Below are 57,671 nucleotides of genomic sequence, written 5' to 3'. Positions count from 1 at the left end.
CGTCCATGATCCCGTGCGAACGCGCTAAAGTCCTGTGCTGAGTCGGTGAATCGAGGCCTGGCTTTTATCATCTGCGAACAAAGATCGACCTGAGATAGAACCGACAGCGAGCAAGGCCGAACAGGAACGAGGTGCGGTTGTGGCGGAAGGGACCCCGGAGCAGGGCCGTAGCGGCCCACTGCTGCTGGATCCGGTGGTCGCGGCGGCGATCCGTGGTGAGCTGCCCCGGGTGGCCGAGGACGTGGTGGACCGGATCATCGCCGAGGTCCCGCCGTACGCGGACGCCTTCAGCGGGCCGATGGGGGAGACCATCCGGGCTGCGGTCCAGGTCGCTCTCGGCGGCTTCCTCTCCCTGGCCGCCGACCGCCGCGGGCGTGAGGGGCCCACGCCGCAGCGCGAGGCACTCGACGGCGCCTACCAGCTGGGGCGGGGCGAGGCACGCAGCGGGCGCAGCTCGGACGCGATCCTCTCCGCCTACCGGATCGGCGCCCGCGTCGCGTGGCACCACCTCTCCACCCTGGCCGTGGCGCAGGGGTTGCACGCCACCACGGTGGCCTCCTTCGCCGGCGTCGTCTTCGCCTACATCGACGAGTTGTCCGCGGCCACCGTCGCCGGCCACACCGACGAGGCGGCCACCACCGGCCGGGTGCGCCAGCGGCTGCTCGAGAGGGTCGCCCGGCACCTGCTCACCGGGTCCCCCCAGGCCACCGTGGTCGCCGCCGCCGAGCGCGCCGACTGGGTGCCGCCGGCCACGTTGACGGCCGTGATCGTGCCGGAGTCCCAGGCGGGTCCGCTGCTGCAGGCGCTGCCGCCGGGCACGCTGCAGGCCACCGAGCTCTCCGAGCTCGACACCGCGGTGCTGCTGCTGGTGCCGGACGCGCACGGTCGGCGTCGCGGACCGCTGCTGCGGAGCCTGCAGGGCCGCGGCTGCCTGGCCGGGCCGGCGCGGGACTGGCTGGACGTCCCGGCCTCCTACGCGCGGGCGCTGCGGGCCCGGGACCTCGGCCTCGGGGAGGACACCGAGACGCACCTGGCGCACCTGGTCCTGACCGCCGACCCCGATGCGCTCGCCGACCTGCGCGCGCAGGTCCTGGCCCCGCTCGCCGACCTGCGCCCCGCCGCCGCCGGCAAGCTGACCGAGACGCTCCGGGCCTGGGTGCTCCACCAGGGACGCCGCGACGAGATCGCCGAGGCGCTCTTCGTCCACCCGCAGACGGTGCGCTACCGGCTCAGCCAGCTGCGCGAGCTGTACGGCGACGGGCTGGAGGACCCCGCCACCGTGCTCGGCCTCACCCTGGCCCTCGGGGTCGAGGACCTGCCCGGGACCGACGAATCCGTACCGTAGAGCGCATGCCCGCCCACCGCACGCCTGCCCTGCGCCGGCTCGCCGGCACGACCCTGACGGCGCTCGTCGCGGTGCTGGCCGGGTGCGGCGACGGGGGTGGCGGGGTGCCCTCGGCGCCGCTGCCGCGCGGCGACGCGGCGGCCTACGTGGCGATCGGCGACTCCTACACCGCGGCGCCGTCGGTCGGCGACGACGTCGGTGACCCCGGCTGCCGCCAGACCACGGCGAACTACCCGCGCCGGGTCGCCGCCGCCCTGGAGGTGTCCCTGGTCGACGCCAGCTGCGGTGGCGCGACCACCCGGCACCTGACTGAGCCGCAGGGCGGCCACGCTCCGCAGTTGGACGCCCTGGGTCCCGGCACCGAGCTGGTGACCTACTCGCTCGGGATCAACGACCACCGGCTGTTCGGCAGGATGCTGGCCTGCATCGACCTCGGCCCCGAGGACGTCGATCCCGACCCCTGCGAGCGGAGCTTCGGGACCACGCGGGCCGCGCAGGACAAGCACTTGGACCGGGACCGGGAGCGCCTGATCGACGCCGCCTTCGACGGCCTGGCCGCGGTCGCCGAGCGGGCCCCGAACGCACGGATCCTGGTGGTGGGGTATCCGCAGATCGCCCCGGCCGACGTGGCTTGCGCGCAGTTCCCGGTGGCCGCGAACGAGGTGCCGTTGACCCACCGGATCAACCGCACCGTCAACGACGCCCTCGCCACCGCGGCCACCCGGCAGGGGCTGGACTACGTCGACCTGTTCGCCGCCACCCAGGGCCACGACATCTGTGCCGAGGATCCGTGGATCGCCGGTGGGGAGCCCACCGCCCCCGCGTTCCCCTACCACCCCTATGCCACCGAGCAGCAGGTCGCTGCCGAGCAGGTCCTCGCCGCCCTGCGTTGAGTCGAGGGTTCGGGCCCGTCGAGTCGGGGGTTCGGGCCCGTCGAGTCGGTGGTTGCGCCCCGTCGAGTCGGAGGTCCGGGCCGTCAGGCCCGGTGCACGACCCCACCGTCGACCACGGTCAGCAGCACGGGCGGGGCGGCGTGCTCCCGGGGGTCCTCGTCCAGCACCACCAGGTCGCCCGGCGCGTCGACCTCGACCATCCGTCGGCCGTCGACCGACGCCGCGAAGGCCTCCGGGCGGGTCAGCGCGTGTTCGGGGTGCCAGGCCGGCCGGTCGTCGCCGGTCCGGGTCACCGCGGCGTCGATCGCCAGCCACGGGTCGAGCGGGGAGACCGGGGCGTCCGAGCCCAGGTGCAGGTGGGCGCCGGCGTCGCGCAGCCAGCCGAACGGGAACGCCCGTTCGGCCCGGTCCGACCAGGTCAGGTCGATCAGGTCCCGGTCGTCGACCAGGTGGTGCGGCTGGACGCTGGCCCGCAGCCCCAGGTGCGCCAGCCGGGCGATCTCCTCGCGCCGGGCCAGCTGCACGTGCTCGATGGAGCCGCGGGCGCCGGTCAGCGTGTAGGAGTCCAGCGCCTGGGCGAGCGCGGCGTCGCCGATGGCGTGGGTGGCCACCTCCAGGCCGTGGGCGTGGGCCCGCGCGAGCAGACCGGTCAGCTCGTGACCGCTCAGGTTCGGCGCTCCCGCGGGGTGCTCGGGCAGCGCGCCGTGGGTGTAGTGGTCGTGGCACCAGGCGGTCCGGGTGTTCAGCGACCCGTCACTGATGATCTTGAGCGGACCCATCACCAGGCGGTCGTCGCCGGGGAGCAGCGGGTCGCCGCTGCGCAGGCCCTCCCCGATCACCGCCTCCAGGCCGTCGGCGTACGTCGCCGTGCGGACCCGGAGCAGGTCGCATCCCTCGGCCCAGCGCTCCCGCCACGAGTCGAGGTCGCCGACGAACTCGAAGTCGACCAGGCCGACCACGCCCATCGCCGCAGCCCGTTGCAACGCGGCGCGGTAGTCCTCGGTGCCGGAGTCGGCGGTGATCCGGGCGAGCAGCGCGTAGGCGTCGAACCACTCGGTCTCGGTGACCACGCCCTCGCGGGGCGCGAGCTCGAGTGCGGCCAGCGCGGCGGAGTTCAGCCAGGCGTGGTGGCAGTCGCCGGAGACTAGGACCACCGGGGTGATGCCGGAGACCGCGTCCAGGTCGGAGACGGTGCCCTCCCTCGCCCAGGTCGCCGGTCGGTGCCCCCACCCGATGACCGGGGTGCCCGGGTCGCCCGCGACCAGCTCGGCCACCAGCGCGACCATCTGCTCGGGACTGCGGGTGTGGCTGGTGTCGGTGCGCTGGGTGGCCAGGCTCCACTGCCCCAGGTGCACGTGGTGGTCCCACAGGCCGGGGGAGAGCCAACGGCCGGCGGCGTCGTACTCCTCGACCCCGGCGGGGCGGGTCAGGTCGGCGCCGACCGCGCGGACCACGCCGTCGCGGACCAGGACGTCGACCGGGCCGGCCGGGGCGACGTCTCCACGGCGCACCGGGACCAGCCGGGCGCGGCGCAGCAGGAGGTCGGGCACGCGCCCAAGGTAGTCAGCGTCCCCGGCAGCGCGAAGCCGGCGGGGGTGTGACCTGCGCCGGACGCCGGATCGGGGACGATGGCTCCATGACTGCCTACTGGATCAGCACCTACTCCGAGATCCGCGACGAGGAGAAGGTCGCCGCCTACGCCAAGCTCGCCTTCCCGGCCCTCACCGGCGCGGGCGGCACCTTCATCGTGCGCGGCCTGCCCGAGCAGGTCTACGAGGCCGGACAGGTCACCCGGACCGTGGTGATCGAGTTCGCGTCGGTCGACGCGGCCCGCGCCGCCCACGACAGCCCGGAGTACGCCGAGGCGCTGGCCGCGCTCGGCGACGGAGCGGTGCGCGACATCCGGGTGGTGCCGGCGGCGGGTTGACGGTCAGCCCTGCAGGGCCTTGATCGCCTCGTCGATCTGCAGGGTCCGCTGGGCGGACTCGACGTGCAGGTTCTCCACCATCTTGCCGTTGTAGGTCACCACGCCCGAGCCCTTCCCGTCCTCCCACGCCCGGATCAGGCCGCGGGCGTCCTCGACGGCCTTCGCGGACGGCGCGAAGGCGGTGTTGGCGCCCTCGACCTGACCGGGGTGGATCAGGGTCTTGCCGTCGAAGCCCATCTGCCGGCCCTGCTCGCACTCGGCGAGGAAGCCGTCGACGTCCTTCACGTCGTTGTAGACGCCGTCGATGATCACGATGCCGGCGGCGCGGGCGGCCAGCAGGGCCAGCCCGAGGCCGGTGATCACCGGGGCACGACCGGGCACGTGCTCGGCGTACAGCTCCTTGACCAGGTCGTTGGTGCCCATCACGAAGCCGGTCAGCCGGTCCGAGGCCTGGGCGATCGAGAGCGCATTGAGCATCCCGATCGGGGTCTCGACCATCGCCCACAGCGTGGTTCGCTCCGGGGCGCCGGCGGCCTCGAGCGAGGCGACCAGCCGGTGCACCTCCTCGGCGGAGTTCACCTTGGGCACCAGCACCACGTCGGGACCGGCCGCGGCAGCCGCCGCGATGTCGGCGTCGTGCCACTCGGTGCCGATGCCGTTGACCCGGATGACCAGCTGGCGGCGGCCGTAGGCTCCGGAGCCGACCGCCGCAGCGGCGGCCTCCCGGGCGGCGGGCTTGGCGTCGGGGGCGACCGCGTCCTCGAGGTCGAAGATGATCGCGTCGGCGGGCAGGGTCTTGGCCTTCTCCAGCGCCCGCTCGTTGGAGCTGGGCATGTAGAGGACCGAGCGCAGCGGCTTGAAGTCGTCGCTCATCGGTGCGCCACCTCGATCTCGTCGTACATCTTCTTCAGGTCGGGGTCGATGGCCGCCAGCTCCTCGGCGAGCTCGACGAGCACCAGGCACTGCTTGAGCGAGGCGTCGTCCTCCATCTTCCCGTCGATCATCACCGCGCCGGTGCCGTCGCCCATCGCGGCGACCACGCGACGCGCGTGGGCGATGTCCTCGACGCTGGGGGAGAAGACCTTGTTCGCGATCGCGATCTGCTTCGGGTGCAGCGACCAGGTGCCGACGCAGCCGAGCAGGAAGGCGTTGCGGAACTGGTCCTCGCAGGCCACGACGTCAGCGATGTCCCGAACGGGCCGTAGTAGGGGTAGATGCCGTGGGTGGCGCACGCGTCGACCATCTTCGCGATCGTGTAGTGCCACAGGTCCTGCTGGAAGATCGAGCGCTCCGCGTCGATCCGGCTGGAGCCGTCGGCGTCGCGCGGCGGGTCCTGGCGGACCAGGTAGCCGGGGTGGCCGCCGCCGACCCGGGTGGTCTTCATCTTCCGGTCCGCGGCGAGGTCCGCCGGTCCCAGGGAGAGGCCCTGCATCCGCGGCGAGGCGCCGCAGATCTCCTCCACGTTCGCCACACCCCGTGCGGTCTCCAGGATCGCGTGGATCAGGATCGGGCGGGTCAGGCCGGCCTTCGCCTCGAGCTGGGCGAGCAGCCGGTCGACGTAGTGGATGTCCTCGGCGCCCTGCACCTTCGGCACCATGATCACGTCGAGCTTGTCGCCGATCGCCGGCACCAGCGTGGTCAGGTCGTCGAGCACCCACGGGCTGTCCAGGGAGTTGATCCGGGTCCACAGCTGGGTGGGGCCGAAATCGGTCTCCCGGGCGATCTCGACCAGGCCGTTGCGGGCGGCCTCCTTGTTGTCCGCCTTGACGGCGTCCTCGAGGTTGCCGAGCAGTACGTCGACGGTGCCGACCATGGCCGGGATCTTCGCGGCCATCTTCTCGTTGCTCGGGTCGAAGAAGTGGATCGCGCGGCTGGGGCGGGCGGGGATCTCGCGCAGCGGGGCCGGGGCGCCCACGGCCAGCGGACGGAAGAAGTCCTTCGGGCTCTTGTGACTCACGCCGGGACACGTTACCGGTGGGTCACGGGCCCCGGTATGACCGATCTCTCGCTGAGCCTGGTCTGGGTCCCTCAACCGCGGCGCCGCCACCACCGGCGCCGCACCGGCTCGGCTGTGTCGACTGCTGTGTCGGCGGGGGTACGCCGCTGCGCGCGGCGCACCCGCCAGGCCCGGACCGTCTCCTCGACGTCGCGCGGCATGGTGATCAGCGGTGGTCCCTCGGGGAGGGAGTAGCGGGCGCGGATCACCCGCGCGTTGAATTCCTCGACCTGCTCGCGGACCTCCGCCTCGACGCCGATCCGGTCGAGCCGGGCGTCGAGCTCGGCGTCGTCCTTGCGCAGCTGCAGCGAGGCGGGCAGCACGGCGATCTGCTCGCGGGAGACCATCTGCTTCAGCCACCAGTCCGGATCGTGCTGGGCGCCGAGGTCCTCGATCGGCTTGCCGGCGCCGGGGAGGTCGTCGAAGTCACCCCGCTCCATCGCACGGCGGACCTGCAGGTCGACCCAGGTGTGCTGCTGGGCGATCCGGGCGGCAGCCGCGGCGCTGCCGCTGCGCCGGTCGGGCCGGTGCTCGTCGTGGGCACCGTGGCCGGGCCGTCCGTCCGGCCGTTCCTCGCGCTCCGGCACCGTGTCCGCCTCCTCGTGCATCGGCTGCTCCGGCCCCTCCAGGCTACGCCGGGGCGGGGTGGTCGAGGTGGTCCAGGACCTCGTCCAGCAGGCCGCGCAGGGCCTGGGCCTGCTCCAGGTCGATGCCGAGCAGACCGACGACGTCGCCGGGCACGTCGGCGAGGTCGTCCTGGAGGGCGTCGCCGGCCTCGGTCAGCGCGACCACCACGCGGCGCTCGTCACCGGTGTCGCGGCGCCGGTGGACCAGACCGGCGGCCTCGAGGCGCTTGAGCAGAGGGGTCAGGGTCCCGGAGTCGAGGCGCAGTCGCGCACCGAGCTCGCCGACGCTCAGCGGCTCCTCGGCGGACCACAGGGCGAGGAGGGTGAGGTACTGCGGATAGGTCAGGCCGGCGCGTGCGAGGAGCGGGCCGTAGGCACGGGTGAGGGCGCGGGAGGCGGCGTAGAGCGGGAAGCAGAGCTGGAGGTCGAGCTCGTGCTGGGGGTGACGCGGCATGCCGCCAGTCTAGACGCTGGCGCTATTTGATTGCGCACAATATAGTTGTGGTCATGACTACTCCGATCAAGGTCCAGTACAGCACCGTCGCCCACGCCGCCGGGGACGGCCGCAACGGCCGGGTGTTCACCGACGACGGCTTCGTCGAGGCGGAGGTGCGCACGCCCACCGAGCTCGGTGGGGCGGGCGGCGCCACCAACCCGAGCAGCTCTTCGCGGCCGGCTACGCGGCCTGCTTCCACTCCGCCCTGCGGATGGTCGCCGGGAAGGAGAAGATCGACACCACCGACTCCGCCGTCTCGGCCACCGTGCACCTCGGCTCCACCGAGTCCGGCGGGTTCGGTCTCGCCGTCGACCTCGACATCAGCCTGCCGAACGCCGACGCGGCGGAGGCGGAGCGGGCCGTCGAGGCCGCGCACCAGGTCTGCCCCTACTCCAACGCCACCCGCGGCAACATCGAGGTGAACCTGACCGTCGTCTGACGGGCGCCTCACGCGCTGGCCGGTTGGCCCTGGTGCCAGCCGGCCAGACGTCCGTGGTGGCTGATCGCCTCCAGCCGCTCCTCGATCCGCACGGTGTCGGCCTCCGGAGCGGCGATCACCAGGTGGTCGCCGGCGCGCAGCGTGGTGGAGCCCTGCGCCGGGACGATCCGGTCCCCGCGGACCAGCAGGGCCACCGTCGCACCCACCGGGAGGCGGAGCTCGTCGATCTCCACCCCGGCCAGCCGCGAGCGCCGCGGCACCGCGAACTGCAGCAGCGTCGCCCGGATCTCCTCCAGCGGCGCCGACTCCACGGTGAGCGCGCGTGGTGAGGCCGCCGCGGTCGCGCCGAAGCGCCGCGCCACCCACGGCAGGGTCGGGCCCTGGACCAGGGTGAACACGACCACCAGCAGGAAGACCACGTCGAAGATCCGGGTCGCGCCGGGGATCCCGGTGCTCATCGGGATGGTGGCCAGCACGATCGGGACCGCGCCACGCAGCCCCGCCCAGCTGATGAAGACCTGATCCCGCCAGGGCACCCGGAACGGCAGAGCGCTGACCGCCACCGACAGCGGCCGCGCCACCAGGGTGAGCGCCCCGCCGACCACCAGTGCCGCGGGCAGCGCCTCCCACAGCCGACCGGGGCTGGCGAGCAGCCCGAGCATGACGAACAGCCCGATCTGCGCCAGCCAGGCCAGCCCCTCGGCGAAGCCGGCCGTGGTCTGCCGGTGCGGGAGGTGGGCGTTGCCGAGGACCAGGCCGGCGACGTAGATCGCCATGATGGCGCTGGTCCCCGCCACCCCGGCGACGGCGAACGCCCCGAACGCGATGGCCAGGGTGGCGATCGGGTAGAGGCCCGACACCGGCAGCGCGCTGCGGGCGAGCACCCAGGTGCCGCCGCGGGCCACCCCGATGCCGATCACGATGCCGCCGACCAGTTGGAGGACGACCTGACCGAGCAGCCCGAGCACGCCGAGCAGCGTGAGGGCCGAGGAGCCGTCGGCGACGGTGGTCGTCGCCACCACCGTCACCAGGATGATCACCGGAGGGTCGTTGAAGCCGGACTCGGCCTCCACGATCGCGCGGAGCCGGCCACGCACCGGCATCCGGCGGAGCACCGAGAAGACCGCGGCGGCGTCGGTCGAGGAGACCACCGCGCCGAGCAGCACGGCGGTGTGCGGGTCGACGTCGAGCACCAGCAGGACCAGGCCGGTGGTGACCAGCACCGAGATCCCCACGCCGACCGTCGCCAGCACGACGGCCAGTCCGGCGACCGGCCTGACCGCCGCCCAGTCGGTGGTGAACCCTCCCTCCGCGAGGATCACCGCCAGCGCCAGGGTGCCGAGGACCTGCGCCATCTCGGCGTCCTCGAACTCCAGGCCGAGTCCGGACTCGCCGATCACCAGCCCGATCGCCAGGTAGAGCAGCAGGGTGGGCAGACCCGCCCGGGTGGAGAGCCGGACCGCCGCGACCGCGACGATCACCACCGCCGTGCCGGCGAGGAGGGCCAGGTTGAGATCAGCGGGGTCCATGCGCGGCTGTCGGTCGATGCTGCACAGGGGTGGGTGCCGCGGCCGAACCGGGGACGTCGGCCGCGACACCGCCGTGCCTGCCCCTGCCACGACGTGGGGGGACCCGCACGGACGGCACGCGGTGGACGGAGTGGGGAGGCACCCTGCCAGCCAAGTCGAGACCGGCGGTCGGGCCAATGGGGTCCACCACCCAAATCCCGTCCCCGGTGCCGGTGGCCGCGGCGGGGGCGCTGGCCGGTGGACCCGGCGTGCGGGAAGGTGGGCGGGTGCGGTCGACGAGCTCGCTCTACTGGAAGGTCTGCGGGATCAACGGTGCCGTGTTGTGCGCCGGCACGCTGCTGCTCGCCTTCTCCCCGGCGCGGGTCTCGGAGCGGGTGGCCGCCTCGGAGGCACTGGTCCTCGGCATCGGCCTGCTGGCCATGCTGGTCCTCAACGCGGTGCTGCTGCGCTCCGCACTGGCACCGGTGGACCGGGTGATCCGGGCGATGGCGACCGGCCAGCCCGGGGACGCCGTACCGGAGGGGTCGGGGAACGGGCCGGGAGCGGCGTTGGAGCGCAGCTATCAGGCGATGCTCGACCGGCTGGAGAACGAGCGGCGCACCGGCAGCGCGCGCGCCCTGGCCGCCGAGGAGGCCGAGCGACGCCGGATCGCCCGGGAGCTGCACGACGAGATCGGCCAGAGCCTCACCGTGGTGCTGCTGGAGCTGCAGCACCTGGCCGGCCGGGTGCCGGCCGACCTCGTCGACGAGGTCGACGCCGTCCGGGAGAGCGCCCGCGCCGGCCTGGACGACGTACGACGGGTGGCCCGGGAGCTGCGACCCGGGGTGTTGGAGGACCTCGGTCTGCAGGCCGCGCTCGCCGCGCTGGCCAGCGAGGTCGGGGCCGCCGGACGGCCGCGGGTGCGCCGGCGGTTCGGGGTCGGGCTGCCGGCGCTCGGGCCCGAGACCGAGACCGTGGTCTACCGGGTGGCGCAGGAGGCGCTGACCAACGTGGTGCGGCACGCCCGCGCCGGCGAGGTCGAGCTGGCGCTGGTGCAGGTCGGTGGCGAGGTGGTGCTCGAGGTCGCCGACGACGGCATCGGCCTCGGCCCGACCGGACAGCAGGGCGGGGACTCCGCGAGCGGTGACCGGGGGCTGGGCCTGCGCGGGATGTCGGACCGCGCCGGCTCGGTCGGCGGGACCCTGGAGGTCGCGGACCGGCCGGAGGGTCGCGGCACCGTGGTGCGACTGCGGATCCCGCTCGTCGAGGGGCCGCGATGATCCGGATCCTGCTGGCCGACGACCATGCGCTGGTGCGCCGCGGCGTCCGGTTGATCCTGGAGCAGCAGCCCGACCTCACGGTGGTGGCCGAGGCGTCGGACGGTGCCGAGGCGCTCGCCGTGCTGCGCGAGGTCGAGGTGGACCTGGTGGTCCTGGACATCGCGATGCCGCGGATGACCGGGCTGCAGGCGGCCCGTGAGATCGGCCGGCGCCGGGAGCCGCCCAAGATCCTGATGCTCTCGATGCACGACAACGAGCAGTACTTCTTCTCCGCCCTCAAGCTGGGCGCCAGCGGCTACGTGCTGAAGTCGGTGGTCGACGAGGACCTGGTGGAGGCCTGCCGGGCGGCGATGCGCGGGGACGCGTTCGTCTACCCCGGCGCGATGGGCGCTCTGGTGCGCGACTACCTGGAGCGCCTCGAGCGCGGCGAGCGGGTGCCGGAGACGGTGCTCACCCCGCGCGAGGACGACGTGCTGAAGCTGGTCGCGGAGGGCCGGTCGTCGAAGGAGATCGCGCAGGTGCTGACGATCAGCGTGAAGACGGTGGAGCGGCACCGGGCCAACATCCTGGCCCGGCTCGGCATGAACGACCGCACCCAGCTCACCCGGTATGCGATCCGGGCGGGGCTGATCGAGCCGTAGCCGGGCCCGCGGCGTCAGTCGGCGCCCAGGAACGCCGCGATCCGGGGGGCCAGGTCGTCGGCGCTGGTGACCAGGCCGAGGTGGCCGTCGTCGTACACGTGCAGCTCGGCGTGGGGGAGCAGCCGCTCCAGGATCCGGGCGTTGACCAGCGGGATGATCGGGTCGTCGGCACCGGCCAGCACCAGGGTGCGCTGACGGATCAGCGGGAGCGCGGGGAGGCTGGTCCAACCGGCACCGGCCAGCAGCTGCAGCAGGTAGCCGCGCCGCGACCCGACCCGGGAGTGCTCGTGCATCACCCGGACCACCTCCTCGGGGCGTCGACGCATGCGTCCGCCGTACAGCTCCGAGGCGACCTCGCGCATGTAGTTCGGGTCGCGGTAGCGCTGCGGGGTGACCATCTTGCGCAGCACCCGTGGGGAGCCCGGCACCATCAACGATCCGGTCGCGGTCGCCACCAGCACCTGGCGACGGACCCGGTGCGGCAGCTGGAAGGAGAGCTGCTGGGCGAGACCGCCACCCCAGGAGATGCCGAGTACGTCGAACTCGGTGTGGCCCAACCGGTCCATCAGCACCCCGACGCCGTGGGCCAGCAGCCAGAAGTTGTAGGGGAACCGCGGGTCGGGGGAGCCGCCGACCCCGGGCACGTCGAACCGGATCACCTCGATCGACGGATCGAGTCGGTCCACGAACGGTTGCAGCAGGTCGAGGCTGGCGCCGATGCCGTTGCACAGCAGCAGCGGGGGGCCGTCGCCGGTGCCGGGCCGCACCGCCACGCGGATCTGCTGGCCCAGCACGGTCAGGTGGCGCAGGTGCGGCGCCGGACCGCCGCCGGCGAGGCGCTCTTCGGGCTCGGGAGGCTGGGGAGGCACGGTCCGCCCGGGTCGAGGACGGCTCACTTGTCGAAGACGTAGGTCCCGGGAGCCTCCGCGAGCGGCTGGAGCCGCGGCGAGCCCAGGTCCTTCGGTGCTGCCACCATGTCGCCGGAGCGGTCTGCGAGCCATGAGGCCGCATCGTTCCACCACGAGCCCTCGTGCGTCTCAGCGGTCTTCAGCCATGCCCGGGGTCGGGGCCCTGGTCCCGGCCGGTGTGGAACGAGGACTTGGCGTTGCCCGGCGGGTTCACCAGCGCCGCGATGTGACCGCTGTTGGACAGCACGAACCGCGTCTCGCCGCCGAGGAGCCCGACGGTGCGGTAGCAGCTCTCCCAGGGCGTGATGTGGTCGGCGATGCCGGCGACCACGTAGGTGTCGACGGTGAGCGCGGTGAGGTCGATCGGCACCCCGAAGACCGTCATCCCACCCGGCCGGAGCACGCGGTTGTCCAGCGCGAGGTCGATGAAGTCGGCGTGCAGGCCGGCTGTCATCCGGGTCGGGTCGGCGTTCCAGTACAGGATGTCGAACGCCGGCGGCTTCTTGCCGAGCAGGTAGTTGTTCACCCAGTAGTTCCAGATCAGGTCACTGGGGCGCAGCCAGGCGAAGATCTCGGCCAGCGCCCGGCCGTCGAGGTAGCCCTGCTGGGCCGACCGAGCCTTGGCGAGGCGTGCCATCCCGGGGTCGACGAGCGCCTCGGCGGTCCCCGCCCCGGCGTTGTCGAGCACGGTGACGGCCAGGAGGAAGGCGGCCAGCCGGTGCTGGCGCCCGGTGGCAGCGAGGTACGCCGCGGCGATCGTGGCCAGGATGCCGCCCGAGCACATCGCGGCCAGGGCGGTCTGCTCGCTGCCGGTGATCTCCTCCACCGAGTCGAGGGCGTCGAGGATCGCCTGCACGTAGGACTCCAGGTCCCAGGCGGCGTGCCGCGCGTCCGGGTTGCGCCAGGAGATCACGAAGACCTGCCGGTTGTTCTGCAGGTGGAACTCGACCATGCTCCGCCCGGGGGCGAGGTCGACCGCGTAGTACTTGTTGATCGTGGGCGGCACGATCAGCACCGGCACCTGGAAGACCTCGTCGGTCTGAGGGGTGTACTGGAGCAGCTCGAACAGCTCGTTGCGGAACACCACCGCGCCGGGGGTGCCGGCGATGTTGTCGCCGAGGTGGAAGCCCGACCCGTCCACCATCTCCGGCAGCCGGGGCGCGGAGGAGATGTCCTTCAGCAGCGCCGCGCCGCCCCGGGCCAGACTGATCCCGCCGGTGTCGATCGCCGCCTTGGCGGACTCCGGGTGCAGCAGCGGGACGTTGCTGGGCGAGACCGCCTCGGTGATGTTCTCGACCAGGAACCGGACCCGCTTGCGGTCCCGGTCGTTCAGCTCGGCGTCCTCCACCAGCTGCTCGGCCGTGCGGCCACCGGCCAGGTAGAGCTGGACCAGCCGGTGCAGCAGCGGGTTCTGCGTCCAGCCGGCGTCCTTGAAACGACGGTCGCCCCGCCGCGGCTCCACATCGGAGGTGCCGACCGTGATCCGCGCCGCGTCGCCGGCCAGGTCGCGCAACCGCCGGCTGGTGGTGCGGGGCTTGCGGGCCAGGCTGACCGCCCACTTGGCGGTGGAGAGGTCCGGGACGAACCGGCGCAGGGGGCCGACGGCGGCGTCGACCAGCAGGGCGTCGTACGGGGTGGCGTTGTCGGTGAGGGGTGTCGCAGCCAGGTCGCTCATGGTCGGTGTCCTCCGGTGGTCGGGTGGTGTCTCCATGGTCACTCGCGACCGGGGTCCGGGGCATCGGCCCGGAGCACCGAGATTGCGCGGTCGGCGCTGTGCCCGCGCACAAACGCCGACCGGCCCAGGCAGGCGGGTGCCGGGGGCCGGCGCGACTGCTCGCAGCGGCACGGGTGGGTCCCGATGGCCTAGGTTGACCGTTGTGCACGGAGTCGACGTCGCTCCCGAGGTCCGCGAGCTCAGCCGCCGGTTGCTCCCGGAGGTGGAGGCCCTCGGGCGTCGGATGGCGCTGCGGATCCGCGAGGAGGTGCCGTTCTACGGCGAGGCCGCCGTGGTCCCGTACGACGCCCTCGACGAGGCCTGCATCGCGAACACCCGCTACGTGCTGTCCGACCTCGCCGGTGAGCCGGTCCCGCAGACGGGTCTGCTGCTCGGCGGTGCCGGCCTGGCGGCCGAGGCGGTGCCCTACGCGGTCATGCTGCAGGGGTTCCGGGTGGGTGGCCGGTTCGTCTGGGAGCTGATGGTCGAGCGTGCCGAGCCGGAGATCCGTGACGTGCTGCTGCTCGCCGCGGCCGACATCTGGGCGGTGAGCGACCGGGTCGCGACCGAGGTGACCGTCGCCTACCGCGACGCCCTGACCGCGCGGATCCGGCGTAGCGAGGAGACCCGGTCGGTGCTGGTCGCCGCCCTGCTCGAGGGCGAGGCGGGCGCGGTCGCGGAGGCGCACTCCTCCGCCACGTTGATCGACCTGGTCGACGGCCAGGGGTTCGTGGTGGTCTCCGCGGAGGCCCCGGACGCGGACAACGATCCGCTGCCCGCGGTGGAGCGGACCCTGCAGCGCGCCAACCTCTCCTCCGCCTGGCGTCGCGAGCACCACCGGCAGGAGGGCATCGTCGCGCTCCGCCGCGGCCTGGACCTGCGCCAGCTGGTGGAACGGCTGGAGCCGCTGGCGGCCGGCCGGGTCGGGGTGAGCCGCCGACTGGATCGTCTCGACGACGCCCCGGACGGCCGCCGCCAGGCACGGGTCGCGTCGGCGTCGGCGACGCCGGGCTCCGCCACCGTGCACGTCTTCGGCGACGACCCGCTCGCCGTGCTGGTGGCGAGCAACCCCGACCAGGCGACGGAGCTGGTGCAGGCGGTGCTCGGCGAGGTGCTGGAGCTCGCGGACGACGACCGTGCGGTGGTGCTGGAGACCGCCCGCGCCTGGCTGGCCGCGAACGGCTCGACCTCGGCCGCCGCCCGCGCGCTGATCGTCCACCGCAACACCGTCCGCTACCGGATCCGGCGCCTGGAGGAGCTCACCGGTCGGGACCTCAGCCGCCCGGTCGACGGCGCCAGCCTGTATGTGGCGCTGGAGTGTGCCCGGATCCTCGGCGTGGGCTGACCGCTCGCCTCACAGCGGGATGTCGGCTCGCCGCGGGTCCCCCCGGCGAGCCGGCTCGCGGCTGAACTGCTCCACCCACAGCCGGGCGTAGAGGCCCTCCGGGTCGGCGAGCAGGTCCTCGTGCGTGCCGCGCTCGACGATCCGACCGTCCGCGAGGGAGAAGATCACGTCGGCCGAGCGGATGGTGGAGAGCCGATGCGCGATCGCGATCGTGGTGCGGGAGCGGGTGGCCCGCTCCAGGGCCTCCTGCACCAGGCGCTCGGTCTCGGTGTCCAGCGCCGAGGTCGCCTCGTCCAGGATCAGCACCGGCGGGTCCTTGAGCAGAACCCGGGCGATCGCCAGCCGCTGCTTCTCCCCGCCGGAGAGGCGGTAGCCCCGCTCGCCGGTGATCGTCTCGTAGCCGTCGGGGAACCCGACGATCCGGTCGTGGATGTTGGCGTCGCGGGCGGCCTGCTCGATCTGCTCGCGGGTGGCGCCCGGCCGCGCGTAGGCGATGTTGTCGCGGATCGTGCCGTGGAAGAGGTACGGCTCCTGGGTGACCATCCCGACCGCGTCGGCGAGCGAGGAGAGGGTGAGGTCGCGGACGTCGTGGCCGTCGAGCAGCACCGCTCCCGCGTCGACGTCGTAGAACCGGGGCACCAGATAGGTGGCGGTCGTCTTGCCCGAACCGGACGGGCCGACCAGGGCCACCAGCTGGCCCGGCTCGACGGTCAGCGAGACCTCGCGCAGCGCCCATCCGGCCGCCGGGCGGGCGGTCGGGGCGTCGGGGGGCTGGCTTCCAAGGCTCGGGGCGGTGCCGTCGGCGTCGTCCGGCACCGTGTCGGTGAACCGGACGCCGGAGTCGCCGAACCGGTCGCGGTGGCGGGTGCCGCTGAGATCGCGCGGCTTGGGATAGGCGAAGCTCACGTCGCGGAACTCCACCCGCCCCTGCACCCGGTCCACGGGCAGGGCGATCGCGTCGCGGCGCTCGGCGACCGCCGGGACCAGGTCCAGGTACTCGAAGATCCGGCGGAAGAGGGCCAGCGAGGTCTGCACGTCGAGGGTGACCCGCATCAGCTGCATCAGCGGCATCTGGAGGCGGCCCTGCAGCGTGGTGAAGGCGACGATCGTGCCCGCGGTCAGGGCATCGGCACCGACCGGGAGGTCACCGGTGATGATCAGCCCCGCCGCCAGGTAGATCAGCGCCGGGGTGATCGCGAAGAAGGTCTGCACGGTCGCGAAGAACGCCCGACCGGTCATCGCCTGCCGCACCTGGAGCCGGGTCTGCTCCCGGTTGGCCTCCCGGTAGCGCTCGACCTCCGCGGCGGAGCGGTTGAAGACCTTGGCCAGCAGGATGCCGGAGACGCTCAGCGCTTCCTCGGTGATGGCGGTCATCTCCGAGAGCGACTCCTGGGTCTTGCGCGCCAGCCGTTGCCGCCGCCGCCCGACCCGCAGCTGCAGCACCACGAAGAGCGGCATCAGCACCAGGGTCAGCACGGTCAGCTGCCAGGACAGCACCACCATCGCCACGAACGCGGCGGTCACCGTCACCGTGTTCTGCACGATCGTGGTCGCGGTGTCGGTCAGCACCGTGCGGACGCCGGCCACGTCGTTGGCCAGCCGGGACTGGATCGCGCCGGTCTTGGTGGCGGTGAAGAACGCCAGCTCCATCTTCTGAAGGTGCTCGAACAGGTCGCCGCGCAGGTCGGCCATCGCCGAGTTCCCCACGGTGGAGGTGAGGTAGTTCTGACCGATCCCGATCAGCGCCGCCACGATCGGCAGCACACACATGCCTGCGACCAGCCACCCGAGCAGCCCGATGTCGGGCGCCGAGCCGTCGACCGGGAACAGCGCGTCGTCGAAGACCGCCCGGGTCAGGAACGGGACCAGTGACTGCAGGCCGGCCGCGACCAGCACGGCGACCAGCACCAGGCCGATCTGACGCCGGTAGGGGCGCAGCAGCCGGGCGACCCGCGGCACGACGGGAGCCTGGCTGCGCGGTCGCCGCGTCGTACCGGGGGCGAGGTCGGGGGTGACCGAGAACGGGGAGGGCATCAGGACCAGCCCGCTCCCCAGCGGCCGCGGTGCGCCACCTCCTGCCAGGGGGTACGACGCCGCGCCCGTGCCGAGCCCCGGGCACCGGACGCCGGGTCGGCCGGGTGGCCGACGGTGATCGCGCCGATCGGGTGCGGAGCCGGCCGGTCGCCGCTCGGAGCCTCGGTCGGTCCGTCGACCAGGCCCAGGTACTCCTTCACCGCGTCCACCCGATCGGGAACGAGGCCGAAGAAGCAGGAGCCGAGCCCGGCGTCGGTGACCGACTGCAGCACCAGCAGGGAGGCCATCGCGGTGTCCAGATGCCAGTAGGGCATCGCCCAGCGGGAAGCCGCGGCCTCCTCGCCTTCGGCAGCGGTCAGCCCGGCCCGCGCCTTGTCCGGCTCGGCGTAGCGGGCCAGATAGGCCTCGCGCCGGCTGCACGGCACGATCACGACCGGCGCCCGCATCATGCCGCGCAGCCAGCGGTCCGGCGCACCGCCGGGGAGCGCGGCGTCGCTCTGCGCCTCCCAGAAGCCGCGGACCGTGTCCGGGGTGTCGAGCACGATGAAGGCCCATCCCTGGCTGAAGCCGGCGCTCGGTGCCCTGGTCGCCGCGGCGAGGGCGGACTCCACCACGGCGGGATCGACCGCATCGTCGGTGTAGGCACGCGTCATCCGGCGGCGACGAACCAGATCGGCGAACTCCACGCCCCGACTATGGCACCCGCCCCCGACGGGTCCGGTGCCGCCCGTCCCGGCGACCGGGGTGCCTCAGACCAGCGCCGGAGCCGGTGCGGTGCCGAGATCTAAGGCAGTTGTCCGATGTGGGCGCCTACCTCAGGAGCAGAGGCTGGAGCACATGAACAACGATCTCTACATCCTCAGGTCCGAGGTCGAGTACCGCAGTCAGCGGAGCAGCCGACCTGTCGTGCAACGGCGTGGCGGTCGCCGGTCGGCGTGGTTGCGCCGGATCGTCACCTCCGACCCCGCGGTCACCGGCAAGGACTTCTGACCGCGTGCCCCTCCGGATCGTGGGCGGCGCCGACCGCTCCGACGTCACGGCGACCCCTCCGCCGGTCCCCGGCGCCGATAGTCGGGTGCTCGTGTCGGCGCCGCCCACCATCATGGGGTCCGTGGTCACCCCAACGAGTCGTGCCCTGGTCGGGCGCGACGACGAGCTCAGCCGCCTCGTCGGGCTGCTCGACCGCCCCGACCCCGCGTCGGCGGCCGTGCTGCTCGCCGGGGACGCCGGCGTCGGCAAGACCCGGCTGCTGATGGAGCTGCGGGACCGCGCGCTCGAGCGTGGCTGGACGGTCCTCGCGGGACACTGCCTGGACTTCGGCGAGAGTGCGCTGCCCTACCTCCCGTTCAGTGAGGTGATCGGACGGGTGGCCACCGATGACCCCGAGCTCCTGGAGCGGGTGGCCGCCGACCACCCGGAGATCACCCGGCTGCAGCCGGGCCGCCGCGCGCGGAGCGTCTCGGCCGGCTCGCCGTCCAGCGACATCGGCTCCACCACGGACCGGAGCGCGCTCTTCGAGGCGGTGCAGGGCCTGTTGCTCCAGGCGTCCACCGACTCCCCGGTGCTGCTCGTCATCGAGGACGCGCACTGGGCCGACAACTCGACCCGCGACATGCTGGGCTATCTGTTCAGCCGCGACTTCGGCGGCCGGGTCCAGCTCGTCGTCTCCTACCGCTCCGACGACCTGCACCGCCGTCATCCGCTGCGCCGTCAGGTGGTCGACTGGACCCGGCTGCCCGGGCTGGACCGGATGGCGCTCACCCCGCTGACCGACGGAGCCGTCCGCGACCTCGTCGGAGAGCTGGTCTCCCGGGAGCTCGCCGAGGCGGAGGTGCGCAGCATCGTCGAACGTGCGGAGGGCAATGCCTTCTTCGTCGAGGAGCTCGTCGCCTCCCACTGCTGGGAGGAGGTGCCGGACGACCTGGCCGACCTGCTGCTGGTCCGGTTGGACCCGTTGTCCGACCACGCCCGCCAGGTGGTGCGCACGATCAGCGTCTCCGGGCGGCGGATCAGCCACGACCTGCTCGCCGCGGTCGTCGACCTGCCCACCGCGACGTTCGACGACGCGGTCCGCCAGGCCGTCGAGCTCAACCTGCTGGAGGCCGGTCCGCGGCACTACACCTTCCGGCACGCGCTGCTCGCCGAGGCGGTCTACGACGACCTGCTGCCCGGCGAGCGGGTGCGCCTGCACGCCCGGTACGCCGACGTGATCGCCGAGGGCCGCGCGCCGGGTACGGCCGCGGAGCTGGCCCGGCACGCGCGCCGGGCCAACGACATCGACCGTGCGGTCGTCGCCGACATCGAGGCCGGGGACGAGGCGATGGCCGTCGGCGGACCGGACGAGGCGGCCGGTCACTACCAGCGCGCGCTGGGGTTGCTCACCGACGCCGAGCGTGCCGGGCGACTGGGTGTCGACGTGGCCAAGGTGGCCACCAAGGCCGCCGACGCGCTGGGGCTCAGCGGTGACACGCAACGTGCCGTCGAGCTGCTCGCCGAGCACCTCGACCAGCTGCCGGTCGACGGAACCCGGCAGGTCCGTGAGGCGCGGTCCCGGCTGCTCAGCGGCTACGCCAGCTGGTTGACCATCATCGAGTCCGAGGACGACGCCGTGGCCCGCTCCCGCGAGGCGGTGGCGCTCGCGCCGACCGAGGAGGTGCCGCTGCGCGCCAAGGTGCTGGCGATCCACGCCCGGGTCCTCTCCAAGGAGGACGACGCGGTCGAGGAGGCGGAGACCGCCGCGACGGAGGCCCTCGCCCTCGCCGAGCGGCTGACCATGCCGGTGCTCGCCTCGGAGGTCGCCACCACCCTGGGGCTGCTCGGCGCCGCCGGAGGCGGCGGTGGCGACGTGCGGACCGCGTTGGAGAAGGCGGTGGGCCGGGCGGAGGAGGTCGGCGCCACCCAGGCCGCGCTGCGCGGACGGTTCATGATCGCCCGCTCCTACCAGGACGAGGCCCGCTGGGACGACTCGATGCGGTGGTACCGCTCGGCGATCGAGTCCGGCGCCCGATCGGGGCTGCGCTGGGCGCCGTACGCGATGGAGGCGCGGTGGCAGCTGTCGCGCATCGTCTGGATGCGCGGCGACTGGGACGCCGCCCTGGAGCTCGCCCGCGCCGAGGCCGACGCGCCGACGATCCCCGCCGGGATCCTCGCCCCGGTGCGGCTCGGCATCGAGGCGGCCCGCGGCCAGGACGTCGACGCCGCGCTGCGCCGGCTGCGCAAGCTGTGGCCGGACGAGGGCGTGATCGCCGTGTTCAGCGCCGAGGTCGAGATCGCCGTTGCGGCGGCCCGGGAGGACGCCGCCGCCGCGGTCGGTTCGTACGACGCCGTGGTGCGGCTGCTGGGCCGGCTCTGGACCGAGCACTTCGGTGGCCGGGTCCGGCTCGCCGCGCTGGCCGTCGACGGGATCGCCCGCGCGGCGGCCACGGCGACCAGCCAGGAACGGGTCGAGTGGGCGGCGCAGGCCGACCGGCTGCTGGGTGAGGGTGAGGCGGTCGCCCAGTCCTTCCGCGCCGGAGGACGGGAGTGGGGGATCGAGGGCCAGGCCTGGTCGGCGCGCCTGCGCGCGGAGCACCGCCGGGTCGCATGGCTGACCGACATCCGGCCGCCGACCCGCGACGAGCTCCAGCAGAGCTGGGCGGAGGCGGCCGCCGTGTTCGAGGAGCTGGGCCACGTGCCGGAGACGGCACGGGTTCGCGCCTCGTACGCGCGGGTGCTGCGCTCCACCGGTGACCCGGCGGCGGCCGCGGAGCAGGTGGCGCTGGCCCGCACGGTCGCCGACCGTCTCGGCGACCGGGTGCTGGCAGCGGACCTGGACGCCCAGCAGCCCGCCCCGACACCCGACCCGGCGACGGCACCGGCGGCACCCCGGCTGACCGCGCGCGAGCGCGAGATCCTGGCGCTGGTGGCGGAGGGGCGCAGCAACGGCGAGATCGGCCGGATGCTCTTCATCAGCACCAAGACCGTCAGCGTCCACGTGTCCAACATCCTCGGCAAGCTGGGCGCGGCCGGCCGGACCGAGGCCGCGGCGATCGCGCACCGCGACGGACTGTTGGCCTGACCCTCGCCGTGGGCGGCGCCGGCCCGCTACCGTCGATCGGGTGAGCGCCGACCTGCGAGCCCCGGACCACGACACCAGCGCCCTGACCAGGAAGCGTCTCCGGTTCCTGGCGGACTCCACCGCCGGGTCGGGGTCGCGGATCCCGGCGGGCGACCTGCCGCCCGGCCCCCGGTGGCCGGTGCTGGTCCAGACCGGAGCGCTGATGTGGTTCCGGCACCGCTTCCACGGGTGGCTGCACCGCACCTACGGCGAGGCGTTCACCATCCGCACGCTGCCTGGCGGCCGGCCGCTGGTCATGTTCACCTCGCCGGAGGTGACGAAGGAGATCTTCTCCGGGGATCCCGAGGTGTTCCACGCCGGCAAGGGCAACGCGATCCTCGGCCCGATCATGGGCGAGCACTCCCTGCTGCTCCAGGACTCCACGGCGCACCACCGGGCGCGCAAGCTGGTGATGCCCGCCTTCCTCGGGCACGCGCTGCGCGGCTACCGCTCGCTGGTGGCCGACGTCGCGGCCCACGAGGTCGACGGGTGGGAGGAGCGGACCACCTTCCGCTCGCTGGAGCGGATGAACGCGCTCACCCTCGAGGTGATCCTCACGGTGGTCTTCGGCGTCAGCGACGAGGAGCGCCTCGCCCGGCTGCGGCCGGCCGTGAACCACACCGTCGAGATCAACCCTGCCGTGCTGCTCGGGTGGGCGTATCCCGGACTGCAGCGGTTCGGGCCGTGGCGGCGGACCGTGGAGAACCAGCTGGAGCTGGACCGGCTGCTCTATGCGGAGATCCGTGAGCGCCGAGCGGCCGGCGACCTCGAGCACCGCGACGACGTGCTCTCGCGTCTGCTGAGGGTGGAGGGCGAGCACGGTGACGGCCTGGACGACACCGAGCTGCGCGACCAGCTGGTGACGCTGCTCCTCGCCGGCCACGAGACCACCGCCAGCGCGCTGTCGTGGGCGCTGGTCGAGATCGGCAAGGACGCGGACCTGCTGGCTCGGACCCAACGGGCCGCCGACGGCGACAGCGCGGAGGACGACGCCTGGCTGGAGGCGGTCCTCAAGGAGTCGATGCGGCTCCACCCGATCATTCCGATGGTGGTGCGCACCCTGATGGCCGCCACCACCGTCGGCGGCTACGACCTGCCCGCCGGCACCACGGTCGGCCCGTCCATCATCGTCAGCCACCAGCGGCCGGAGAACTTCCCGGACCCCGATGTGTTCCGCCCGGACAGGTTCCTCGCCGACCACGACGGCGGCGACGTCCCGGCGCTGAACGTGTGGATCCCGTTCGGTGGTGGGGTCCGCCGCTGCATCGGCGCCGGATTCTCGCTGATGGAGGGGGTCGTGGTGCTGCGGGAGGTCTTCCGTCGCTACGACGTGCACACCGTCGGCACGGACGTGCCGAAGGTCCGCAACATCACCAGCGTCCCGCGGCGCGGGGCGCGGATCCGGGTCTCCCGCCGCTGAGCACCCTCCGTCCGGCGGCGGAGCGGCAGGGAGGGCCGAGCGGTCAGGCGGCCGCGGCACCGATCCGCACACTGTCGGCGACCTCCTCGAACAGCTCGCAGTAGAGCGGGTAGAGCTCCGTGCCCACCGTGCAGCTGACCGTGATCCCGACCCCGTCGACCCACCAGCACCACTGCTCGCTGAGCAGCTCGGTGAAGCCGTCGCGGTGGGCGAACCGGTGGTAGCGGACCGGCTGGTCCGCGAGATCGTAGGAGTCGTCGTCCTCCAGCGTGAACGCGTCCGTGGACCGGGCGAGGTCGTCGAGCGCCCGGCTCCGCCACGCCCCCAGACCCGGCTCCGGTACGTCGACCGCCCGCACCACGACCGTTGCCGCGCCGACCCCACCCGGTGCTCCACCCGGCGCCCGAGCCGCCAGCACGATCCCCCGCGCGGCGTCCCGCCGCGTCGGCCAGCCGCGCGGGACCCGCACGCTCACGTTGGCGCTCACCGCTCCACCTCCGGGGTGCGGAGGTGGTGTCCCGAACCCGACGGGGCGGCTCCTCCGCGAGCGCCCGCCCCGCCGGCGCCGGCACCGAGGACCGGCGGCGGCACGTGCGCGGGTGCGCCGGACGCCGACCCGGCGGGTGCGTCGGTGAGCGTGCCGGGCGGATCCAACGTCACGGCGGGGACGAGGGCCGCGGTCGCGGTCAGGGTGCCGGCTGGATCGAGGGTGCCGGGTTGGCTCAGCGTGCCGGGTTGGGTGAGCGTCCCCGGTGGTTCGAGGCCGTTGGCCGGGTCGAGGGTGCCGGGTTGGCTGAGGGTGCCGACCGGGTCGAGGCCGTCGGCCGGATCGAGCGTCCGGGGTTGGCTGAGGGTGCCGACCGGGTCGAGGCCGTCGGCCGGATCGAGCGTCCGGGGTTGGCTGAGACTCCCGGGTTGGCTGAGCGTGCCCGGTGGCTCCAGGGTGCCGGCGAACGGTTCGAGCGTGGCTCGCCCCGGGCGGAACGTGCCCGGAGCGTCGTCCCGACGCGACCCGGCGCCCTCCGAACCGGGGGCGGCCGGGGCAGGTGCGTCGCCGCCCCGCTGGTCGGTCGGCACCGGAGCCGGCGTCGGCGGGGCGTCCGCGGATGGCCGTGGCGCCGACGGATCCGGGCGGCGCGGCGTCGGCCAGTCGTCCTCGGCCGGTGGCCAGTCCGGTAGCGGACGCTGGTGACGCCTCGCCGGGCCGGGCTCGTCGTCCGCAGCGACGGGTGGGAGCCCGGGGAAGCTCTCCTCCGCCGCGCGGCGGAACAGGTCGTCGGTGTCCGGGCGACCCGGGGGAGCGATGGGCGCCCGGGACGACCCGAGGCCCTCCAGGGCTGCGTCGAGGCCGGCCTCGGCGCGGGTCTGCGCCCGCCGCGCTGCGCCGACGATCCGGGCGAGGGCGCGGTAGTCGTCGAGCAGGTCGGTCCCGTCCGGCCGCACGATCTGGTCCCCATCGACCCGCAGGCCGGCCGCGCGGGCGGTCCGGCGGGAGCGGCGGAGCACGGCGTGGACCTGACGCAGCTGGTCGGCGTACTCCGTGAGCTGGGTGGCGAGCCGGCGCGAGTCGCCGCGCAGCCGTCCGGAGTACTGGGACGACCGGCGGCAGGCGAGCCGGAACCGGTCGGCACTCAGCCCGTCGAAGTCGACCTCGGAGATCCGCTCGCCGGAGCCGAGCCGGTCCTCCAGGGTCCCCAGCGAGCGGCGCAGGCCCCGCAGGGTGCGCGCGGACCGCTCGCAGGACTCCGGGTCGCCGGTGATCGTGGTGTCGATCCCGTTCACGCCCACAGGAAGCCGCCTGCCGCGCTGAGGTCGACGAGCAGCGCGGTCGAGGTGAGCGTGCTGAGGGTCTCGCCGTCCTCGGTGACCGTGGTGGCCAGCGCGCGAGCGCCGTCGGTCACCGCGGCGATCGCCGCCGCCACGCTCTCGGCCCGGTGCCCGGTCTGCGGCGCGCCGTCCACCCGCGCACTCGCCACGGCGACGTCCGCCGCGTCGGCGACCAGGAGCAGCCCCGCCCGTCGGGTCGCCTCGTAGTCGATCTGGAAGGTCATGCCAGCAGCCTCGGCCCGCAGGCCCGCTGGCGAAACCGGCGCCGCCACCGGCTGTGGATGACCGCGGGGATCGGGTGCGGGTGGGCTCGTGCCGGTCCACGGAGACGACGGCCGGAGCCGGCCGGCTCACCCGGGGCCGAGCGCCGGTGCCGCCGCGATCAGCGGTCGAATGCCCGGTGCACCTGCTCCTCGCTGAGTCCGTAGTCGGCCAGGTCGTAGGAGTGCGAGGGCCGGCGCGGTCCCTTGCGGGACTCCTCGTCGAGCCGCCGGACGGCGGCCTGCGCGTCCTCGCTCCAGGTCAGGTCGAAGGCGTCGTAGATGGCGCCCACCGTGCCGACCGGGTCCTGCACGAAGGCGCGGTAGTCGACGTCGAAGAACTGGCGCTCGTCGTACCGTGGGCGGGCCTGCCAGAAGGACTGCCACTGCCGGGTCAGGTGGCCCAGCTGGTCCTGCCCCAGCGTCTCGCCGACGAACGTGGTCGAGTGACCGGCGGTGGCCTCCGCGGACAGCGAGCAGGCCGAGGCGACCGAGGTCACGGGATCACGCTGGGTCATCACCACGAGCGCGTCGGGGTAGACCTCCATCAGCGCGTCGAGTGCGATCAGGTGGGAGGGGTTCTTCAGCACCCAGCGCTGGTCCTGGTCGTTGAGGCCGATCAACTGCAGGTTCTGCCGGTGCCGCTGGTAGGCGTCGGTCCATTCCTGCTCGGCGAGCCAGGCGGAGTAGGCCGGGATGTGGGCGAGGGACTCGAAGCCGAGCGACTTGCCGGTCTGGCGCAGCACCCGCCAGCACTCCTCGGGCTCTCCGGCGTCGGAGTAGTGGATGCCCATGAACTCGGGGTTGCTCACGTGGTGCTCGGCGAAGGCGCCCTGGATGGCGCTGAACACCGGGTCCTGCTCCCAGGACTCCCGCGGCGGCCGTGGCTGGGGGAACTCGGTCAGCCACATCTCCAGGCCCTGGTGGTGCGGGTCCGCGCAGAGCAGCCGGCTGAGCGCGGTGGTGCCGGTGCGGGGCAGGCCCAGCACGAAGATCGGACGCTCGATCGCCACCTCGGCGTGCTGCGGGAACTCGGCGAAGCGTGCCTGCGTCATCAGCCGCGCCACCAGGGCACTCTTCACCTGGGAGCGCATGAAGTAGTTCCCGGTCCCGGTCAGTCCGGCCTCGGCGGAGCCGAGGTCCTCGACGAGGAGCCGGAACGCCTGCTCGTGCCCCGGCTCGTCGTCGAAGCCGAAGTCGGTGAGGCCCGTGGTGCGGGTCGCGGCGGCGCAGATTTCCTCGAAGGTGCCGACATCGGCGCGCTGGCGCGGCTCACTCATGCGCGGAACTCGCCACAATCGACGTTCAGCATCACGCCGGTCACCGCCGAGGCGAGGTCGGAGGCGAGGAAGAGGGTGGCGCGGGCGACCTCGTCGGGGGTGGCGAGCCGCTTGAGGTCGGTGGGCTCGGCCTTCTCGGCGTACACCTCCTCGTGGGTGCGGCCGGTCTCGGAGGCGATCCAGTCGAAGTAGGCCTTGTTGACGTCCTCGTAGATGTAGGACGGCGCCACGCTGTTGACCCGGATGCCCCGCGGCCCGAGCTCGGTGGCCAAGGAGGAGGCGAGGTGCTCCAGGGCTCCCTTGGAGAGCTTGTAGCCGGAGTATTCGGGCTGGCTGGAGTAAATGACGCACGAGTTGACCATGATGATCGAGCCGCCGACCTTGTCGTCGGTCTGGGCGAGCGCGTCGGCGAAGAGCGCGGAGAGGCGCAGCGGCGCGAAGACGTTGGTCTCGTTGGCCGAGCGCAGGCCCTCGACGTCGAGGGTGGAGAGCGGGTCCATCGGCGGGATGCCGAACGCGTTGTTGATCAGGCAGTCGACCTTGCCGAACTCCGCGACGGCCGCGTCGACCAGCGCCTGGCGCTGGTCCTCGTCGGTGATGTCGGTCGGTACGACGAGCGCCCGACGCCCGTGTGACCGCACCACCTCGGCCATCTTCTCCAGTCGCTTCGGAGTCCGGCTCGCGAGCACCAGGTCGGCGCCCATCCTGGCCGCCTCCTCGCCCAGCGAGCGGCCGAGGCCGGGGCCGACACCGGACAGAACGACGACCTTGTCGGTCAGCAGGTCCACCATGGCGACACAGTAGAACGTGTTTCAGTTTCCGTCGAGTGGCCGTCCCACCGAGGCCGGCAGGGCCGCGTCCCGCCCGCTGAGGACTGGTGCCCGCGCCCGTCGTCAGCGCGGCAGGTGCGGCAGCAGCTCGTCGAGCATCGCCTCGAAGGAGGCGACCACGATCGAGAGGTGCCCTTCGCCCTGCTCCAGGTGGGGGACCACGCCGGGGATCCGCTCGGCCAGCCACTCGCCGTGGTGGAACGGGACCATCAGGTCCTCGCTGCCCTGCCAGAGGTACGTCGGCACCGCGATGTCGTCCAACTCGAAACCCCAGTGCCGGGTGAACGCCAGGTCGTCGTCCAGCCACCCGTAGAGCTCTTCGACACCACCCTTGAGGTTGGCGATCAGGTCCTCGCCCACCTCGCTGGTCAGCACCTTGCGGTCCACCTCGGGCAGCAGCGAGTCCAGGGTCCGCACCACGGTCGCGGCGTCGCCGGTGATGATCCCCTCGCGATCCTTCTCCAGGAACGGCAGCAGCGCCTCCTCGCCCCGCAGCGCCAGGCTGAACTCCTCGACGTTGTCGCTGCCCATCCCGTCGAGGAAGTCCGGCTGGCCGACGAACGGCTTCACGCAGCACACCGCGAGCACCGCGAGCACCCGGTCGGGCAGTCCGGCGCCGGTGGCCAGGGCGTGGGGGCCGCCGCCCGACCCACCGCCGGTCAGGAACCGTTCCGCGCCCAGGTGGTCGGCGATCGCCGCCACGTCCGCCGCCACGTCGGCGACCGTGCGGCCCGCGTTCCGGGTCGAGCCGGCGGCTCCCGCGCGCGAGTAGGAGACGTAGCGCAGGCCGCGGTCGGCGAGCGCCTTCGTCTTGTTCGCCGGCTGATAGCTGCACCCGGGGGTGCCGTGGTGCCAGATGAACGGCACCCCGTCAGCGGGCCCGGACACCTGGACGTCCAGCACGCGTCCGCCGGGCAGGTCGAGGGAGATCGTCTCGCGGGGCATGGGACGAGCGTGGCACACGGGACGGAGGCCGGGGCCTACCCTGGCGCCATGGCCGCCCGCCGGACCCGTGCGGCCGCCCCCATGAGGTTCCCGGGGCGGCGTCCCTGGGGGCGGCGCTGCTCGGGGCGGCGGTGCTGGCCGGCTGCTCCGACGCACCCGACGCCCCCGCCGGTACGACGCCGGCGACCGGCACGACCTCCGCCACCGGCCCCGCCCGCAGCGACCCCGCCCACAGCGACCCCGCGCAGACCGCCCCCTCAGAACCCGCCCCCTCAGGACCCGCCCTGACGCCACGCGCGGAGCTGCTCGTCGTCGGCCACGCCGCTCGCCCGCCGCTGCGGCTGACCGCTGCCCAGGCGGATCGGCTGCGCTCCGGCGCGGTGACCCGGTGGCACCGAGGGCAGGTGCGCGTGGCGAGGACCGCGACGGCGGCCGCGCGCGCCGTCCGTGCGGTGGAGCGCGAGCCGAGCACGGTCGCGGTGGTGCCACCGGGCGCGGTCGGGCCGACGGTGACCGCAGCCGTCGTGGACGACGAGGACCCGGTGGCCGCTCACCCGGACGCGGTGACGATCACGATCGCCGGGGACCTGATGCTGGTCCGCGGTGTGCCCGACCCGACCGCGGCGCTGGCGCCGATGCGGGACCGGCTGCGCCGTGCCGACCTGACCGTCGGCAACCTGGAGAGCACGCTCTCGACCGCGGGCGCGCCGACCCAGGGCGACGACTCCTTCGGCGCGGACGCGGGCCTGGTCCCGGTGCTGCGCCGCGCCGGGTTCGACGCGGTCTCGCTGGCCAACAACCACGCCGGCGACTACGGGCCCGCCGCGCTGCTGGAGACCGTCGACCTGCTCGCCGCCTCACCGGTCACGCCGTTCGGCGCGGGCGCCGACCTCGACGCCGCGGCGCGACCGGCGGTGCTGGAGGCCGGCGGGGCGTCGTACGCGTTCATCGGGTTCAACGCGATCGGGGAGACTCCGCGGGCGACCGCGACGGACCCCGGCGCGCTCTCGGTGCGGATGCCGCCGCGGACCGGGCCGCTGGTCGCCGCCGACCTGGACCGGGTGACCCGGGAGATCCGGCGGGCGGACCGGATCGCGGACGCCGTGGTGGTGCTGCCGCACTGGGGCACCCAGTACACGCACACCCCCGAGCCGGTGCAACGGTTGGTGGCGCGCCGGCTGGTGGCGGCGGGGGCGGACCTGGTCGTCGGCGGGCACCCGCACTGGGTCCAGGGGATCGACGCGGTCGAGGGGGTCCCGGTGCTGCACTCGTTGGGCAACTTCGTCTTCGACATGGAGTTCCTGCTCCCGCAGACGCAGCAGGGCGTGCTGCTGGAGAGCACCTGGTGGGGGAGCCGGCTCAAGGCGATCCGGCTGGTGCCCTATGCGATGGACCCGGGCTCGTTCGCTCCGCGCGCGGTCACCGGCGCGGGGGCCACCGCGATCCTCGACGCCGTGCGCAGCACCTCGACCGGGCCGTACGCGGGCTGACCCCCGGTCCCGCACCGAGCGTCACCGCAGCCAGGCCAGCACCAGCCGCGCCGTGCGCCCCAGCTGGGCGGGGTCGACCACGGACGGGACGTCCCCGGGCGAGTGGTAGCCGGCGTACGGCGTGCTGCCGAGCCGCACACCCGCCAGCCCGGCACGGACGAAGGACCAGTGGTCGCTGGAGCGCTGCCCGTCCTCGACCCGGTGCGGCACGTGGGCACGTCGCGCCGCGGCGACCACCTCGGCGCGGAGCGGGTCCGGGGACGTCGGGGAGCCGATCACCACCGCCGCACCCACGCCGACCCGGTCCAGGGAGATCATGCCGCGCAGGCTCTTCCGCCGCGCCGCGTCGAGGGAGGCCACGAAGGCGCGGGAGCCGTAGTGGTGGTCGTCGTCGGTCGGCCCGCGCGGCTCCTCCGCGCCGTAGGCGACCAGGACCACCGGCAGGCGGGTGCGGTGCCCGGCCAGCGCCTCGGCGACGGCCAGCAGCACGCCGACGCCCGACGCGTTGTCCTCCGCGCCCGGCGCCTGCGGCACCGTGTCCAGGTGGGCGCCCACCGCCAGCCAGCCCCGATCAGGGCGGACCTCGCCCAGCCGCGCGACCAGGTTGACCGAGCGGCCCGCCGCCACCGGCTCACCCCACGACACCCCGCCGGGGGCCCGGAACGACTGGCGCTCCACCGTCCAGCCCAGCTCCGTGAGCCGACCCTCGACCCAGTCCGCGGCCCGGAAGTACGCCGGCGACGTGCCCGGTCTGGCGCCGATCCGGCCCGCCAGGTGGCGCACCGCCGCCACTGCGGTCGTCGTACGGGCCGCGTCCACCGGGACCCGCGGCGCCGCCGCGGATCTGCTCGGTCCCGCGGTCGAGGAGGGTCCGGCCGCTGACCCCGAGGGGCGGCCCGACGGGGAGGGGGCGCCCGAGGACGTGCGGTCGTCGTCGGGGCCGGTGGCGTCCGGCCCCGAGCACGCGGTGAGCACCGCCGCGGTCAGGACCGCGGCGAGGAGCACGCGGGCGCCGGGCACGCCTCCTTCCTGCCACACCTGACCGGTGGCGGCAAGGGCAGCGCCCGGCGATCAGGCCCCCGTCACCGTCGCTAGCTGATCATTCGCCGGGCGACCGCGCGCTGGCGTGCGGCGATGCGCTCGCCGTACTGCTCCTCGGAGAGCCCCTCGAGCGTGGGCAGCGCGGCCGCCACCTCGTCGACGCCGACCACCTCGACCCGCGGGCCGTCGGCCGCGGTCAGGTCCCGGGAGAGCTGCTGCCAGCGCAGCATGATCGGCCCGGTGCGGTGCCCGGTGGTCTCCAGCCAGTTCGCGACGGGGGCCCCGCCGGGACCCGGCGGCCGCTCGGAGATCACGAACCGCAGCATCCCGTCGTCGTCGCAGGAGGCCTGGGCCTTGGTCAGCGAGGTCTGGTGGGTCTCGTAGTCGGTGGAGGCATACCAGTCCGACCCGATCTGGATCGCCTGGTAGGTGCAGTCGTCACACCGCGGGACGGTGACGATCATCGCCTCGTCCTCGCCGAGCTCGTAGTGGCCGATCGAGGAGAACTGCGAGGAGAGGCCGCCCGGGGTGGACGCCGGCGCGGTCAGCGTGTTGACCGGCTCCTTGTACTGGAAGAAGTGCGGGAAGGCGAACCAGGTCTGGATCGAGGTGACCAGCGAGCGGGCCGCGACGTCGTAGCGCTTGGTCAGCCGCTCGCGGGTCAGCGCAGCGCGCGGCCGGCCGAGGGTGTCGAGCCGCTCGATCGTGATCGTTCCGCGCTCCTCGGTGTCCCAGTCGTTGAACACCTCGCGCACGATCAGCGTCTTCGCGCCGGGCTCCGCGGTGTACCGGAACTCGAAGGACCCGTCCGCGGCCACCTCCAGGCCGCGCTCGTCGAAGGCCATCATCGAGGTGGCCGCCGAGTCGGCGCTGTAGCTGCCCCCCATCACCTGGAAGGAGAGGTCCGCGGAGGTGCCGCGGCGGCCGCGGACGACGTACTCGACGCCCTCGCGCAGGTAGGCGTTGAAGTAGACCGCGTCCGGGTTGTCCAGGCCCTGCCGGGAGAACTGGTGGGTGGGGTTGACGAAGATCGGCTGCTCGAGGTCGTAGTCGAAGGCGGTCTGCAGCGCCATCCGGATCCGGCCGGCGAGGTAGTCGTACCCCTCGAGCCGGTCGGCCTCGGTGCGGATGAACGGCGCGTTCGCGATCAGCTCCTCGGCCTCCGCGATGGCCCGCTGCAGCGGCTCGGTGAGGCCGTACGACGCGCTCTGGTCGCCCACCGCGGATCAGCCGTTGACCTTGGCGATCAGCTTCTCGCCGAACTTCTCGAGATGCTCGATCTTGGTCTGCAGGGGCTCGGTGTCCTCGCCCTTGATGTAGGGCACCCGGAAGCCGACGATGCAGTCGGTGACGCCCTTGTCCTCGAGCCGCTTGACGCCGTCCACGGAGTAGGCGTCGTAGGAGATCGCGTGGACCTCGAAGTCGTCGCGGTCGTCCCCCTCCTCCTTGCGGATCTCGGCCAGCCGGGTGAGCAGCCGGTCGAGCTCCTCGCCGTCGCCGCCGGCGTGCATCCAGCCGTCGCCCTTGCGCACGGCCCGGCGCAGCGCGGCGTCGGAGTGACCGCCGACCAGCAGCGGGATCCGCTCGGTCGGGGCGGGGCACTGCTGCAGCGGCTCGAAGGAGTAGAAGTCGCCGTCGTAGCCGAAGAACTCGCCGCTGGTCAGGCCGCGCAGGATGTCCATGCACTCGTCCATCCGCTTGCCGCGCTTCTCCCACGGCACGCCCATCGCCAGGAAGTCCTCGGGCCACGGGGAGAGGCCGACGCCCAGACCCAGCCGGTTGCCGGAGAGGAACGCCAGGGAGGAGGCCTGCTTGGCGACCAGCACCGGCGGGCGGACCGGCAGCTTGAGCACGAAGGGGGTGAGCCGCAGCCGCTCGGTGACCGCGAACAGGTGGGCGCAGAGGATGAAGGTCTCGATGAACTCCTTGCCCTCCAGGAACTCCCGGTCACCGGTGTCGGTGTAGGGGTACTTGGAGTCGGACTCCTTCGGGTAGATCAGGCTGTCGCCGATCGACATGCTGGTGTAGCCGTTCGCCTCGCAGGCCTGGGCCAGCGGGGCGTAGTACTCGGCGTGGGTCATCGCCTCGGCGTAGGTGAATCGCATGCCGAGCACAGTAGAACGCGTTCTAAATTTCTGCCAGCATGAGTCCCATGGGTCTGCCCAAGGAGAAGCCCGAGGGGCTCGACAAGCCGATGGTCGGCACGATCATCAAGTACGGCGCGAAGGCGAACGTCGCCGTCTTCCGGCTCACCAACGGCCGGATCGGCTCGAAGTGGCGGATCGGCGCGGGCTGGAAGCAGCCGGTGCCGATGCTCCTGCTCGACCACGTCGGACGGAGGTCCGGCAAGGAGTTCACCACGCCGCTGCTCTACATGCGCGACGGCCGGGACGTGGTGGTCGTGGGGTCCCAGGGTGGCCTGCCGAAGCACCCGCAGTGGTACCACAACCTGCGGGCGCACCCTGACACCACGATCCACCTCAAGGGCGAGCGGGGGCGCAGGGTGCGGGCCCGCGTGGCCGACGCGGAGGAACGTGCGGCACTGTGGCCCCGTCTCGTCGACGTCTACGCCGACTTCGACAACTACCAGTCCTGGACCGACCGGGAGATCCCGGTCGTGATCCTCGAGCCGCGCGCCTGAGCCGGCGCCCAGGGAGGAACCCGAGATGCCCATCGAGGCCGCCGAGCTGAGCGACCGCGCCGAGATCACCGACGCGCTGCACCGCTACACGATCGCGATCGACACCGGGGAGTGGGACCGCCTCGACTCCGTGTTCACCCGCGACGCCCAGGTCGACTACACCGAGTCCGGTGGCATCGCCGGCGACATCGCCACGGTCAAGCCGTGGCTGGCCGAGAACCTCCCCGCCTTCTCCTCCGCGCGGATGCACACCCTGGGCCAGGTGGTGATCACCTTCGCCACCCCCCGCGACGAGGCCAAGGTGACCGCCTACTTCCACAACCCGATGGTGATCGCGGACGCCGCGGCCGGGGCCGGCGCCACCCGGGTCGTCGAGGTCGGCGGCCTCTACCACCACTCGTTCGTCCGCACCGTGCGCGGCTGGCGCTCCCGCCGCCTGCACGAGCAGGTGGTCTGGACCCGCGGATTCTGACCCGCCCGCCGGGCAGCCGGCGGGCGGGCCCGGCCCCGGCCGCTGGTTCGGGTTTGGTCGGCAACCACCGCTCACTCACAATGGCGAGGTGAGCGACGACCACGAGCAGCCCTCGGACAACCTGCGGCGACCCATCGTCAACGGGATCGTCGCGCTCGTCGCCGTGGCTGTCGCCGTGGGGGTGATCCTGGCCGGCGTCGCCCTGGTCGGCACCCGGATGCTCGGCATCGGCGAGGACAGCACCGCCGCCGACGGGTCGACCCGGGGCCAGACGATGGTGATCCCGAAGCCGCAGAAGACCACCGAGGCCAGCGGGCCGCTGGTCACCCTCAACACCGAGGAGCCGGCGACCGAGGAGCCCGAGGAGGGCGAGTCGGAGGAGGCCACCGACGAGGCGACCGAGGAGAAGACGAAGAAGGCCGCGGAGAAGGCGATCACCCTCTCCGCCGGACAGTCCTCCGTCGCCAACTTCGGACAGATCGACCTGACCGGCATCTACCCGGGCGGCGAGGGCGCCGTGCTCCAGGTACAGCGCTTCGAGTCCGGCAGGTGGGCCGACTTCGACGCCACCATCCCGGTCAGCGGGGAGTCGTTCTCCACCTACGTGCAGACCGGTGTCAGCGGCGTGAACCGCTTCCGGGTCACCGACAAGTCCACCGGCAAGTCCTCCAACGAGGTCCGGGTCACCGTCCAGGGCTGATCGCCCCGGTCACCGGCGGTGTCCGGGGGGCGTCCGGCGGCGGCCGGGAGGCGCGGGTGGGTGCGCCCCCCGACCGGCCGATGCTCCGCGGGTCAGGCGGGGACCCAGTCGAAGGTCTCCGGGTTCGGACCGATCCGGCCCGCCTCGCCCTGGTCCAGGGCCGAGATCGCGGCCACCTGGTCCGGGGTCAGCGAGAAGTCGAAGAGCGCGAAGTTCTCCGCCATCCGCTCGGGATGGGTGGTCTTCGGGAAGATCACGTCCCCGCGCTCGATGTGCCAGCGCAGCGTCACCTGCGAGGGCGTCCGGCCGACCTCCTCGGCGACCTTCGCCACCACCGGGTCGGTGAGCACCTTGCCCTGCGCGATCGGCGACCAGGCCTCCACCAGGGCACCGTGCCCGAGGGTGGCGGTCCGGGCCGCCTCGTTGCCGTGGAAGGGGTGCACCTCGATCTGGTTCACCGCCGGCACCACGCCGGTCTCGCCGATGATCCGCTCCAGGTGGGCGGGCTCGAAGTTGGAGACGCCCGCGGACCTCGTGGTGCCCTCACCGACCAGGGACGTCATCGCCTGCCAGGTCGACACGTAGTCGCCGTCGTACCGGGTGGGGAGGGCCAGTGGATCAGGAACAGGTCGACGTGGTCGAGCCCGAGGCGCTCCAGCGACGCGGCGAAGCTGCTGCGCACGTCGTCGGGGCGGTGGAAGGAGTTGTTCAGCTTGGTGGTGACGTAGAGCTCGTCGCGGGGGATGCCGGAGGCGGCGATGGCGGCGCCGACACCCTCCTCGTTGCCGTACATCTGCGCGGTGTCGATGTGCCGGTAGCCGGCCTCGAGGGCGCGGCTGACCACGTCCTGGGTCTGGCCCGGGTCGACCTGGTAGACGCCGAAGCCCAGCTGGGGGATCGACGTCCCGTCGTTGAGGGAGAGCTCGGGGACGGAGTTGGCGTTCGTGTCCTGGGTTGTGCTCATGGTTGTCCCAAGGCGCCAGAGGGCCCGCGGATTCCTGGTTGCGGAGATTCCCGCAGAAGTTCCGTGCGAGGCGGGAACAAACCCCCGGTACGACGCCGTTGACCCCTATGTCAGACTTGAGTCGAATCGACGCAAGTTTCTTGATTCGAACCCCAGAACTACCTGCGGCCACCGAGGCCGCGACGCAGGAGGAACAGACATGGCACGAGCAGTCGGCATCGACCTCGGTACGACGAACAGCGTCGTCGCGGTCCTCGAGGGTGGCGAGCCCACCGTCATCGCGAACGCCGAGGGCGCCCGCACCACCCCGTCCGTCGTCGCCTTCTCCAAGGGCGGCGAGGTCCTCGTCGGTGAGGTCGCCAAGCGGCAGGCCGTCACCAACGTCGACCGCACCATCCGGTCCGTCAAGCGCCACATGGGCACCGACTGGACCCAGCACATCGGCGAGCCGGTGGAGAAGGACTTCACGCCGCAGCAGATCTCGGCGTTCATCCTCCAGAAGCTCAAGCGCGACGCCGAGTCCTACCTCGGCGAGACCGTCACCAACGCGGTGATCACGGTCCCGGCGTACTTCTCCGACGCGCAGCGCCAGGCCACCAAGGAGGCCGGCGAGATCGCGGGCCTGAAGGTCGACCGGATCGTCAACGAGCCGACCGCGGCCGCGCTGGCCTACGGCCTCGACAAGGGCGACGACCAGACCATCCTGGTCTTCGACCTCGGCGGCGGCACCTTCGACGTGTCCCTGCTGGAGATCGGCGAGGGCGTCGTCGAGGTGAAGGCCACCAGCGGTGACAACCACCTCGGTGGTGACGACTGGGACAACGCGGTCGTGAACTGGATGGTCAAGAAGTTCAAGGACGCCAACGGTGTCGACCTCTCCGCCGACAAGATCGCCGCGCAGCGCCTCCAGGAGGCCGCGGAGAAGGCGAAGATCGAGCTCTCCTCCTCCAGCGACACCACGATCCACCTGCCCTACATCACCCACGGCGAGTCCGGCCCGCTGCACTTCGAGGAGCGGCTGACCCGCTCGGAGTTCCAGAAGTTGACCGCGGACCTGCTCGACCGCACCAAGAAGCCGTTCCAGGCGGTCCTCAAGGACGCCGGCGTGGCGCTCTCGGGCATCGACCACGTGGTCCTGGTCGGCGGCTCCACCCGGATGCCGGCCGTGACCGAGCTGGTCAAGGAGCTGCTCGGCGGCAAGGAGCCCAACAAGGGCGTCAACCCGGACGAGGTCGTCGCCGTCGGCGCCGCGCTGCAGGCCGGCGTGCTGGCCGGCGAGGTCAAGGACGTGCTGCTCCTCGACGTCACCCCGCTCAGCCTCGGCATCGAGACCAAGGGCGGTGTGATGACCACCCTGATCGAGCGCAACACCACGATCCCGACCAAGCGCTCGGAGATCTTCACCACCGCCGACGACAACCAGCCGTCGGTGGAGATCAAGGTCGCCCAGGGCGAGCGGTCGATCTGGTCGGAGAACCAGGGTCTCGGCAACTTCGAGCTCACCGGCCTCCCGCCGGCGCCGCGTGGCGTGCCGAAGATCGAGGTCACCTTCGACATCGACGCCAACGGCATCGTGCACGTCTCCGCCAAGGACCAGGCCTCGGGTCGTGAGCAGTCGATGACCATCTCGGGCGGCAGCGCGCTGTCCAAGGACGACATCGACCGGATGGTCAAGGACGCCGAGCAGTTCGCCGAGGAGGACGCCAAGCGTCGCGAGGCCGTCGAGGTCCGCAACCAGGGCGACCAGCTGGTCTACACCACCGAGAAGTTCATCGCCGACAACGGCGACAAGCTCCCGGACGAGGTGAAGACCGAGGTCACCGCCGACGTCGAGGCGCTGAAGAAGGCCCTGGAGGAGCCGGAGACCGACACCGAGAACCTGCAGGCCGCGATCACCAAGCTCGGCGAGTCCAGCCAGAAGATGGGCGCCGCGATGTACGCCGCAGCCGAGGCCGACGCCGCGGCCGCCGGCGGCACCACCGGGGCGACCGGCGAGGGTGACGACGACGTCGTCGACGCCGAGATCGTCGACGAGGACGCCGAGGGCACCGACGAGGAGTCCAAGTGACCTCCGGTCACGACAACGACCACCCGTCGCCCCACGGCGCGACCGCCGGCGAGCACGACCCGGAGACGTCCGGGGTCGACAACTGGGTCGAGGAGGGCGGTCCGCTCGAGCCGCAGGACGTCGTCGAGGCCGAGGTCTCCGAGGTCTCCGAGGCGTCCGGCGAGGCGGAGTCCGGCGAGCCGGTCGAGGCCGAGCCGGTCGACCCGGCGGCCGCCGCCGAGCAGGCGCTGGCCGAGCGGACGCTCGACCTGCAGCGTCTCCAGGCGGAGTACCTCAACTACAAGCGCCGGGTCGAGCGTGACCGGGAGATGCTGAAGGAGAACGCCACCTACGCGGCGCTCACCCCGATCGTCGACGTGCTCGACACGATCGACCGGGCCCGCGAGCACGAGCCGCTGGAGGGCGGGCTCAAGACGGTCGCCGAGCAGCTCGAGCGGGTCGTCGCCGGGCTGGGTCTGGTCAAGTTCGCCGCCCCCGGTGATCCCTTCGACCCGACCGTCCACGAGGCGCTCTCGCACATGGGCTCCGACCCCGAGGTCGAGGTGACCACCGTCAAGGTGGTCGCCAAGGCCGGCTACAAGATCGGGGAGCGCGTGGTGCGCGCCGCCCAGGTCCTGGTGGTCGACCCGGAGTGATCCGTCGAGTTGGGGTTTCGGGCCCCTCGAGTCGTGGGTTCGTCCCGCTCGAGGGGCCCGGGCCCCGACGCGAAGGGCGCGAAAGCCCGAGTCAAGGGGTCTGAAACCCCGAGTGAAGGGGTCCGAAACCCCAAGTCAACCGTGCGGCCGAGAGCGGACCGCACCATGATGAGACACCAGGGAGGTGCGCGATGAGCGACCCGAACGAGGGCCTTCGGGCCGACTGGGCGACGAAGGACTTCTACGCCGAGCTCGGCGTCGGCAAGTCCGCGTCGGCCGACGAGATCAAGAAGGCCTACCGGAAGCTCGCCCGCGCGAACCACCCGGACTCCAACCCCGGCGACACCGCCAAGCACGACAGGTTCAAGGCGGTCGCCGAGGCCTACGACGTGATCGGCGACCCCGACAAGCGCAAGAAGTACGACCAGGCCCGCGAGCTGTTCGCCAGCGGCGGGTACGGCGCCCGCGGCGGCGCCGGTGGCTTCAACGTCGACGACCTGCTCCGCGACCGCGGCGCCGGCGGCGGGTTCGGGGACCTCTTCGGGGACCTCTTCGGCGGCGGCTTCGGCGGGCGCCGGGCCCAGCCGCGCGCCGCCCGCGGCCACGACCTGGAGACCTCCACCACGATCGGCTTCACCGACGCGCTGGAGGGGGTGACCGTCTCGTTGCGGATCGCCGCCGACGGCGCCTGCTCCACCTGCTCCGGCACCGGCGGCAAGCCCGGCACCCAGCCGCACGTGTGCGGCACCTGCGACGGCACGGGCTACGTCGTCGCGTCGATGGGCGGCGCGTTCTCGATGAACGAGACCTGCCCCGCCTGCGGTGGCCGCCAGCTCGTCTACGACGACCCGTGCCCCACCTGCCACGGCTCCGGTACGTCGCGCACCGCACGCACGATCCAGGCGAAGATCCCGGCCGGGGTCAGCGACGGCCAGCGGATCCGGCTGCGCGGCAAGGGCGGCGCGGGGGAGAACGGCGGGCCCGCCGGGGACCTCTACGTCACCGTCAAGGTCCGCGACCACCGGGTCTTCGGTCGCAAGGGCGACAACCTCACCGTCGAGGTGCCGGTCTCCTTCCCCGAGCTCGCCCTCGGCGCCGAGATCAAGGTGCCCACGCTCGGCGGTGCTCCGGTCACCCTCAAGATCCCCGCCGGCACCCCCGACGGCCGCACCTTCCGGGTCCGCGGCAAGGGCGCCGCCGGCAAGGGTGGCTCCCGCGGCGACCTGCTCGCCACGGTCGCGGTGCAGGTGCCCGGGTCGCTCAGCGACGACGCGCGGCAGGCGCTCGATGCCTATGCCGCCGCCACCGCCTCCCACCCGCTCCGGGCCAACCTCTTCCAGGACGGTGCGTGATGGCTGCTCGGCGTCCGGTCCGGCCGCCGATCGGCACCGAGCCGCCGGCTCCGGACGCTGCGGTCTACGTGATCAGCGTGGCCGCCGAGCTGTCCGGCCTGCACCCGCAGACGCTGCGCACCTACGAGCGACTCGGCCTGATCACCCCCGGTCGGACCGGTGGCGGCGGTCGCCGCTACTCCTCCAGCGACATCGACCGGCTGCGCGGCATCGCCGAGCTGACCGCCTCGGGCATCGGCATCGAGGGCGTCCGGCGGATCCTCGACCTGGAGAACGCGCTGCTCGCCGTACGCAACCGCAACGAGGAGCTGCAGGCCGAGCTCGACGCGACCCGGGACGCGCTGCGCCAGGCCCTGGCCGCGCGACCCGCGGCGACGCCCACCGATCGACTGCCGGCACTGCGCTCGCCCGCGGCGGGACAGTCGGTCGTGGTCTGGCGGCGCGGAGGCTGAGCCGCCACGCCCGCCCCGGTCACGCGGTGACCGCGCGGACCTCGTCGGTGCGCCGGCGGATCTCCTCCTCGATCTGCTCGTCGGTGCGGTCGAAGTCGTAGGAGACCTCGACCAGTCGCTGGGCGACCGAGTCGAGTTCGGTCGCGGAGTTGTTGCAGAGGCTCGTCAGCGTCTGCTCCAGCACCGAGTAGCCGGCGTAGCAGCCGCGATAGCTCAGCCCCAGCGCGGAGTCGCGGTACCACCGGGACTCGGTGCTGGCGCCGTCCGCCGCGGTCGACGCGGTGCGCTGGCTCTCCGCGATCAGGCTGAACCGCGGCGCGATCTCGCGCAGGTGCGGGGTCAGCACCTCGAGGTTCTCACCCGCCGCGAAGTAGGCGGCGCCGTCGTCCTCGAGGAAGGAGCGCACGTCGCGGGTGATGCTGATGTCGAAGTACGCGCGGTTGTCGGAGACGTAGCCGTCCATCCGGATGCCGAAGCTGAGCAGTGCGCTCTCCGCGTCGCCCACGGAGGTGGCCAGCTTGCCGGTCGCGGTGGACAGCGAGTCGCAGACGTCCTGGACGCTGCGGCCCGAGATCGTCGCCTCCTCGGCCGGTGGCGGATCGGGCATGAAGGTGGTCATGATGCCGGAGATGGTGCGGGTCGCGGTGATCGCGGTGACCAGGGCGCCGGGGCCGGTGACGAAGAGGCTGGCCGCCCCGGCGACCGCGCCGACCACCTGCAGGACCTTCTTCCAGTCGACCTCGCCGCGCTCGCTGATTGCGTCGAACGCCTCCTTGGCGGCGGTCGCGATCTCCAGGATCTCCTCGTTCGCGATCCGCCAGATCTCCTGCTCGCCGGCGACCACGGTGCCGGCCCCGCTCGCCACGATGAACTGACCCGACAGCGTCGGACGCAGGCGCGAGACGTACTGCGCGTCCAGCGCCTCGATCATCGCGCCGTTGTACTGGGTGAGCTCGTCGTCGGCGTACTTCACCCAGTCGTTGAGGGCGAGGCTGCCGCCGTCGAGGGTCTGCTCGGTGCCGTCGCCGTCGGTGAAGACCCCGTCCGCCAACAGGTTGTAGGCGGCGGTGTTGAGCGAGGCCATCGCGTCGTCGAAGTCGCCGGTCTGCGGCACGTTGAGCCAGGGGTCGAGGATCTCGGCGACCACGCTGCGGCACGACTCGAAGACCTCGGTCGGCTCGAAGGGGAGGTCGTAGGCGTTGTAGGAGGTCTGGGAGAACGGGATGCGCTGGCCGGCGTAGTCGACGTACCACTCCCCGCCGGGATAGCTGACGAACAGCTCGACCGGGTTGAAGCCGCCGATCGGCTCCCGCTCGTGGTCGAGCGGGACCAGGTTGTAGGTGCCGTGGAAGCCGCCCTCGTCGCAGGAGCCGTAGGTCAGGCCGTTCTCGTGCATGGCGGCGCGGATGCAGGCCCTCTGGACCTCGGTGATCAGGGTGCGTAGCGACATCTGGGCTCTCCTGGAGGGGCGGAACGTGCGGGTGTTCCTGCCCGCCGTGAGCCGTCGGAAACGCCCGGGTGCCCGGTCCGCGCAGGCAGCGGGCGCGTCCGCAGCCCGGATGGCTGTTCCTGCGACGGCCCGAAGCACTAATCTCTGGTCCCTCGGACGAGACCGGTGCGCATGGGGTGCCCGGTCGCTGGACAGGGGTACGGGTGGACGCGCTGCTGGACGGGCTGGCCGACTGGGCCGACCACGTCGACTGGGTCGCGTTCGTCTCCATCCCGGTCTTCACCGGGGTGATCGGCTGGCTGATCAACTGGTCGGGCCTGTGGATGCTGTTCAAGCCGGTCAGCTTCCACGGTGTCCGCGTCCCGGGCCTGCGCGAGGTGGCCTCGGTGCTGCCGCGCAAGCTCCAGGAGGTCCCCGGCTGGATGGAGGGGAGGCTCGGCTGGCAGGGCATCGTGCCCGCGCGGGCTGCCAAGATGGGCAGCATCGCCGTCGACAAGGTGATCGCCAAGCTGGGCACCCCGGCCGAGTTCTACGCCCAGCTCGAGCCCGACCAGATCGCCGCGCACATCGTCGAGGTCTTCCGTCCCGACCTGCCCGCGCTGGTCGACGAGGTGATGCGACGCGAGCACCCCCGGTTGTGGCGGGACCTGCCGCGTCCGATGCGCGAGGCCGTGATCGAGCGGGTGCAGGCCCAGCTGCCCGCGCTGGTCGGCCGGATCACCGACGAGATCGGCATCCACATCGACCAGCTGCTCGACCCCAAGATCATGGTGATCGACCACTTCCGGGCGAACCCCGACCTGGTGGTCCGGGTCTTCCGCGACGTGGGGCAGCGCGAGCTGCACCTGATGGTCACCTTCGGCTTCGTCTTCGGGTTCCTGCTCGGCATCCCGGTGGCGGTCGTCGACCAGACCTGGCACGTGTGGTGGCTGCTGCCGCTGCTGGGCGTGGTGGTCGGCTGGCTGACCAACCTGCTCGGCATGTGGCTGATCTTCGAGCCCACCGAGGAGCGACGCGTCCTCGGGATCAAGGTGCAGGGGTTGTTCCTGCGCCGGCAGGACGAGTGCGCCGAGGTCTACGCCAGGATCATCGCCGAGGACGTGATCACGCTGGAACGGATCGGCGACTTCCTGATGGACGGTCCTCGTGGTGACCGCACCCGCCAGATGCTGGCCGACGCGCTGCGGCCGGCGATCGAGGGCGCGGCCGGGCCGCTGCGCGGCGCGGTGCGGGTGGCGATCGGGGGCGCCCGGTTCGACAACATCCGCGACTCGGTCGCCGAGGCCGCGGTCGGCCGCACGATCACCCCGTTCAAGGACCCGGTGTTCAGCCGCCAGCAGTCGGAGCGGATCCGGGTACTGCTGGCCGAGCGGACCAAGGAGCTGCCGCCGCGGGACTTCGTGGAGATGATGCGCGCGGCGATCAAGGAGGACGAGTGGATGCTCTACGCCCACGGAGCGGTGATGGGGCTGGGTGGCGGATTCCTCCACCTGGCGATCTTCGGGTGGGGCCGATGAGCGCGGCCGGCGACCCGGCCGACGAGCCCGGCCGGCCCACCGGCGACCCGCGCTGGGAGACGATGGCCGACGCGCCCGCGAGCGGAGAGCGGCCGGTGCTGCCGCGGCTGCCGGTGCTGGGCGACCCCGAGGTGGTCGACTCGCTGCCCGGTCTGGCCCGGATCGCGGGCTCCGCGGCTCTGCACACCGCCGGCTGGGGCCTGCGCACCGGCGTCCGCAGCGCCCGGCGGCTGCGGCGCGCGGCCACCGACGCCGACGCGGCGGCGGCCCTGGTGCGCGACGTCGGGCAGTACGTCGGCACGGTGGGCGAGCTGGCCCGGCAGGTCGCCGACGGGGTGCCGGTCGGCGACGCGCTGCTCGCGGCCGGGGAGACGCTCGGCGGTGAGGGCCGCCGTCCGACGCGGCAGCCCGACGGCGGCGGCCCCGACGACCACGGCGGCCGCCGGTCCGTCGACGGCCAGGTGGTGGCCAGCCGGCCGACCACGCTGCGCGAGCGCGGGGCCGGCCTGCTCGCCCGGTCCCGCGACGTGTGGAGCGAGGACTCCGACCACCCGGCCTACGAGCGGATCCTCGACGACCTGGCCCCCGACGAGGCACGGATCCTGGTGATGCTGCTCGAGCACGGGCCGCAGCCCAGCGTCGACGTGCGCACCGGCGGGCCGTTCGGGAGGGTCAGCTCGGAGCTGATCGCGCCCGGGCTCACGATGATCGGTGCGCGGGCCGGCCTGCGTCACTGCGACCAGGTGCCGTCGTACCTGAACAACCTGTTCCGGCTGGGTCTGGTGTGGCTGCCGCGCGAGCCGGTGGCCGACCACACCGAGTACCAGGTGCTCGAGGCGCAGCCCGACGTGCTCGCCGCGCTCGGGTCGGTCAGGTTCGCGAAGGTGGTGCGGCGCAGCATCCACCTCACCCCGTTCGGGAGGCCTTCTGCCGGCTCGCGCTGGTCGACGAGGAGGTCGCCGGTCGCGCGCTGCCGGCGCATGCGGCACCGCCGGCGGAGAGCGGACCGCCGTCCGGCTGAGCGGCTCCTCCGACCGCCCGGCGCGTGCCGGGTGACCGGAGCCACCTCGGCGCGAGGACGCCGCCCCCGCGAGAATCGACCGGGTCCCCGGGGGTGTATCGACCCTCGGGAGACTCGACGCCGCGGTGCCACGGTGGTAGCCATGACGGGTGAACGCACTCCTCATCGATGGAAAGTGGCGCGACGCGAGCGACGCCGGGACCCGCACCATCCGCTGTCCTGCCGACGGGAGCGAGGTCGGCGTCGTCCCCGAGGCGACCGCGCAGGACGCGGTGGATGCGGTCCGCGCCGCCCGTCGGGCCTTCGACCAGGGACCGTGGCCGGGCACACCGGCGCCCGAGCGCGCCGCCCTGCTGCGCCGGGTCGCCGACCGGCTGGTCGCGGAGAAGGACGAGGTGGCCCGGCTGGAGAGCCTGGACACCGGCAAGCGGTTCGTCGAGTCCCAGATCGACGTGGACGACATCGAAGGCGTCTTCCGGCACTTCGCGGACCTCGCGGCCGCTGACGCGGGCCGGGTCGTCGACACCGGGATGCCCGACGTGTCCAGCAGGGTGGTGCACGAGCCGGTCGGCGTCTGCTCGCTGATCACCCCGTGGAACTACCCGCTGCTGCAGACGAGCTGGAAGGTCGCGCCGGCGCTGGCGGCCGGGAACACCTTCGTCCTCAAGCCCAGCGAGCTCACCCCGCACACCGCGATCTGGCTCTGCCGGGTGCTGGCGGAGGAGGGGCTGCCCGACGGCGTCGCCAACCTGATCCTGGGTGCTGGAGCGGTCGTCGGGCCGACGCTGACTGAGCACGAGGACGTCGACCTGGTCTCGTTCACCGGCGGCGTGGTGACCGGCCGGACGATCATGGCGGCCGCGGCGCCGACGGTGAAGCGGATCGCGCTCGAGCTCGGCGGCAAGAACCCCAACGTGGTCTTCGCCGACGCCGACATCCCGGCAGCGATCGACAACGCGCTGACCGCCGTATTCCTCGACTCCGGCCAGGTCTGCTCGGCGGGCGCGCGGCTGGTCGTCGAGGAGAGCATCCACGACCGGGTCGTCGACGAGCTCGTGGCGCGGGCCGAGCAGATCCGGCTCGGCGGGCCGTTCGACGACGACGCCGAGACCGGGCCGCTGATCAGCGAGCAGCACCGCGCCAAGGTCGCCGGCTATGTCGCCGACGCCCTGGAGGACGGGGCCGTGCTGCGCTGTGGCGGCGGCGCCCCGGACGGTGAGGAGTACGACGCCGGGTGGTACTTCGCCCCCACCGTCCTCGACCACTGCACCCGGGAGATGCGCTGCGTGCGGGAGGAGTCGTTCGGGCCGGTGCTCACCGTGGAGACCTTCTCCGGCGCGGACGCCGACGCGGCGGAGGACGCCGCGGTGGCGATCGCCAACGACACCATCTACGGCCTGGCCGGCGCGGTGTGGAGCGAGAACGCGGGCCGTGCGGAGCGGGTCGCGCAGCGGCTGCGCCACGGCACGGTGTGGATCAACGACTACCACCCCTACGTGCCGGGGGCCGAGTGGGGCGGGTTCAAGCAGTCCGGGATCGGCCGCGAGCTCGGCCACGCCGGGCTGGAGGAGTATCGCGAGACCAAGCACATCTGGCACAACACCCGCCCGGCGCCGGCCGGGTGGTTCGCCGACCGCGCGAACGCCACGGACGCGGAGAGGGAGCAGGGATGAACCAGCACTACGACTACGTCATCGTCGGTGGAGGGTCGGCCGGCTCGGCCCTCGGCAACCGGCTCTCCAGCGACCCCTCCACCCGAGTGCTGGTCCTCGAGGCCGGTCGCAGCGACTTCCGGGTGGACCCCTTCATCCACATGCCGGCCGCGCTGCCGTACCCGATCGGGAACCGGCTCTACGACTGGAAGTACGAGTCGGACCCAGAGCCGGAGATGGGTGGCCGGCGGGTGTACCACGCCCGCGGGAAGGTGCTCGGCGGCTCGTCCTCGATCAACGGGATGATCTTCCAGCGGGGCAACCCGATGGACTACCAGCGGTGGGCCGGCGAGCAGGGGATGGACGCCTGGGACTACGCCCACTGCCTGCCGTACTTCAAGCGGATGGAGACCGTCCTGCTCGAGGACGGCAGCACCGGTGCCGACGCCTGGCGCGGCGGATCGGGTCCGCTGGTCGTCGAGCGCGGCCCGGCGAGCAGCCCGTTGTTCGGGGCGTTCTTCGAGGCCGTGCAGCAGGCCGGCTACCCGTTGACCGACGACGTCAACGGCTACCGGCAGGAGGGCTTCGCGAAGTTCGACCGCAACGTGCACCGCGGTCGCCGGCTCTCCGCCGCCCGCGCCTACCTGCACCCGGTCCGCAGCCGCAAGAACCTCAAGGTCGAGACACTGGCGATGGTCACCGGCCTGCGGATGGAGGGCAACCGCTGCACCGGCGTCGACTACGTGCGCGGCGGCAAGGCCCACCGCAGCGTCACCGCCGGCGAGGTGGTGCTCTGCGGCGGTGCCTTCAACTCCCCGCAGCTGCTCCAGCTGGCCGGCATCGGCGACCCCGAGGTGCTCTCCGCCGCGGGCGTGCGCACCCGGGTGGAGCTGCCCGGCGTCGGGGCGAACCTCCAGGACCACCTGGAGGTCTACGTGCAGCACGCGGCGACCCAGCCGGTCTCCATCGCCCCCTGGCTGGCCCACCACCACAAGCCGCGGATCGGCGCGGAGTGGCTCTTCGGCCGCCGCGGCGTCGGCGCCTCGAACCACTTCGAGGCGGGCGGCTTCATCCGGTCCAACGACGAGGTCGAGTGGCCGAACCTGATGTTCCACTTCCTGCCGATCGCGATCCGGTACGACGGCTCCAAGCCCGCCGAGAGCCCCTACGGCATCCACGGCTACCAGGTCCACATCGGCCCGATGTACGCCGACACCCGGGGGATGTGCGGATCCGGTCGACCGACCCCTACGAGCACCCGTCGATCCGGTTCAACTACCTCTCCACCGAGAACGACCGGCGGGAGTGGGTCGAGATGGTGCGCGCCGCGCGCAACATCCTGGAGCAGCCCGCCTTCGCGGCGTTCAGCGGCGGCGAGATCTCACCCGGCTCCGGGGTGGAGACCGACGAGGAGATCCTGCAGTGGGTGCGTGACGACGCCGAGACGGCCCTGCACCCGTCCTGCACCGCCAAGATGGGCACCGACGACGCGGCCGTGGTCGACCCGAGCAGCATGCGGGTGCACGGCACCGAGGGGCTGCGGGTGGTGGACGCCTCGGTCTTCCCGTTCGTCACCAACGGCAACATCTACGCGCCGGTGATGATGGTCGCCGAGAAGGCGGCCGACCTGATCGCCGGCAACACCCCGCTGCCCGCCGCCGAGGTGCCCTGGTACCGGCACGGCACCGGGGCGCCGCTCTACCCGGTCGGCGACGCCCGCAACGACGCCTGGGACGCGACCACCGACCCACCGTCGGCCGCGGGCGCCCGCCGGGCCGCCGTCGGATCCGTCGACTCGGGAACCACCACCACTGCCCAGGAGGACCGATGACCGCCACCGACGACGCCACGACGGCGTCCACCACCCCGCCCGGTCCGCCGGGCGAGCTCGGCACACCCGCCACCCGCTGGCCGGTCTTCATCGCCTCGATGGCCGGGGTGCTCGCGATCGCGCTCTGGGCGATCATCGCCCCGGACAACGCCGCGGAGGTGATCACCGAGCTGACCGGCAAGGTGACCGGCGCGTTCGGCTGGTTCTACATCCTGCTGACCACGGTCGTGCTGGTATTCGTGATCTACCTCGGACTCTCCCGGTTCGGCCACATCCGGCTGGGGCCGGACCACTCCCGCCCGGAGTTCTCCACCTTCGCCTGGGCCTCGATGCTCTTCGCGGCCGGCATCGGCACCGACGTGATGTTCTACTCCGTCGTCGAGCCGGTCAGCCAGTACGTCGCTCCGCCGGTCGGCGACGGTGAGACGGTGGTGGCCGCTCGGGAGGCGACCGTGTGGACGATGTTCCACTACGGCATCTCCGGCTGGGGCCTCTACGTCCTGATGGGGCTGGCCCTGGCGTTCTTCGCCTACCGTCGACACCTGCCCCTCGCCGTACGGTCGGCGTTGCAGCCGCTCTTCGGCAAGCGGGTGGACGGGGTCCTGGGGCACGCCGTCGACACCGCCACCGTGCTCGGCACGATCTTCGGGGTCGCCACCAGCCTGGGCATCGGCGTGGTCTTCCTCAACATCGGTCTGAACATGCTGTTCGACGTCTCGGTCGGCACCGGCACGCAGATCGCGCTGGTCGTGCTGGCCGTCGCGATGGCCACGGTGTCGGCGACCACCGGCGTCGACAAGGGCATCCGGTTCCTCTCCCAGCTCAACGTGCTGCTCGCCCTGGGGCTCGCCGCGTGGGTGCTCTTCACCGGCCGCACCCAGTTCCTGCTGGAGTCGGTGGTGATGAACGTCGGCGACTACGCGCAGACGTTCGCCGCGCGCACCATGGAGACCTTCGCGTTCTCCGACGCCGCCGAGTGGGAGTCGTACTGGACGCTCTTCTTCTGGGCCTGGTGGGTCGCCTGGGCCTCCTTCGTCGGCCTGTTCCTGGCCCGGATCAGCCGCGGTCGCACCATCCGCCAGTTCGTCCTCGGGGCGCTCACCATCCCGTTCGCCTACATCGTGATGTGGGTCTGCCTCTTCGGCAACGCCGCCCTGGACCGGGTGCGCAGCGGGGACGCCGACTTCGCGGCCGCCGCCCAGGAGTTCGACGGCCGCGGCTTCTTCGAGCTGCTCGAGGGCTATCCGGGCGCCCAGGTGACGGTCTTCCTGGCGCTGGTGATCGGGTTGCTGTTCTACGTCACCTCCGCCGACTCCGGCGCCCTGGTGATGGGCAACCTCTGCTCGGTGCTGCGCGACGTCCAGCAGGACTGTGCCGCGTGGCAGCGGATCGTGTGGGCCTCGGCCACGGGTCTGCTCACCATCGCGATGCTCGCCGTCGGCGGCATCGGCACGCTGCAGTACGCCACGATCATCATGGGGTTGCCGTTCGCGTTCGTGATCGTGCTGGTGATGATCGGGTTGGCGAAGGCGCTGCGGGTCGACGACCTGCAACCGAACGGGGTCGGGCCGTCCGGGGCGGTGGCCGCCCCGACGCTGTCGGTGGTCGACGACTCCAAGGAGGCCTGGCGGGCCCGGATCGCACGGGCCACCAACTTCGTCGACGTCGAGGACGCCACCGCCTACCTGCACAAGGTGGTCGAGCCCGCGCTGCGCGAGGTCGCCGCCGAGCTGAGCAACCGCGGCGTGCCGGCCGAGGTGGCCGTCGGCGTCGGGGCCGAACCGGACGGGGACCGCGAGCCGGCGGAGTACGTCGAGATCCACACCGCGGGGGAGCAGCCGTTCGTCTACCGGGTGCAGGTGCACCGGTCGCCGGTGCCGACGTACGGCGGCCGGATGATCTCCGATCGTGACCAGTACGCGCGACTGGAGGTGCACGGACCGACCGGTGGCCTCGGCTACGACGTGATGGGGTGCCGGGCCAGCCAGGTGATCCACGACTGCCTCGACCGCTACGAGCGGCACCTGGAGTTCCTGCGGCAGAGCTGACCCCTCGACCGGCCACGGCACGGGTGCTTGACTGACCAGCACCCGTGCCGGCGCCGGTGCCGGACCCGGAACCAGGAGGCCCGATGACCCAGGCGACCGTGCTGCTCGAAGGACTCGCGTTCGGCGAGGCGCCGCGATGGCGCGACGGTCGGCTGTGGTTCAGCGACTTCTACCGGCGCGGCGTCTACACCGTCGACGAGGCCGGCGCCGAGGAGCTGGTCGTCGAGGTGCCGATGCAGCCCTCCGGGCTGGGGTGGCTGCCCGACGGGCGGCTGCTGGTCAGCAGCATGGTGGACCGCCGGGTGCTCCGGCTCGAGCCGGACGGCGAGCTGGTCCTGCACGCCGACCTCGCCGACCTCGCCGAGTTCCACGTCAACGACCTGGTCACCGACTCCGCGGGCGGCGCCTACGTCGGCAACTTCGGCTACGACCTGCACGCCGACCTGCACCAGCGTGAGATCCCGGAGATCCTGGCCGACCCGGACGCAGGGCGCACCCGGCTCGCCCGGCTGGCGCCCGACGGCGCGGTCTCGGTGGCCGCCGACGACGTGCGGTTCCCCAACGGGATGGTGCTGCTGGACGGTGGCCGCACGCTGGTGCTGGCCGAGACGCTGCGGCTCCAGCTCACCGCCTTCGACGTGGCCGAGGACGGGGCGCTGACCGGGCGGAGGGTCTGGGCGTCGACCGCGGAGCAGATGGCGGCGCCGGACGGGATCGCCGCCGACCCGGACGCCGGGATCTGGATCGCCACCGCTCTCGCGCCGGTGCTCCTGCGCTACGCCGAGGGCGGCGCGGTGACCGGCAGCATCGAGACCAGCCAGCCCACCTACGCCTGCGCGGTGGGCGGGAGCGACGGGCGCACGGTCTTCGCGATGACCGCTCCGGACAGCGACCCGGCCGTGGTGGACGGCCAGCGACTCGGCCGGATCGAGATCGCCCGGGTCTGACCCGACCGGATCGGGCGGCTCGCGAATTCTTGAAGTTGAGTGGAACAGACTCAACTTTCCTGCCGTTGTGACTATCAGAAGCCGCCCCGCTCGGTCCGGGTCCGCGGCCCCGCCTTCCCCGTAGTCACCCCGCACATCCCCAGGAGCGCCCATGTCCCAGTTCGGTGCCGACCAGTTCACCACCCGAGCCCGCGAGGCCATCGAGTCCGCCTCGTTGTCGGCCACCTCGGCCGGCAACAGCACGCTCGAGCCGATCCACCTCCTCGTCGCGCTGCTGCTGCAGAGCGAGGGCACCGGCGCCCAGCTGGTCGCGAAGGCCGGCGTGGACGCGCCGACCCTGGTCCAGTCCGCGGTGGCCGAGCGCGACCGTCTGCCGTCGGCCTCCGGCGCCACAGTGAAGCAGCCGGCCGCGTCCGCGGCGCTCACCCGGGTGCTGGCCGGTGCACTCGACCTGGCCGGGTCGATGAAGGACGACTACGTCGCCTCCGAGCACCTGCTGATCTCGCTGGCCACCGTCGAGTCCAGCGCCCGCAGCGTGCTGGCCGGCGCCGGGCTCAGCGCCGAGTCGCTCCAGCAGGCCGTGGTCGCGCTGCGCGGCAACCGCAGGGTGACCAGCCAGGACGCCGAGCAGACCTACGAGGCGCTGGAGAAGTACTCGGTCGACCTGACCGCCGCCGCCCAGGAGGGGCGTCTCGACCCGGTGATCGGCCGCGACGCGGAGATCCGGCGCGTGGTGCAGGTGCTGAGTCGTCGTACCAAGAACAACCCGGTGCTGATCGGCGAGCCGGGCGTCGGCAAGACCGCCGTCGTCGAGGGGCTGGCCCAGCGGGTGGTCGCCGGCGACGTCCCGGACAGCCTCAAGGGCCGGCGGGTGCTCTCCCTGGACCTGGCCGCGATGGTCGCCGGCGCCAAGTACCGCGGCGAGTTCGAGGAGCGACTCAAGGCCGTGCTGGAGGAGATCAAGCAGGCCGAGGGCCAGGTGGTCACCTTCATCGACGAGCTGCACACCGTGGTCGGGGCCGGTGCCGGCGGGGACTCCCAGATGGACGCGGGCAACATGCTCAAGCCGATGCTGGCCCGCGGCGAGCTGCACATGATCGGTGCCACCACGCTGGACGAGTACCGCGAGTCGATCGAGAAGGACCCGGCCCTGGAGCGTCGCTTCCAGCAGGTCTTCGTCGGCGAGCCCAGCGTCGAGGACACCATCCAGATCCTGCGCGGCATCCAGGAGAAGTACGAGGCGCACCACGGGGTCCGGATCACCGACGCCGCACTGGTCGCCGCGGCCACGCTCTCGGACCGCTACATCAGCGGACGGCAGCTGCCGGACAAGGCGATCGACCTGGTCGACGAGGCGGCCTCCCGGCTGCGGATGGAGATCGAGTCCTCCCCGGAGGAGATCGACCAGCTGCGCCGCTCGGTGGACCGGCTGAAGATGGAGCAGTTCGCGCTGGAGAAGGAGTCCGACGCAGCCTCCGTCGAGCGGCTCGCCGCCCTGAAGGGCGAGCTGGCCGACCAGGAGGAGGAGCTGCGCGCGCTGGAGGCCCGCTGGGAGCGGGAGAAGGCCAGCCTCGAGGGGAGGGCGAGCTGCGCCGCCAGCTCGACGCCCTGCGCAGCGAGGCCGACCGGCTGCAGCGCGAGGGTGACTTCGAGAAGGCCAGCGAGGTGCTCTACGGACGGATCCCGGTGCTGGAGCGCCAGATCGCCGAGGCGGAGCAGGCCGAGCGCGACGCCGCCGGCATCGACCCCGCCGACAAGCTGGTCGGCGAGGAGGTCGGCGCCGAGCAGGTCGCCGAGGTGGTCGAGGCCTGGACCGGCATCCCCACCGGGCGGATGCTGCAGGGTGAGACCGCCAAGCTGTTGGAGATGGAGCAGGTGATCGGCGAGCGGCTGATCGGTCAGGGCTCGGCGGTCACCGCGGTCAGCGACGCCGTACGGCGGGCCCGGGCCGGCATCGCCGACCCCGACCGCCCCACCGGCTCGTTCCTCTTCCTCGGCCCCACCGGCGTCGGCAAGACCGAGCTGGCCAAGGCGCTGGCCGACTTCCTCTTCGACGACGACCGGGCGATCGTCCGGATCGACATGAGCGAGTACGCCGAGAAGCACGCCGTCTCGCGCCTGGTCGGTGCCCCTCCGGGCTACGTGGGCTACGACGAGGGCGGTCAGCTCACCGAGGCGGTGCGGCGACGCCCGTACTCGGTGGTGCTGCTCGATGAGGTGGAGAAGGCGCACCCGGAGGTCTTCGACATCCTGCTGCAGGTGCTCGACGACGGCCGGTTGACCGACGGTCAGGGGCGGACCGTGGACTTCCGCAACACGATCCTGATCCTCACCTCCAACCTCGGCTCGCAGTTCCTCGTCGACCCGACCCTCGACCCGGCCCAGCAGAAGGAGGCGGTGCTCGGGGTGGTCCGGCAGTCGTTCAAGCCGGAGTTCCTGAACCGGCTGGACGAGATCGTCACCTTCGACGCTCTCTCCCGCGACGACCTGGGCCACATCGTCGGACTCCAGCTCGAGCTGCTCGAGCGGCGGCTGGCCGCCCGGCGGATCAGCGTCGAGGTCACCGACGCCGCGCGCACCTGGCTCGCCGAGACCGGCTACGACCCGGCGTACGGCGCCCGACCGCTGCGCCGGCTGGTCCAGTCGGCCATCGGCGACCCGCTCGCCCGGATGCTGATCGGTGGCGAGGTCACCGACGGTGGCCGGGTGGTCGTCGACCGCGGCGAGGACGGCCTGGTGCTCACCGTCTGATGTGGGCCCCTCGGCGGTGTCGGGGTGCTCACCCGGCGTCTGGGAGACTGGGGGACATGCCAGCCGAAGCACCGCAGCGCCCAGGTCAAGCCACTCTTGCCGGGTGGTTGATCATCGGCGGATCGATCGTGCTGGTGCTCTCGGCCTGGCAGCGGATCGCCTCGCTGAACACCCTGGAGGTGCAGGAGGAGTTCGCCCGGGTGCTCTCCGAGCCGCCGGTGGACGGCAGCGGCCTCACCATCACCGCACTCTCCACGATCGTGCGGGTGCTCTGCCTGATCGCCGCCGGCGCCGCGACCGCGGCGACCATCCTGGGCGTCCAGGCGCTGCGGCGCTCCACCGGGGCACGGATCGCGTTGACCTGTCTCGCGCCGCTGGTCCTGGTGGGCGGGGTCGCGACGGCCGGCTTCTTCGCGCCGATGGTGGTCGCCGGCATCACCATGCTGTGGCTGCAGCCGACGCGCGACTGGTTCGCCGGGCGTCCCTGGGCGCAGCGCCTGACCCGCGCCGGCCAGGGCGAGCGGCAGGGTGAACGGCAGGGTGAGCGGCCGGACCCCTTCGCGGCGCCGCCGGCTCCTCCGGTCGACCAGGCGCCCGCGGCGCCGTCCGGTACCGCGGAGTCACCCCCAGCCCCAGCCTCGCCGTCGCCGACAGCGCTGCCGCCGGGCACCGTGATCGGTGGTCCCGCGCCGCAGCAACGGCCGGCCGACCCGCCGTACCAGGGTCAGCCCAACCCGTACCTCGCCACCCGTGCTGCCGACCGCCGGCCCCCGGCGCTGATCTGGGCCTGCTCGCTGGTCTGGGGCAGCACCGCGCTGGTGGCGGGAGGCCTGCTCGTGGTCGCGCTGGCGGTCGCGATCGGCGGTGACCAGCTGTGGACCGAGTTCGAGCGGCAGCAGGGCCCGCTGGAGGACCTCGGCGTCACCCGGGACCAGGTGACCACCGGCGTCTACGCGCTGGCCGCCGTGGCGGTGCCATGGTGCATCGCTGCCGCGGTGCTGGCCGGCTTCGCCATCGTCGGACGCAGGTGGGCGCGGATCGCGCTGGCCGTCTCCAGCACGCTGGCCGGCCTGGTGATGCTGGTGATGGCGCTGGCCAGCCCGCTGCTGGTGGTGCTGGTCGCGGCGTGCGCGGTGAGCACGTGGCTGCTGCTGCGCGCCGACGTCGCCGCCTGGCGCCGCTGAGCAGGGTCTGCGGCCGGTCGGGACGACGCCGACGGCCCGGTGCTGCTGCGAGCATCCCCCCACTTCACGCTCGCGGCTCCGGGTCCGTACGACGTCGACCGGCGCGGACGGCCCCTGGGACCGACCGCACCTCATCCAACGAGGCCGGCGCCGATCGGTGAGGGGGAATCGGCGAATCCGAACGATCCCGAACGCGCCCCGAGCGTCCGGGATCGCCTCCGGGAGTGTCCGGACGGGCGCGACGGGTGGGCTCGGCGGGTGGGATCAGCGGGTGGGATCAGCGGGTGGGATCAGCGGGTGAGGTCGGCGGCGGCCAGCCGCTCGGCCGCGTCGCGCAGCACCTCGGGCCGCTTGCAGAAGGCCCAGCGCACCAGGTGACGTCCCGCGCCGGGGGCGTCCGGGTCGTCGTAGAAGACCTCGGTCGGCACCGCGACCAACCCCGCCCGCTCCGGCAGTGCCGCGCAGAACTCGCGCCCCGACGACCAGCCGAGGTGCGAGATGTCGGAGATCAGGAAGTACGTGCCCTGACACCCGTACGGCGCCAGCCCGGCCCCGGTCAGCCCCGCGGCGAGCAGGTCCCGGCGCTGCTGGAGGTCGGCGGCGAGCTCGGCTGGGTAGCCGTCGTGCTCGGCGAGGGCGACCGCCACCGCCGGCTGCAACGGCGCCGCGGAGGTGTAGCTCAGCCACTGCTTGGCCGCCATCACGGCCGCGACGAGGTCGGCCGGGCCGCTCGCCCACCCCACCTTCCACCCGGTGAACGAGTAGGACTTGCCGGCGCTGGACAGCGTCAGGGTCCGCTCCGCCATCCCCGGGAGGGTCGCCAGCGGCAGGTGCCGGTGCCCGTCGAAGGTGAGGTGCTCGTAGACCTCGTCGGTGACCACCAGCAGGTCGTGCTCCCGGGCCACCGCCGCCACCGCGTCCAGCTCGGACCGGTCCAGCACCCGCCCGGTCGGGTTGTGCGGGGTGTTGAGCAGGATCATCCGGGTGCGCGGGGTGATCGCGGCCCGCAGCGCGTCCGGCTCGAGGCGGAAGTCCGGGGCGCGGAGGGTGACCGGGCGTCGTACCCCACCGGCGAAGTCGACCATCGCCGGGTAGGAGTCGTAGTAGGGCTCGAGCATGACGACCTCGTCACCGGGGTCGACCAGGCCGAGGATCGCCGCGGCGATCGCCTCGGTGCAGCCGGTGGTGACGGTGACCTGGGTGTCCGGGTCGAGATCGATGCCGTAGTGGCGCCGCTGGTGGTCGGCGATCGCGGTCCGCAGCTCCGGGACGCCGGTGCCGGGTGCGTACTGGTTTCGCCCGGTGCGCAGCGCGTCGACGGCGGCGGCGATCACCGCGGCCGGTCCGTCGGCGTCCGGGAAGCCCTGGCCCAGGTTCACCGACCCGGTGCGGACCGCGAGCGCGGACATCTCGGCGAAGATGGTGGTCTCCATCGACCGGACGCGGGCGGCGCCGCGGCGGGAGACTGCTGACTGGGCGGCATCGGCAGGCACGGACCCGACCCTACGCGGGCCACTCGCTAGCCTTCTCCCCGTGACGACCACCGACACCTCCCTCGCCGCCGACATCGACGCCACCTGCCGGTTGACCGGTGAGTTCACGCTGCGCTCGGGTCAGGTGAGCAACGAGTACTTCGACAAGTACCTCTTCGAGGCGGACCCGCTGCTGCTGGCCCGGGTGGCCCGTGAGGTGGCACAGCTGCTGCCGCACGACACCGAGCTCCTCGGCGGCCTGGAGATGGGCGGCATCCCGATCGCCACCGCGGTCAGCCAGCTCGTCGGCCTGCCCTGCCTGTTCGTGCGGAAGAAGGCCAAGGAGTACGGCACCGCCAAGCTCGCCGAGGGACCGGAGTACGCCGGCAAGCGGGTCACCCTGATCGAGGACGTGATCACCACCGGCGGGGCCGTCCGCGACGCCACCCGCGCGCTGCGGGAGAGCGGCGGCATCGTGGAGACCGTGGTCTGTGCGATCGACCGCAGCCCCGAGGACACCAACCCGCTGGCCGACGTCGACCTCGAGGTCCGCCCGGTGCTCACCAAGGCCGAGCTCGACCTCGCCCGCGCCCGGGCCGGCGAGTGAGCGACACCAGGACCTCGTCGCGGTCCCGGCTGCTCCTCCCGCTCGATCTGCTCCGTGGCTTCCTGATCGGCTCGGCCGAGCTGGTGCCCGGCGTCTCGGGAGGCACGGTGGCCCTGGTGACCGGGGTCTACGAGGAGCTGATCGGCTCGGCCTCCCACGCGCTGAGGGCGGTGAAGAGGCTCGTGCTGGGGCCGGACCGGCTGGCCGGGTTCCGCGCCGAGGCGCGCCGTACCGACTGGTGGCTGGTGCTGCCGGTGCTGGTCGGGATGGGCTGCGCCCTGCTCCTCGTGGCAGGCGCGATGGAGGCGTTCGTCACCGACCACCCGGAGCAGGCCCGTGGCCTCTTCCTCGGACTCGTCGCCGCCAGCATCGCGGTGCCGCTGCGGATGGTGCCGCCGGCGCCGGAGGGCGGACGCCCCGGTGTCGGGCTCGGCGTCTTCGTGGTGGCCGCGGTGGCCGCCTTCGTGATGGTCGGGTTCGCCTCGGGCGGCAACGTGGAGGACCCGCCGGCATGGGTGGTCTTCCTGGCGGCCGCGGTGGCGATCTGCGCCCTCGTCGTGCCCGGGGTCTCCGGTTCGTTCTTCCTGCTCGCCGTCGGTCTCTACTCGACCACGCTGGAGGCCGTCGACGAGCGCGACCTGGGCTACCTGGCGGTGTTCGCCGCCGGCGCGCTGGTCGGCCTGGCCTCCTTCGTCCAGCTGCTGAACCACCTGCTCGACAAGCACCGCCGACTCACCCTGCTCGCGATGGCCGGCCTGATGCTCGGGTCGCTCCGAGCGCTGTGGCCGTGGCAGTCCACCGGCAGCGAGGCGAGCCAGGAGGCGCACGGCCCCGGCTCCCTGGTGGCGCCCTACGACCCGGTCGTCGGCCCGGTGCTGCTCGCGCTGGTGGGGGTCGCCGTGGTGGTCGCGCTGATCGCGGTCGAGACCCGCGCCGAGCGCAGGTCGGGCGCCCCGGCGGCCTGAGCCTGGGCCAGGGGAGCGCCCTGCCGGCCCGGGTGGGACGTGCCCGGGGTCAGGAGGCCTCGGAGGTGTCGCCTCCGGTGGGCTTCCCCTCGTCTGCCACCCGCGGCGGTACGGCGAAGCCGGCGATGTCGCGGTCCGGTCGGCCGTCGTGGTCGCGGTCGTCGGCCTCCGGGGCGGTGGTCCGCTTGCGGCGGATGCCCTCCGCCAGCATCAGCAGGCCGCCGAAGACGAAGATCGCGATGATCACGTAGTCGATGTTGTCGCCCAGCCACGGCACCCGCTTGCCGAGGAAGTAGCCGAGCATGGTGATCGAGGCGACCCAGGCGACGGCGCCGACCAGGCTCCACAGGTAGAAGCGGCGGCGGTCCATCCCGGTGACCCCGGCGACGACGGTGATGTAGGTCCGCACGAACGCGACGAAGCGGCCGAGCACCAGCGCCTTGTTGCCGTGCTTGTCGAAGAAGGCCTCGGTCTCCTCGATGTACTTCCGTTTGAACAGCCGCCCTTCGCGCCGGTAGATCGCCGGCCCGATCCTGCGGCCGATCTCGTAGCCGGCGACGTTGCCGCCGAAGGCGGCCGCGATCAGCAGCAGCATGCCGAT

Annotated in this window: 48 protein-coding genes and 5 pseudogenes (1 of these 53 cut by a window edge); 29 read left to right on the top strand and 24 right to left on the bottom strand. The window is 72.8% G+C overall.

Translation table 11 applies throughout. The features are described from left to right. The first annotated feature begins 139 nt into the window (after positions 1–139). Positions 140–1,345, top strand: a complete 1,206-nt coding sequence (locus FIV43_RS13705; protein WP_141014582.1) for a PucR family transcriptional regulator — start codon at positions 140–142, stop codon at positions 1,343–1,345. Between the two features lie 5 nt (positions 1,346–1,350). Beyond that, positions 1,351–2,238, top strand: a complete 888-nt coding sequence (locus FIV43_RS13700) for an SGNH/GDSL hydrolase family protein (RefSeq protein WP_141014581.1) — start codon at positions 1,351–1,353, stop codon at positions 2,236–2,238. Between the two features lie 83 nt (positions 2,239–2,321). Here the strand turns inward: FIV43_RS13700 and FIV43_RS13695 are convergent, their stop codons facing one another. Then, on the bottom strand, positions 2,322–3,788 hold the full coding sequence (locus FIV43_RS13695; RefSeq protein WP_141014580.1) for an amidohydrolase: 1,467 nt from the start codon (positions 3,786–3,788) through the stop codon (positions 2,322–2,324). A gap of 86 nt (positions 3,789–3,874) precedes the next feature. Between FIV43_RS13695 and FIV43_RS13690 the strand changes: the two genes are divergently transcribed. Continuing rightward, positions 3,875–4,165, top strand: coding sequence for a DUF1330 domain-containing protein (locus FIV43_RS13690; RefSeq protein WP_141014579.1), 291 nt, complete (start codon positions 3,875–3,877; stop codon positions 4,163–4,165). 3 nt (positions 4,166–4,168) lie between these two features. On the opposite strand, the gene FIV43_RS13685 is transcribed toward FIV43_RS13690, so the two are convergent. The 5 genes from FIV43_RS13685 to FIV43_RS13670 form a co-directional block, all read right to left on the bottom strand. After that, complete coding sequence (locus tag FIV43_RS13685) at positions 4,169–5,038, bottom strand: HpcH/HpaI aldolase/citrate lyase family protein (protein ID WP_141014578.1); 870 nt, start codon at positions 5,036–5,038, stop codon at positions 4,169–4,171. Further along, on the bottom strand, positions 5,035–5,193 hold the full coding sequence (locus FIV43_RS22535; RefSeq protein WP_231123364.1) for a hypothetical protein: 159 nt from the start codon (positions 5,191–5,193) through the stop codon (positions 5,035–5,037). Before FIV43_RS22535 ends, FIV43_RS13685 begins: the two co-directional genes overlap by 4 nt. Then, entirely contained in the window at positions 5,169–6,122 is a 954-nt protein-coding gene (locus tag FIV43_RS13680; protein ID WP_231123357.1) for an HpcH/HpaI aldolase/citrate lyase family protein, read from the bottom strand. The genes FIV43_RS22535 and FIV43_RS13680 overlap by 25 nt, the downstream gene beginning before the upstream one ends. 71 nt (positions 6,123–6,193) lie before the next feature. After that, positions 6,194–6,769: a DnaJ family domain-containing protein gene (locus FIV43_RS13675; RefSeq protein WP_141014577.1), complete on the bottom strand. Its 576-nt coding sequence runs from the start codon at positions 6,767–6,769 to the stop codon at positions 6,194–6,196. 22 nt (positions 6,770–6,791) lie between these two features. Beyond that, a complete protein-coding gene (locus FIV43_RS13670) occupies positions 6,792–7,241 on the bottom strand; it encodes a MarR family winged helix-turn-helix transcriptional regulator (protein WP_141014576.1) in 450 nt (149 codons plus the stop codon). Positions 7,242–7,294: 53 nt separating this feature from the next. Between FIV43_RS13670 and FIV43_RS13665 the strand changes: the two are divergent. Beyond that, positions 7,295–7,722: pseudogene (locus FIV43_RS13665) on the top strand (organic hydroperoxide resistance protein). 8 nt (positions 7,723–7,730) lie between these two features. Here the strand turns inward: FIV43_RS13665 and FIV43_RS13660 are convergent. After that, entirely contained in the window at positions 7,731–9,251 is a 1,521-nt protein-coding gene (locus FIV43_RS13660) for a potassium/proton antiporter (protein ID WP_141014575.1), read from the bottom strand. Between the two features lie 266 nt (positions 9,252–9,517). Between FIV43_RS13660 and FIV43_RS13655 the strand changes: the two genes are divergently transcribed. Both FIV43_RS13655 and FIV43_RS13650 read left to right on the top strand, forming a co-directional pair. After that, positions 9,518–10,510, top strand: coding sequence for a sensor histidine kinase (locus FIV43_RS13655; protein WP_231123347.1), 993 nt, complete (start codon positions 9,518–9,520; stop codon positions 10,508–10,510). Then, positions 10,507–11,151 (top strand): response regulator, encoded by a 645-nt coding sequence (locus tag FIV43_RS13650; RefSeq protein ID WP_141014573.1) that lies wholly within the window; start codon positions 10,507–10,509, stop codon positions 11,149–11,151. The genes FIV43_RS13655 and FIV43_RS13650 overlap by 4 nt, the downstream gene beginning before the upstream one ends. Before the next feature lie 14 nt (positions 11,152–11,165). Here the strand turns inward: FIV43_RS13650 and phaZ are convergent, their stop codons facing one another. Beyond that, positions 11,166–12,020, bottom strand: coding sequence for a poly(3-hydroxyalkanoate) depolymerase (gene phaZ, locus FIV43_RS13645; RefSeq protein WP_196780801.1), 855 nt, complete (start codon positions 12,018–12,020; stop codon positions 11,166–11,168). Positions 12,021–12,198: 178 nt separating this feature from the next. Beyond that, positions 12,199–13,734, bottom strand: a complete 1,536-nt coding sequence (locus FIV43_RS13640) for an alpha/beta fold hydrolase (RefSeq protein ID WP_196780800.1) — start codon at positions 13,732–13,734, stop codon at positions 12,199–12,201. A gap of 202 nt (positions 13,735–13,936) precedes the next feature. On the opposite strand from FIV43_RS13640, the gene FIV43_RS13635 reads away from it, so the two are divergent. Next, positions 13,937–15,118 (top strand): PucR family transcriptional regulator, encoded by a 1,182-nt coding sequence (locus tag FIV43_RS13635; RefSeq protein ID WP_141014571.1) that lies wholly within the window; start codon positions 13,937–13,939, stop codon positions 15,116–15,118. A gap of 9 nt (positions 15,119–15,127) precedes the next feature. Here the strand turns inward: FIV43_RS13635 and FIV43_RS23205 are convergent, their stop codons facing one another. Further along, positions 15,128–17,152: an ABC transporter ATP-binding protein gene (locus tag FIV43_RS23205; protein WP_141014570.1), complete on the bottom strand. Its 2,025-nt coding sequence runs from the start codon at positions 17,150–17,152 to the stop codon at positions 15,128–15,130. Further along, on the bottom strand, positions 17,152–17,838 hold the full coding sequence (locus tag FIV43_RS13625) for a nitroreductase family protein (RefSeq protein ID WP_141014569.1): 687 nt from the start codon (positions 17,836–17,838) through the stop codon (positions 17,152–17,154). The genes FIV43_RS23205 and FIV43_RS13625 overlap by 1 nt, the downstream gene beginning before the upstream one ends. Before the next feature lie 151 nt (positions 17,839–17,989). On the opposite strand from FIV43_RS13625, the gene FIV43_RS21060 reads away from it, so the two are divergent. The 3 genes from FIV43_RS21060 (at position 17,990) to FIV43_RS13615 (ending at position 22,668) form a co-directional block, all read left to right on the top strand. Then, complete coding sequence (locus FIV43_RS21060; RefSeq protein WP_181407485.1) at positions 17,990–18,142, top strand: hypothetical protein; 153 nt, start codon at positions 17,990–17,992, stop codon at positions 18,140–18,142. 121 nt (positions 18,143–18,263) lie between these two features. Then, positions 18,264–21,209 carry a helix-turn-helix transcriptional regulator gene (locus tag FIV43_RS13620; protein ID WP_181407484.1) on the top strand — a complete coding sequence of 982 codons (2,946 nt, stop codon included), beginning with the start codon at positions 18,264–18,266 and terminating at the stop codon, positions 21,207–21,209. Positions 21,210–21,249: 40 nt separating this feature from the next. Continuing rightward, entirely contained in the window at positions 21,250–22,668 is a 1,419-nt protein-coding gene (locus FIV43_RS13615) for a cytochrome P450 (protein WP_231123340.1), read from the top strand. 43 nt (positions 22,669–22,711) lie between these two features. On the opposite strand, the gene FIV43_RS13610 is transcribed toward FIV43_RS13615, so the two are convergent. The 6 genes from FIV43_RS13610 to FIV43_RS13585 all read right to left on the bottom strand — a co-directional run bounded on the left by FIV43_RS13610 (position 22,712) and on the right by FIV43_RS13585 (position 27,810). Next, the gene (locus tag FIV43_RS13610) at positions 22,712–23,155 is read right to left on the bottom strand and encodes a hypothetical protein (RefSeq protein WP_141014567.1); all 444 of its coding nucleotides are present in this window, start codon (positions 23,153–23,155) and stop codon (positions 22,712–22,714) included. Further along, on the bottom strand, positions 23,152–24,450 hold the full coding sequence (locus tag FIV43_RS13605) for a hypothetical protein (protein WP_141014566.1): 1,299 nt from the start codon (positions 24,448–24,450) through the stop codon (positions 23,152–23,154). Before FIV43_RS13605 ends, FIV43_RS13610 begins: the two co-directional genes overlap by 4 nt. After that, positions 24,447–24,719: a hypothetical protein gene (locus FIV43_RS13600; protein WP_141014565.1), complete on the bottom strand. Its 273-nt coding sequence runs from the start codon at positions 24,717–24,719 to the stop codon at positions 24,447–24,449. The genes FIV43_RS13605 and FIV43_RS13600 overlap by 4 nt, the downstream gene beginning before the upstream one ends. Before the next feature lie 158 nt (positions 24,720–24,877). Continuing rightward, positions 24,878–26,035: a sulfotransferase family protein gene (locus FIV43_RS13595; protein WP_141014564.1), complete on the bottom strand. Its 1,158-nt coding sequence runs from the start codon at positions 26,033–26,035 to the stop codon at positions 24,878–24,880. Next, positions 26,032–26,826 (bottom strand): SDR family oxidoreductase, encoded by a 795-nt coding sequence (locus tag FIV43_RS13590; RefSeq protein ID WP_141014563.1) that lies wholly within the window; start codon positions 26,824–26,826, stop codon positions 26,032–26,034. Before FIV43_RS13590 ends, FIV43_RS13595 begins: the two co-directional genes overlap by 4 nt. Before the next feature lie 102 nt (positions 26,827–26,928). After that, positions 26,929–27,810, bottom strand: coding sequence for an alpha/beta fold hydrolase (locus FIV43_RS13585; protein WP_141014562.1), 882 nt, complete (start codon positions 27,808–27,810; stop codon positions 26,929–26,931). A gap of 131 nt (positions 27,811–27,941) precedes the next feature. Between FIV43_RS13585 and FIV43_RS13575 the strand changes: the two genes are divergently transcribed. After that, on the top strand, positions 27,942–29,300 hold the full coding sequence (locus tag FIV43_RS13575) for a CapA family protein (protein ID WP_181407483.1): 1,359 nt from the start codon (positions 27,942–27,944) through the stop codon (positions 29,298–29,300). Between the two features lie 21 nt (positions 29,301–29,321). Here FIV43_RS13575 and FIV43_RS13570 read toward each other — a convergent pair whose 3' ends face one another. The 3 genes from FIV43_RS13570 to FIV43_RS13560 form a co-directional block, all read right to left on the bottom strand. Then, positions 29,322–30,320 carry a M28 family metallopeptidase gene (locus FIV43_RS13570; protein ID WP_196780799.1) on the bottom strand — a complete coding sequence of 333 codons (999 nt, stop codon included), beginning with the start codon at positions 30,318–30,320 and terminating at the stop codon, positions 29,322–29,324. A gap of 71 nt (positions 30,321–30,391) precedes the next feature. Next, on the bottom strand, positions 30,392–31,561 hold the full coding sequence (locus FIV43_RS13565) for a hypothetical protein (protein ID WP_141014560.1): 1,170 nt from the start codon (positions 31,559–31,561) through the stop codon (positions 30,392–30,394). A gap of 6 nt (positions 31,562–31,567) precedes the next feature. Continuing rightward, positions 31,568–32,446, bottom strand: a complete 879-nt coding sequence (locus FIV43_RS13560) for a TIGR03619 family F420-dependent LLM class oxidoreductase (RefSeq protein WP_141014559.1) — start codon at positions 32,444–32,446, stop codon at positions 31,568–31,570. A gap of 38 nt (positions 32,447–32,484) precedes the next feature. On the opposite strand from FIV43_RS13560, the gene FIV43_RS13555 reads away from it, so the two are divergent. From FIV43_RS13555 to FIV43_RS13545, 3 genes are all read left to right on the top strand, one after another. After that, positions 32,485–32,982: a nitroreductase family deazaflavin-dependent oxidoreductase gene (locus FIV43_RS13555; RefSeq protein ID WP_141014558.1), complete on the top strand. Its 498-nt coding sequence runs from the start codon at positions 32,485–32,487 to the stop codon at positions 32,980–32,982. A 25-nt stretch (positions 32,983–33,007) separates the two neighbouring features. Next, on the top strand, positions 33,008–33,454 hold the full coding sequence (locus FIV43_RS13550; protein WP_141014557.1) for a nuclear transport factor 2 family protein: 447 nt from the start codon (positions 33,008–33,010) through the stop codon (positions 33,452–33,454). A gap of 88 nt (positions 33,455–33,542) precedes the next feature. After that, complete coding sequence (locus FIV43_RS13545; RefSeq protein WP_141014556.1) at positions 33,543–34,154, top strand: hypothetical protein; 612 nt, start codon at positions 33,543–33,545, stop codon at positions 34,152–34,154. Positions 34,155–34,246: 92 nt separating this feature from the next. Here the strand turns inward: FIV43_RS13545 and FIV43_RS13540 are convergent. Next, positions 34,247–35,118: pseudogene (locus FIV43_RS13540) on the bottom strand (aldo/keto reductase). Between the two features lie 199 nt (positions 35,119–35,317). Here FIV43_RS13540 and dnaK point away from each other — a divergent pair. The 4 genes from dnaK (at position 35,318) to FIV43_RS13520 (ending at position 39,625) form a co-directional block, all read left to right on the top strand. Continuing rightward, positions 35,318–37,186: a molecular chaperone DnaK gene (gene dnaK / locus FIV43_RS13535; RefSeq protein WP_141014555.1), complete on the top strand. Its 1,869-nt coding sequence runs from the start codon at positions 35,318–35,320 to the stop codon at positions 37,184–37,186. Continuing rightward, positions 37,183–37,821, top strand: coding sequence for a nucleotide exchange factor GrpE (gene grpE / locus FIV43_RS13530; RefSeq protein ID WP_141014554.1), 639 nt, complete (start codon positions 37,183–37,185; stop codon positions 37,819–37,821). The genes dnaK and grpE overlap by 4 nt, the downstream gene beginning before the upstream one ends. A 191-nt stretch (positions 37,822–38,012) precedes the next feature. After that, positions 38,013–39,173: a molecular chaperone DnaJ gene (gene dnaJ / locus FIV43_RS13525; protein ID WP_141014553.1), complete on the top strand. Its 1,161-nt coding sequence runs from the start codon at positions 38,013–38,015 to the stop codon at positions 39,171–39,173. Next, entirely contained in the window at positions 39,173–39,625 is a 453-nt protein-coding gene (locus FIV43_RS13520; RefSeq protein WP_141014552.1) for a heat shock protein transcriptional repressor HspR, read from the top strand. The genes dnaJ and FIV43_RS13520 overlap by 1 nt, the downstream gene beginning before the upstream one ends. Before the next feature lie 19 nt (positions 39,626–39,644). On the opposite strand, the gene FIV43_RS13515 is transcribed toward FIV43_RS13520, so the two are convergent. Further along, a complete protein-coding gene (locus FIV43_RS13515) occupies positions 39,645–41,075 on the bottom strand; it encodes a hypothetical protein (protein WP_141014551.1) in 1,431 nt (476 codons plus the stop codon). Between the two features lie 203 nt (positions 41,076–41,278). Between FIV43_RS13515 and FIV43_RS13510 the strand changes: the two genes are divergently transcribed. The 9 genes and pseudogenes from FIV43_RS13510 (at position 41,279) to FIV43_RS13475 (ending at position 54,026) form a co-directional block, all read left to right on the top strand. Then, a complete protein-coding gene (locus tag FIV43_RS13510; protein ID WP_196780798.1) occupies positions 41,279–42,592 on the top strand; it encodes a hypothetical protein in 1,314 nt (437 codons plus the stop codon). Beyond that, positions 42,589–43,455, top strand: a pseudogene (locus FIV43_RS23860) (Abi-alpha family protein); the annotation flags it as partial. The gene FIV43_RS13510 and the pseudogene FIV43_RS23860, both read left to right, overlap by 4 nt. A 307-nt stretch (positions 43,456–43,762) precedes the next feature. Next, entirely contained in the window at positions 43,763–45,286 is a 1,524-nt protein-coding gene (locus tag FIV43_RS13500; protein ID WP_141014550.1) for an aldehyde dehydrogenase family protein, read from the top strand. Continuing rightward, positions 45,283–46,431 (top strand): annotated as a pseudogene (locus tag FIV43_RS22520) (GMC family oxidoreductase N-terminal domain-containing protein); the annotation flags it as partial. The gene FIV43_RS13500 and the pseudogene FIV43_RS22520, both read left to right, overlap by 4 nt. Then, entirely contained in the window at positions 46,359–47,096 is a 738-nt protein-coding gene (locus tag FIV43_RS22515; RefSeq protein WP_231123964.1) for a GMC oxidoreductase, read from the top strand. The pseudogene FIV43_RS22520 and the gene FIV43_RS22515, both read left to right, overlap by 73 nt. Continuing rightward, on the top strand, positions 47,093–49,144 hold the full coding sequence (gene betT / locus FIV43_RS13490; RefSeq protein ID WP_141014549.1) for a choline BCCT transporter BetT: 2,052 nt from the start codon (positions 47,093–47,095) through the stop codon (positions 49,142–49,144). Before FIV43_RS22515 ends, betT begins: the two co-directional genes overlap by 4 nt. Before the next feature lie 83 nt (positions 49,145–49,227). Continuing rightward, positions 49,228–50,091, top strand: a complete 864-nt coding sequence (locus FIV43_RS13485; protein ID WP_141014548.1) for an SMP-30/gluconolactonase/LRE family protein — start codon at positions 49,228–49,230, stop codon at positions 50,089–50,091. Positions 50,092–50,242: 151 nt separating this feature from the next. Continuing rightward, a pseudogene (gene clpB / locus FIV43_RS13480) lies at positions 50,243–52,842 on the top strand (ATP-dependent chaperone ClpB). A gap of 56 nt (positions 52,843–52,898) precedes the next feature. Further along, a complete protein-coding gene (locus FIV43_RS13475; protein WP_181407482.1) occupies positions 52,899–54,026 on the top strand; it encodes a hypothetical protein in 1,128 nt (375 codons plus the stop codon). Between the two features lie 290 nt (positions 54,027–54,316). Here the strand turns inward: FIV43_RS13475 and FIV43_RS13470 are convergent, their stop codons facing one another. Beyond that, positions 54,317–55,519: a pyridoxal phosphate-dependent aminotransferase gene (locus tag FIV43_RS13470; RefSeq protein ID WP_181407813.1), complete on the bottom strand. Its 1,203-nt coding sequence runs from the start codon at positions 55,517–55,519 to the stop codon at positions 54,317–54,319. Positions 55,520–55,559: 40 nt separating this feature from the next. Here FIV43_RS13470 and pyrE point away from each other — a divergent pair, with 40 nt between their 5' ends. Together pyrE and FIV43_RS13460 are read left to right on the top strand one after the other, a co-directional pair. Further along, positions 55,560–56,105 carry an orotate phosphoribosyltransferase gene (gene pyrE / locus FIV43_RS13465; RefSeq protein WP_231123334.1) on the top strand — a complete coding sequence of 182 codons (546 nt, stop codon included), beginning with the start codon at positions 55,560–55,562 and terminating at the stop codon, positions 56,103–56,105. Next, a complete protein-coding gene (locus FIV43_RS13460; RefSeq protein ID WP_141014544.1) occupies positions 56,102–57,070 on the top strand; it encodes a DUF368 domain-containing protein in 969 nt (322 codons plus the stop codon). Before pyrE ends, FIV43_RS13460 begins: the two co-directional genes overlap by 4 nt. Before the next feature lie 49 nt (positions 57,071–57,119). Here the strand turns inward: FIV43_RS13460 and FIV43_RS13455 are convergent, their stop codons facing one another. Continuing rightward, a protein-coding gene (locus FIV43_RS13455) for a DedA family protein (protein ID WP_231123332.1) crosses the window boundary here: on the bottom strand, positions 57,120–57,671 show its 3' portion. The gene runs 270 nt beyond the window's last position; 552 of the gene's 822 nt are visible here — the last part of the coding sequence; the start codon falls outside the window, past its right edge; its stop codon occupies positions 57,120–57,122.

The sequence above is a fragment of the Nocardioides sambongensis genome (assembly GCF_006494815.1).
Classification (GTDB): Bacteria; Actinomycetota; Actinomycetes; order Propionibacteriales; family Nocardioidaceae; genus Nocardioides; species Nocardioides sambongensis.
The sequence above is the reverse complement of the archived record's forward strand: the minus strand, read 5'-3'. Positions and strand labels throughout refer to the sequence as shown.

Bases quoted from the DNA above. Each gene is read 5' to 3' on its own strand.
- FIV43_RS13485 (WP_141014548.1), top strand. From the start codon at position 49,228: ATGACCCAGGCGACCGTGCTGCTCGAAGGACTCGCGTTCGGCGAGGCG.
- FIV43_RS13650 (WP_141014573.1), top strand. From the start codon at position 10,507: ATGATCCGGATCCTGCTGGCCGACGACCATGCGCTGGTGCGCCGCGGC.
- FIV43_RS13690 (WP_141014579.1), top strand. From the start codon at position 3,875: ATGACTGCCTACTGGATCAGCACCTACTCCGAGATCCGCGACGAGGAG.
- FIV43_RS13585 (WP_141014562.1), bottom strand. From the start codon at position 27,810: ATGCCCCGCGAGACGATCTCCCTCGACCTGCCCGGCGGACGCGTGCTG.
- FIV43_RS13475 (WP_181407482.1), top strand. From the start codon at position 52,899: ATGCCAGCCGAAGCACCGCAGCGCCCAGGTCAAGCCACTCTTGCCGGG.
- FIV43_RS13560 (WP_141014559.1), bottom strand. From the start codon at position 32,446: ATGCGATTCACCTACGCCGAGGCGATGACCCACGCCGAGTACTACGCC.
- FIV43_RS13670 (WP_141014576.1), bottom strand. From the start codon at position 7,241: ATGCCGCGTCACCCCCAGCACGAGCTCGACCTCCAGCTCTGCTTCCCG.
- FIV43_RS13595 (WP_141014564.1), bottom strand. From the start codon at position 26,035: ATGAGTGAGCCGCGCCAGCGCGCCGATGTCGGCACCTTCGAGGAAATC.
- dnaJ (WP_141014553.1), top strand. From the start codon at position 38,013: ATGAGCGACCCGAACGAGGGCCTTCGGGCCGACTGGGCGACGAAGGAC.
- FIV43_RS13550 (WP_141014557.1), top strand. From the start codon at position 33,008: ATGCCCATCGAGGCCGCCGAGCTGAGCGACCGCGCCGAGATCACCGAC.
- FIV43_RS13600 (WP_141014565.1), bottom strand. From the start codon at position 24,719: ATGACCTTCCAGATCGACTACGAGGCGACCCGACGGGCGGGGCTGCTC.
- FIV43_RS21060 (WP_181407485.1), top strand. From the start codon at position 17,990: ATGAACAACGATCTCTACATCCTCAGGTCCGAGGTCGAGTACCGCAGT.
- FIV43_RS13700 (WP_141014581.1), top strand. From the start codon at position 1,351: ATGCCCGCCCACCGCACGCCTGCCCTGCGCCGGCTCGCCGGCACGACC.
- dnaK (WP_141014555.1), top strand. From the start codon at position 35,318: ATGGCACGAGCAGTCGGCATCGACCTCGGTACGACGAACAGCGTCGTC.
- FIV43_RS13515 (WP_141014551.1), bottom strand. From the start codon at position 41,075: ATGTCGCTACGCACCCTGATCACCGAGGTCCAGAGGGCCTGCATCCGC.
- FIV43_RS22535 (WP_231123364.1), bottom strand. From the start codon at position 5,193: ATGGGCGACGGCACCGGCGCGGTGATGATCGACGGGAAGATGGAGGAC.
- FIV43_RS13640 (WP_196780800.1), bottom strand. From the start codon at position 13,734: ATGAGCGACCTGGCTGCGACACCCCTCACCGACAACGCCACCCCGTAC.
- FIV43_RS13555 (WP_141014558.1), top strand. From the start codon at position 32,485: ATGAGTCCCATGGGTCTGCCCAAGGAGAAGCCCGAGGGGCTCGACAAG.
- FIV43_RS13520 (WP_141014552.1), top strand. From the start codon at position 39,173: ATGGCTGCTCGGCGTCCGGTCCGGCCGCCGATCGGCACCGAGCCGCCG.
- FIV43_RS23205 (WP_141014570.1), bottom strand. From the start codon at position 17,152: ATGCCCTCCCCGTTCTCGGTCACCCCCGACCTCGCCCCCGGTACGACG.
- FIV43_RS13660 (WP_141014575.1), bottom strand. From the start codon at position 9,251: ATGGACCCCGCTGATCTCAACCTGGCCCTCCTCGCCGGCACGGCGGTG.
- FIV43_RS13590 (WP_141014563.1), bottom strand. From the start codon at position 26,826: ATGGTGGACCTGCTGACCGACAAGGTCGTCGTTCTGTCCGGTGTCGGC.
- betT (WP_141014549.1), top strand. From the start codon at position 47,093: ATGACCGCCACCGACGACGCCACGACGGCGTCCACCACCCCGCCCGGT.
- FIV43_RS13675 (WP_141014577.1), bottom strand. From the start codon at position 6,769: ATGCACGAGGAGGCGGACACGGTGCCGGAGCGCGAGGAACGGCCGGAC.
- FIV43_RS13685 (WP_141014578.1), bottom strand. From the start codon at position 5,038: ATGAGCGACGACTTCAAGCCGCTGCGCTCGGTCCTCTACATGCCCAGC.